Genomic DNA, 56372 nt, shown 5'->3' on the forward strand with positions numbered 1-56372 from the left:
TACCAATTGTCACGCCAGTGGCATCGTTGGGTAGCTAAGTCCGGAAGGGAGAAACGCTGAATGCATCTAAGCGTGAAACCCACCTCAAGATGAGATTTCCCTGGACGCAAGTCCCTAAAGGCTCCAAGTAGACCACTTGGTCGATAGGTCGGGTGTGGAAGCGTAGCGATACGTTCAGCTAACCGATACTAATCAGCCGTGAGGCTTGACCATTTATTCACTTCGCTTGATTGTGAATGTGTGGTCATAAAAGCTATCGATTGCAGAGTATTCAGCCCGCCTTCGCCGCTAACGCGGCTTCGGCGGGCAGCTTGATGTTTCGATTGGTCGAATTGCTTAGAAATTCTAGGTAGCGATCGAACGATTGAGACGTCAAGTCACAATATGCTCTGGGACGATCGGTTCGACGCTGTGCCGCGGCTCGCATGCCGCGACCGTCGAGGCGAATCCCAGGCACCAAGTTTCCCGGTGGCCATAGGAGCAGGGTCACACCCGTTCCCATTCCGAACACGGAAGTTAAGCCTGCTACCGCCGATGGTACTGCCCGCGCAGGTGGGTGGGAGAGTAGGTCGCTGCCGGGGATTAATCACAAAGGCCCGAGTCCAAAAGACTCGGGCCTTTTTCTTTGTACCCTAACTCCAGCCAAACAGGAACAAAGTCGCCTCCGCGCTGAACTCATTCCGGACCCCAAACAACGACGACCGCGCCCACTCCCCGGGCCACAGGTGACGAGTCCCGCGTGCGAGGGATCTTGGCCTTCATCTTTGAGTGCCCCGCGCTCTAGAATGCAGGGCAGTGTCCGCCGTTCCTGCCAGCGCGCGCCCGTTCCTGCGCGGCTGCATCATCTGCATCCTGCTGCTCGCGCCACGTCCCGCGCTTGCCCTTGATCCCGCCAAGGCCATTACGCAATACCTGCACGAAATCTGGCAGACGAAAGACGGCCTCCCGCAGAACACCATCACCGCCATCGCGCAGACATCCGACGGATACCTGTGGCTCGGCACCCGCGCGGGACTTATTCGCTTCGATGGCGTCCGCTTCACGGTGTTCAGCTCGCAAACCACGCCGGAAATTACGCAGGACCAGATTCTCAGCCTGCTCGCGGACCGGCAGGGCCGCCTGTGGATCGGCACATGGGGCGGCGGACTCGTGCGGATGGACCGCGGTAGTTTCACGAGATTCTCAACCTCGGACGGCCTGCCCAGCGACCTGATCGCGACAATTTTCGAAGATCGGCAGGGCCGGCTCTGGATCGGCACCGACGGCGGCGGCCTCGCGCGGGCGGAGGAAGGCGGCAGCGCCAATCCCGAAATGGGCGTTCCCCAGCGATTTGTCACCGAGCGGTCGCGCGACGCGCTCGGTCTCAGCATTCGCGACATCCTCGAGGACGATGGCGGTTTGTGGATTGCGACCGACGCCGGTCTGGCCCACCTGCAGCGGGATGGCACGTTGCGCTCGTTCGGTCCGGCACAAGGCCTCTCGCGCACCAGCGTCCGTTCGCTCCTTCGCGATCGCGCTGGCACGCTCTGGATTGGCACCGACCTCGGCCTCAACCGCTATCGCGACGGCCAATTCACGGTGCTGACCAAGGCCGATGGCCTGTCACACAACGTGATCGTGTCGCTGGTCGAGGATCGAGAAGGCAGCGTCTGGATCGGCACCGACGGTGGCGGCATCAATCGCTGGCGCGATGGCGCGCTGACTTCGTTTACGTCAACGCTGGGCCTGTCGAACGACTCAATTCTTTCGATGCTGGAAGACCGCGAGGGCAGCCTGTGGATTGGCACCAACCTCGGCGGGCTCAACCGGCTCAAGGACGGACGCTTCACGCCGTTCACGAAACGCGAAGGGCTGTCGCACGACTACGTCCGCGCCGTCTACGAAGATCGCGCCGGCACGCTGTGGATCGGCACGGAGGGCGGCGGCCTTAACCGCGTGCGCGACGGGCAGGTGACGTCGTTCACGACGAAAAACGGCCTGTCCAACGACACGGTGTTCGCGATCCTCGAGGACCACGAGGGCAGCCTCTGGATTGGAACCGACAACGGCCTGACGAGGTTGCGCAACGGCCGCTTCGAAGTCTTCCACGCCGAAATGGGGATGTCGAACGACAGCGTGCTCGCGCTGCACGAAGACCGGCAGGGCACCCTGTGGATCGGCACGTATGCCGGAGGGCTGAACCGCTACAAGGACGGCCGCTTCACGTCGTTCACGACCAAGGAAGGCCTGTCGCACAACACCGTCAACGTGATCTTCGAGGATCGCGACGCCAACCTCTGGATCGGCACGCGGGGGGGCGGTCTCAACCGCTACCAAGACGGCCAGTTCACGGCCTTCACGTCGAAGGACGGACTGTCCGACGACCTCGTGTTCGCATTGCACGAGGACGCCGCCGGCGCACTCTGGATCGGGACCTACGGTGGCGGCCTGACCCGGCTCAAGGCCGGCCGGTTCTCCGTCGTCAGCGAAAGGCACGGCCTCTTCGACAACGTGGTTCACCGGATTATCGAAGACGGCCTCGGTAATGTGTGGATGAGCGGCAACAAGGGCATCTCCCGCGTGGTCAAGCGCGAGCTCGACGAGGTGGCCGATGGCAGCCGGCCGTTGCTCACGCCGATCGTCTACGGAACCGCCGACGGCATGCGGAACGCCGAGTGCAATGGCGGCGCCAACGCCGGCACGATCACGCGCGCGGGCCTGGTGTGGTTCCCGACCATCGAGGGCGCGGTCTCGGTTGATCCGGCGCATCTGACCACCAACACCGTTCCACCGCCGGTGGTGATCGAAGAAATCCTGATCGACGGCCGCCGGTCCAGGTCCTCGGACGACCTGCGGCTGCCGTCTGACGCGCAGACGCTCGAGGTCCACTTCACCGCCCTCAGCTTCACGGCGCCGGCCGCCGTGCGCTTTCGCTACCGCCTGGAAGGGCTCGAGGATGACTGGGTGGAGACGGAGGGCCGACGAACGGCGTATTACTCGAAGCTGCCGCCGGGGCAGTACAGCTTTCACGTGATTGCGGCCAACAACGACGGCGTGTGGAACGACACCGGCGCGACGCTGGCGGTCTCGGTGGCGCCGCGGCTCCAGGAGACGATCTGGTTCCGAGGCGCGGTGGTGTTGCTGTTCCTACTGGCCGGCCCGCTGTTCTATCGCTTCCGCTTGCGGCGGCTGACGGCGCAGAAGGCCGCCCTCGAGCGCCTGGTCGCCGAGCGCACGGCGGCGCTGGAGGCGGCCAACGGGCTCCTGGCGCAGCTGGCCCGCGAAGACGGCCTCACCGGGCTCATGAACCGGCGCGCCTTCGACTCCGCGCTTGCGGAGGAATGCCGGCGCGCCAGCCGCGTGCACTCACCGCTATCGCTGTTGCTGATCGACATCGACGTCTTCAAGGCCTACAACGACCATCTTGGACACCAGGCGGGCGACGCCTGCCTCCGCGCGGTGTCGCAGGCCATTGCCTCGGCCAGCCGCCGGGCCGGCGAACTGGTGGCCAGGTACGGGGGCGAGGAGCTGGCGGTGATTATTCCGGGCGATGCCCCAGACAGCGTGACGCGCCAAGCCGAACTGTTGCGGATTCGGGTCCAGGACCTGGCGCTGCCGCACCCGGCGTCTCCCGTGGCACCGGTCGTGACCGTGAGCATCGGTGTGGCGTTCAATCGACTGGACGGAGACGTGTCGCCGTCCGACTTGATCGCGGCCGCCGACCGCGCGCTCTACCTGGCGAAAGAGCGGGGCCGCAACCGCACCGAGGTGCACCAGCAGACCTAACGCGCCGGGTTACTTCGCCGGTTCGTCTTTCTCTATCCGCTTTCGCATTAGCACCCGCCGCCCCCCGTCCGAGAATTCCACCGTGTCCATCAGCTGATTGATCAGGAACACGCCGCGGCCGCTCGGCTTGAGCACGTTGTCGCCTTCCAGCGGATTGGGCACGGCCGAGACGTTGAAGCCGGGGCCTGGATCGCGAATGACGATGACCACCTCGCCGCCGACGTCGAAGGTCACCGAACACTGCACGCTCTTGGTCGGATCGCCCTTGCAGCCGTGGCGGATGGCGTTGGCCAGCCCTTCCTGCAGCGCCAGCTCCACCTTCATGACATCGTCTTCCGGCCAGCCCTTGCTGGTGAGGAGCTCGGTGACGCCGTCGCTCACGGTGGTCATGGCCGCCGGATCGGCGGGGATGGTGATGTTGAGCGCGCAGGTGGAGCAGTAGGGGAGCAGCCCGCCCAGCTTCTCGAGGCCGTCGATGGCGACGCGCAGCTCGTCGAGCTTTCGCCGCAGCTCGAGTTGCGTCTCCGCCTGGCGGCGCAGCGCAAGGAGGGCGGCGCGCTGGCCGTCGGTCAGCGTCCGCGGCATGCTGTCGATCACGCAGATGGTGCCGAGCGGATCGCCATCACGGGTGAGCAACGACGCGCCCGCATAGAAGCGGATATGCGGGTCGTTGACCACCATGGGGTTGTCGCGGAAGCGCCCGTCGGTCAGCGTGTCTGGGACGACGAACAGTCCCGGCTGCTGAATGGCATGCGCGCAGAACGAAATATTGCGCGCCGTCTCCTGGATGTCGATGCCAACCTTGGACTTGAACCATTGCCGGTTCTCGTCAACCAGGGTGATCAGTGCGATCGGCGTGCCGCAGACCTGTGACGCCAGCAGCGTCAGGTCGTCGAACACCTGCTCGGGATCGGTGTCGAGCAGGTGGTAGGCGTGCAGCGCCTTGAGCCTGGCCGCTTCGTCAGCAATCATGGCCGTGCCTCACTTCGCCGCAATCAGCGGCTTCACATGCCGGGCGATCTGCTCGTGTGTGGCGAACCACACCCCGGGCCTGCCCTTGATGTATTGGACGAGTTTCTCCAGCATTGCGGTCCGAGACCGGTGACCGGTCATGTGCGGATGCATGGTCAGCAGGAACAGCCCGCCTTCCTCATAGGCGACGTCGAACTCCGACTGGAACACCTCGTAGACGTCGCCGACGGAGGGATTCGAACCGTCGGCATTACTGCCGAAGTACGGCGCGTCGTCCAGGATGCGCTCAATCGGCAACTCCACCACGCCGGTGGGCGCGCCATCCAGCAGCAGTTCATACGCGTCGTCGCTGGCCATCAGGCTGCTGTCGTAGAGGAACCCGGCGGCCTTCACCTGGCCCATGGTCCAGCCGCTGAACTTCCACGAGGGCGCGCGGTAGCCGACAGGGCGCTTGCCGGTCATCTTCGTCAGCGTCTCGATCGACAGGTCGAGCAGGCGCTGTTCCTCCCTCTCGTTGTTCAGCAGCGGCAATCGCTCGTGAATCCACCCATGAACACCGATTTCGTGCTGCGACTTCGCCGACTGGATGTCGGAGATCATTTTGGGATGCAGCATGGCGCTGGCGGCCGGGATGAAGAACGACGCCGGCACCTGCTGGCGATCGAGCATCCGCAGGATGCGCGGGAGGCCGTCCACGGCGCCGTACTCGCCGCGCGAGAGGATCTCGTAGTCCAGGTTGCCGGTCGAGAGGGTCGCCGAGGCGTTGTCCACATCGAACGACAGGCCCACGGCCACGCGCGCGCCATTGGGCCACGCGCCTTTCAGCCGCTTGCCGGCGCTGACGTGGAACATCTGGCTCTTGAGCTGCTCCACCGACAGCCTGGTGCCGGGCAGGGGATCCGGGCGCGCTTCGGTGGCCGCCGGCGTCGGCGGCTGTGCGCATGCGGCCGAGATGGCCAGAATCGACGTGGCGAGAAGTCTGCGCATGATCATCACCCTATCTTTCGAACACGGTCTTGCCGCCGACGATGGTCATCGTGACCTGGGCGTCGCGGAGCCGTGGTTCCGGACAGGTCAGCGGATCTTCGTTGAGCACCACGAAGTCGGCGAGCTTGCCCGGCTCGATCGATCCCTTGTCCTGCTCTTCCATCGTCAGCCACGCGTTGTTGATCGTGGCCAGCCTTATCGCCTGCTCGCGGCTGATGCGCTGATCGGTGCCCAGCACGCCGCCGGTAATCGTGTCTCGCGTCACGAAGTGGTAGATCGTCCACAGCGGCGGATAGGGCACCACCGGCGCGTCGGTGCCCGACGACACCGGCAGGCCCGCCTCGAGGTACATCCTGACGGGCGTGGTGAGGCCGGCCCGTGCCGCGCCCCAGTACTTCACGAGGCTTGGGCCGGCGAGATAGAGGTGGCTCTGCGCGGAGATGGCCAGGCCCATCGCCTTCATCCGCGGCAGGTGGTCGGCTCGGCCGATGAACGCGTGCTCGATCGACCATCGCCTGCCCGCGATCGAGTGTTCGGCGTTGGCCTTCTCATACGCGTTCAGCACCAGGTCGATGGCGGCATCGCCGACGGCATGTGTGGCCACGCGCCAGTCGCTGCGATTGAGCGACATGACGGCGGCGATGAAGCGCTCGGTATCGATGGTCTGGAGGCCGCGGAACGCCTTGTTCTCACCCCACGGCTCTTGGTACGGCTCGCGCATGAGGCCGCCTTCGAAGCCGCCGTCCACGGCGAGCTTGACGCCGCCGACGCGCAGCCACTCGTCGCCGTCGGTGGGGTCGATGCCGGAAATCAGCGGTTCGGCGCCGGCCGGTCCGATCGCCGGCCTGAGCAGGGCGTTGACGCGCATGGTGAGCAGGCCGCGCTTCTGGATCTCCTCGAGCATCCGATAGTCGGCCACCGAAATGCCGGGGTGGCGGACCGTGGTGAGCCCGACGGCGTTGAGCTTCCTGTACTCCGCGACGCGGTCCGCGAGCTGATCGTTCGGGGTGCGCAGCGGCGGCCGCGGCATGGTGACCAGCGCCTTCGCCGTGTCCACGAGCTCGCCGTTCAGGCGTCCGTCGGGGTAGCGCGTGATGCGGCCTCCGGCTGGCTCCGGCGTCGTGATGTCGATGCCCGATCGCGTCAGCGCGGCGGAGTTGAGGATGTACTCGTGCCCGCCGCGAACGAGGATCACCGGATTCGCCGGCGCGATGCGGTCGAGATCGTCGCGCAGCGGCAAGCGCTGCTCCCTGAGCTGCGCCTCGTGCCAGTCGCTGTTGGAAACAAGCACCTCGCCCGGCGCCGCTGATGTCACACGCAACGCGATAGCGTTGGTCACGTCGGCGATGGACCGGGCCCGCGACAGGTCCACGCCGGGGCCGCCACCGGCGCCATGCAGGTGGTTGTCCATCAGGCCGGGCATCAGGGCCTGCCCCCGCAGGTCCACCATGCGCGTGGATGGCGCGGCGATCGCGCGCATTTGCGCGCTCGTCCCAACCGCCATCACCCGCTCTCCCGCGATGGCCACGGCCTCCGCGATCGAGAAGGCCGCGTCCACGGTGATCACCTTGCCGTTGTAGAGCACCACGGTGGGCACCGGAGGTTGCGGCAGTTGCGCGCCCGAAAGCGGCGCGAACAGCAAGATGACGACAACGGTCAGGACGCCTCGGATCACGTCCGAAGAATACCCCGTTCGACTCAGGAGCGGACCCAAGCGGCTGGTTTGGCTTGTGGGCGAGCTGGAGTTGCTCGATCAGTTTTTCGCGCTGGTGACCATCCGCTACGCCGACGGCCTGCGCCTGGATGTGCACGTGGATGCGCAGGCTGCCCGCCGATGGCAACTTCCGCCCGTCGTGTTGCCGGAATTGCTCGAAAATGCAGTGAAGCACGACGAGCTTTCAACCGATAATCCACTGCAGATCGAGGTCCGTCTCGAGGGCGGAAGGCCGCCTCACCGTGACACTTCCGCCGCTGGCGGACGACGGCTCAAACATTGCACAATAGGGGAATCAGGCAATCAATGCGGCGGGTAATGACCTCTCTGGCGCTCACTATCGCCCTGCTGTGTCCTTTGACGGCCGCAGCGCAGACCGCGCCCAGCAACTGCTCGGTGACGTCGCAGAACCTGTATGTTCGCGACGCGCTGAACACGTACTACTACTGGTACCAGTTCCTGCCCTCTTCCACTGCCGTCAACCCGGCGAGCTTCTCGTCGCCGGAGGCGTATCTCGAGGCCGTTCGTCACCGGCCGATCGACAACTCCTACAGCTACATCCAGTCGGCCGCCGCCAATGATGCGTTCTACAGCGACAGCCAGTTCATCGGCTTTGGCTTCGGCAACCAGGTAAGCGGCACCGAGATGCGCGTGCTGCAGGTCTACGACGCGAGTCCGGCACTCGAGGCCGGGCTGTCGCGCGGCGATCGCATTACGCACGTCAACGGGCAGAGCGTCGCGTCGCTGATCGCGGCCGGCACCATCGGGTCGGCGTTTGGCGCGAGTGAGATCGGGGTCACGTCCGAGATCGTGTTTGTCAACACCGCCGGCGAGCAGCGCCAGGCGCGGATGACCAAGCGCCTCGTCACCATTCCGACCGTGTCGCTGACGCGGGTGCTGGACGTGGACGGGCGGAAGGTCGGCTACCTGTTCTTCCGGAACTTCGTGCGCCCCTCTGTGGCCGCGCTCGATGACGCGTTTGCCGCGCTGCGCGCGGCGGGCGCCACCGAACTCGTGCTCGACCTGCGCTACAACGGCGGCGGCCTTGTTGACGTCGCCACGCACCTGGCCAGCCTGATCGGCGGGTCGCGCACCAACGGCCAGGTGATGATGACCTACACGCACAGCGACCGGGCGGCGGTGCTCAACAAGACCACCCGGTTCGAGGACCCCGCTCAGGCGCTGAACCTGCAGCGGCTGGTCGCCATCACCACCCGCGCCTCCGCCTCCGCAAGCGAGTTGGTGATCAACGCGCTCCGCCCGTTCATTCCGGTGACGGTAATCGGCGACACCACCTACGGCAAGCCGGTGGGCCAGTACGGCCTGACCTTCTGCGACAAGGTGCTCGCCGCAGTTTCGTTCACGCTGCGCAACGCGAACAACGAAGGTGATTACTTCGACGGCATCGCGCCGACGTGCGCCGCGCCGGATGACGCGTCCCACCAACTCGGGGACCCGGCCGAGGGCTCGCTGGCCGAGGCCCTGACCTACATTCGCACCGGCAGCTGCAGCGCCAGGGCCGAAGGCGCCGCCCGCGCCATGCGCGCTGCCGCGCCACCGCCGCGATTAACCGGGTGGGCGTCGCTCCTCAACGCTCAGTAGTTCCTGAACTCCCCGGGTATCGACGGGGATTGGCCCAAGATCCTGAAAGAGCTTTACAAGAGGTCAGAAGATCAGAAGAAATTGTCTTAACAACAACTTCTTCCAAGCTCCTGATCTCTTGTTAACCCTCAGTCTCGACCAGTTCGCGGTCGCGCGACTCCGCTGGTGCGGGCGGGGGCGCGCCAGCCACGTCCACTTCCCGGTCGTGCACGAGGCAGTCCGTCAGGTAGTCGTGCGCCGCGCCATCGGGGCGGGCCAGGAACGCTTCGAGCGGCGTCCGCAAGTTCAGATCCTGCTCGCGGGTCTGCAGGCCGGGGAACGTGCCATCGGGCCGCTGCCGCACGTAGCGGGACCAGAAATCGGTGTGCCAGCGGACGAATTGCGTCACGCGCTCGAGGCCGAACGCATCCGCTCCCCAGTGCTCCTTGGCGAGGGTGACATACCGGCGGTAGATCGCCATCCGCTCCTCTCCCGACAGATCGAGGTAGCCCTCGGTGGCTTCGCGAAACAGCCACGGCTTGATCAGCACTCCGCGCGCGCTCATCACTCCCGCGCAGCCCGATCGCGCGCGCGCCTCGGCGATGTCGTGCGGAAAGAGAATGTCGCCGTTGCCCACGACCGGCACCGGCACGGCGGCGACGACGGTGCCGATGGCATCCCAGTCGGCGGCGAACCGGTACCGCGCGTTGCGCGTGCGGCCGTGCACGAAGATCGCATCCGCGCCGCCGTCCACCGCGGCCCGGGCCTGGTCCAGCACGTTGCGCATCTCGTCGTTCCATCCCAGCCGCAGCTTGACGGTCACCGGGACGCGGGTGACGGCCTTCTTCATGGCCTCGACAATGCGGCGGATGCGCGCCGGCTGCCGCCCGAGCGCGGCGCCGATGCCCTTGTGGGTGAAGTGATCGATGGGGCAGCCGCAGTTGAGATCAACGAGGTCGACACCGCGTGATTCGACCAGCGCTGCCGCCCATCCCATCTCCTCCGGGTTGGTGCCGGCGAGCTGCACGCCGAAGAACGGCTCGCCCTCGAACTTGCGAATCAGCGCGAATTCGCCCTTCTTGCGCTGCTTGAGGCGGCGCGCGACCGTCATCTCGCTGATCGTGATCCGCGCGCCCAACTCGACGCAGAGCCGTCGATACGGCAGGTTGGACCCTTTGGTCATGGGCGCCATCACCACCGCCCCGGTCAGCACTTCGCGAAGGTCCATCCCAGCATGTTAGCCTTTGGCATGTCTCCACGACGAATCCTGGCAGCCCTGGTGGCGCTGGTCCTGCTCAGCGGGCCGGCCTCGGCGCAGGACGGCAAGCGGCAGTTCCTGTGGAAAGTCGAAGGCGCCGGCACGTCGGTAACGTACCTGCTCGGCTCACTGCACGTGCTCACGCCGGAGTTCTATCCCCTCAGTGCCGAGATCAACGCCGCCTTCGCGGCCTCGACGACGCTGGTCGAAGAAGTGGACTTCGACGAGTTGAGCGATCCGGCGCAGATGATGAGCGCGCTCGCCAAGGCGATGCTGACCGGACAGACGCTCGATCAGATCGTGGCGCCTGCCACGTTCGCGGAGGTGTCGCTTCGCGCCGGGAAATCGGGATTGCCGATGCCGGCGCTGCTGCGCATGAAGCCGTGGCTGGTGGCGGTCACCCTGATGGGCCCCACCCTGCAGGCGGCCGGCTTCACGGCGGAGCTGGGCATCGATAAGCACTTCTTCGATCGCGCCAAGGCGTCTGGCATGAAGCACCAGGCGCTGGAAACGCTGGCCTACCAGCTCGATCGGTTCGACGCGCTGTCTCCCAAGTTGCAGGAAGAGCTGCTGATCTCGACCATGAAGGACATCGACACCCAAGTCGGCAACGTCAAGGAGCTCGCGCAGCAGTGGGTGTCCGGCGACGTGAAGGCGCTGGAGAAGTCGCTGCTGGTGTCGTTTGAAGACTCGCGCGAGCTCTACGACCGCATCCTGGTGGAGCGTAATCGCAACTGGATCTCCCACGTCGATGCCTGCCTGCAGCAGAACGCCGGCTGCTTCATCGTGGTTGGCGCCGCCCATCTCGTGGGTCCGGATGGCCTGCCGACGCTTCTTGCCAGGAAGGGCTACCAAGTCACGCAACAGTAGGCGTCAACGCGGGCGCTTCAACTTCGCGCGGGCCTTCTCGACCGCCGTCCGTACGCCGCAGTCGTGAATGTGGTCGTTCACCAGGCCCATCGCCTGCATGAAGGCATAACTTGTCGTCGGCCCCACGAACGACCATCCCCGCTTCTTCAGGTCCTTCGACATCGCTACTGATTGGGCCGTCGTGGTCATCGCGAGGAGCGTGTCGCGCGTGACCTCTACTGGGCGCTCGCCCGCCGCGGGTTCCCACGACCAGAAGTAGGCCGCGAGCGAGCCCTTCTCGTCGATCAGCTCGAGGGCCTGCTTCGCGTTGTTGATCGTGGATTCGATCTTGCCCCGGTGGCGGATGATGCCTTCGTCTTTCAGCAGCCGCTGGACATCCCTGGCGGCGAAGCGCGCCACCCTTGCCGGGTCGAATCCGGCGAACGCCTTCCGGAAGTTCTCGCGCTTGCGGAGGATGGTGATCCAGCTCAAGCCGGCCTGGAAGCCCTCCAGGCAGATCTTCTCGAACAACCGGGTGTCGTCGGTGACCGGGCGTCCCCATTCCTCGTCGTGATAGCGGACGTAGAGTGGATCCTCGCCCGGCCAGGAACACCGCTTCATTTCTTCCGGGCCCGCTTCGCCCTGGCCGCCATCACCTCGGCTTCGAGCGCGGTCTTGACCTTCTTGAGCTCGGCCCTGGCCTTGGCGTCAGGCACGGGGAACTCCGGGTTGAGCGTCTCGATGGTGTCCACGATCACGGCCGCCACGGCGAGGCGAGTGAACCACTTGCGGTCCGAGGGGATCACGTGCCACGGCGCCCACTCGGTGGAGGTGTGGCGAATGGTGTCTTCGTAGGCCTGCATGTACTCGGCGAAGTGCGCGCGCTCGCCGACGTCGGCAATCGAGAACTTCCAGTGCTTGTCGGCCTCGTCGAGGCGCTTGACGAAGCGCCGCCGCTGTTCCTCCTTCGAGACGTGGAGGAAGAACTTGCGAATCACGACGCCCTGCCGCGAGAGGTAGCGCTCGTGGGCATTGATGTCTTCGAAGCGCTCGCGCCAGATGTCCTTGGTCACCAGCGACGCGGGCAGTTGTTGCCGGGCCAGGATGTTCTGGTGCACGCGCACCACCAGCGTTTCTTCGTAGTACGAGCGGTTGAAGATGCCGATGTGGCCGCGGCGCGGCAACGCGAGCGAGGTCCGCCACAGGAAGTCGTGGTCCAGCTCTTCGCTCGACGGCGCCTTGAAGGAGTGGACCTCGCACCCTTGCGGGTTGACGCCCGACATCACGTGCTTGATGGTGCCGTCTTTCCCGGCCGCGTCCATGGCCTGGAAGATGAGCAGGATCGACCACTTGTCTTGCGCGTAGAGCCGCTCCTGCAGGTCGGCCAGGCGGGCGATGCCGTCGGAGATCAGGCCGGTTGCGGAGTCCTTGAGCGACGCGCCCCACGGGTCGCCGGGGTCGATGTCGTTGAGGCGGAACCGCGCGCCGTTGGTGATGCGGTAGCGTGCCGAGATATCGGCGAATGTCGGGGCCTTCACAGGGTCGATGGTACCGCAGCGCAGATGTTCATGGGGCCGCAGATGACGCAGATGGCACAGATCAGCGATTTTGGGATCTCCACGCATACCGGGCCCCAACCACGAGCGACGCCGTCATGAGGAGGACGCCCGTGTAATGGGCCCACAGGCCAAGCGTCCGGTCGAGGTGCAGGGCGCCGAGCTGGGTGAGGATGAACTCCCAGTCGTGGCCCTCGACCTCCGCGCCGGTCCGGCCGCCGAGCAGCACGAGCCGCAGCGCGCGCGCGTCGGCCATGTAGGGCGAGAGATCGACGAGATTCTGCCCGGCCCACCAGGCGCATACGGTGGCGGAGAAGGGTTGGTGCTGGCGGACGAACGCGCCGGCGAGAACCACCGGAACCAGGACCTGCATCAGGCTGCCGCCGAGCACCGTCATGAACTGGCCGAGAGGCGAGAAGAGCACATGACCGGCTTCGTGGAAGACCAGGTCCGGCATGTGGAGGAACGAGTCCATCGCGTCAGCGCTGAGCGGCGTTCGCGCGAAGCTCACCGTCCAGCCGGCAAGCGCCACCAGCAATCCCAGCCTGGCCCAGCGCATGAGGCCTGCCGTCGCTTGGTCCTCCAGGTTAGGCATTGACCGGGTTACGCCTTCGGCCGGGCGGGCGACGGCGCCAACACGGCCAGCACCAGCAGCCGCTGGCCGCCCGTGTTTTGCACGCCGTGCGGCACGCCCTCGGGCGCGACGAGCAGGTCGCCGGCTGTCATCGCCAACGCCCGGCCCTCGAGCAGGAAGAGCCCCTCGCCTTCGAGCACGTGGTAGACCTTGTCTTGCCCGGCATGCGCGTGCAGCGCGTGGGCCTGCCCGGGCTCGAACGCGTTAAGCCCGACGAGGAGCCGCGGCGACTCGAAGATCGTCGCCTTACCCATCTTGTCGGCGGAGTAGACGGCATGCTCGGCGGGGCGGATGACGGACGGATGTGTCACAGCGGCCTTCGCGCGTTGATGTTGAGGCGCCAATAGTCGAGGGTGAACGGTGGGTCTTCGCGCGCCGACAGTTCGGTGACGCGGTCGATGAACGCCTGCTTGAGCGCCGGGTCGGGCAGCCGCTCCAGATGTGGGTGGTAGATCACAGTGGTGACGAACTCCCGGTAGTCCGCCTCGGTCGCCAATGTCGTCGGCGCTTCCTCGAGGCTGGTCTCGATGTCGACGAAACCGGCGCGATGCAGCCGCCCGGCCGTGGTCTCGGCGTTGGCAAACTCCCACACGCCGGGCCAGTCGCCGAAGTACCGCGCAAACGGATCGGCGTGCATCAGGTGTTCGGCCAGGGCATGTGCGCGCGCCAGGTTCGGGCCGCCGCCGCATTGCGCCATCAAGTGCCCGCCCGGCCGCAACGCGAGGCCGATGTTCTCGAACAGCGACTGGTGGTCCCTGATCCAGTGAAACGTCGCCGTGCTGAACACCAGGTCGGCCCAGTTCGCGAACGGCAGCGCCGGCAGCGACACCTGCACGAACGACACCCGGGGGCCGTAGATCGGCCGCAGGTTGGCCCGCGCCGTCATCAGCATGTTCCACGACCGGTCGATGGCGATGAGACGGCCATCGGGCAGCCGCTCCATCAGCTCACCGGTCAGCCGGCCGCTGCCGCAGCCGGCATCAATGGCGCGTTCGTCACCCCTGACCGAGAGACGCGCCAGCACTTTTTGTCCCCAACTGGTCTGAGGCCCGGACACCTTGTGGTACGACGCCGCATTCCACTCCGTCACGCCCCTAGTGTAGCCTTCCGAACAGCCGATGTCCTTTCCCGCCACGCCTGTCGGTTGTCGAACGCACACGCAGCCACGACGAAGAGATTCGCCGGCCACGATCATCGAGGCGTACTGGAAGCCCGCCTACAAGCACCTGCGCACGAAGTGGTCGCTCAGCCTGGACGATGCGGCGGACCTGACGCAGGAGCTGGCCTACGTGATCATGCGGTTCGTGTTGTTGATCTCAGCCGCAGTCTGATCGACGTACAGAGTTCGTTCTGCGGCGTTGAAAAGTCTTTTCAGGAGGCAGGAATGAAGAAGCCGGTGTTCGCTATGCTGTTGGGCGGTTTTCTCGGAGTCTTTGACGGGCTGAGCGCGCTGCTGTCGGCGCCACAGGAAGCCCCGAACATCGTCGGCATCGTCATTGGCTCCACCTTCAAGGGTGTGATCGCCGGCGCCATCATCGGGCTGGTCGCGCAGCGGACGCAGTCGCTGGCGATCGGCGTGGCGGTGGGCGTGGCGGTGGGCGGATTCCTGGCCTACCTGATCACGATCGGCGGCCCCTATCTGTGGGAGATCGTCCTGCCCGGAGCGATGGTCGGCTTAATCGTGGGCTACGCGACGATGAAGTATCGCGGCCCGGCGCCCCAAGTGGGAAGAGCTTAGAACGCCCATGGGCGGAATGCGATCATGCCCCAGTACGACAGGTACGTCGACACGATGCATGCGCACAGCGAGACGATGAGGGCGTAGGCGCGGAGCCAGGGGCCCGCGCCGCGCCGCCACGCATCGACCGTGAAGAGCACCGACAGCATCGCCGCGGTTGGCTGCAACACGGTGCCGACGAACATCGCGCCGGTCCACACGCTACGCATGCCGAGCGTCACGTCGCTCACGTTCATGACGCCGATCACCGGCAGCAGACAGGCGGCGCCACCGAGGCACAGGACGCCTTTCAACCACCAGAAGCCGGACGGGCGCGCGCGCCTGGCGTGAAAGGCCCACGCGATCAACACCAGGAGGGGCGTCTGGGCGAGCGCGTACGAGACGAGCACCGGCCAGCGCACCAGCTCCACCGGCCATCGCGGCCGCCGCTCGGAATACACGAAGCCGCCCGTCAACACCATCGTCCCGAACTCGTCGGTGGTGAACACGCGCGTCGGTTCGGCATCGGCGCCGGTCCTGAACAGGTTCTCCGAAACCGGGACCAGGTCTTCCGGCCGTCCGAACACCGGGTTGACGCGGAGTCCGTTCGGCGTCGCCGCCACCGTGCCGCCGCTCAGCAGCCACTCGAGAAAGGCGATGGCCTGATTGCGCGGGTTGGCGCCGTGGTAGTAACCCTCGTACCGCTTCAACGTTTCCGCCGCCACCGTGACCTGTGGTCTTGCGGGAGGCTCGACGTCGGCCTTGAGGTATCGCACGGCGAGGCGCGAGATGCGTTGCATGGCCTGGGGCGAGTGGGTCGAGTTGAGCAGCACGACGTAGCCGGCGTCACGCGCGGCCGAGTAGGCATAGCGCGACGAGAAGCCGTCGATGCCGCCGCCGTGGCCGAGCATCGGAAAGCCCTCGGTCGATGACGCGGCGATGGCCGAGCCGTAGCCGACCCGGAGCCCCGCCTCCGATGCCAGCGAACTGCGCGGATGCTCCATGTTGCTGAGGTACTCCGGGTCGATCACGAGTTGCTCCGCCGTCTCGCCCCAGTTGAGCAGCACGTGGACGAACTTGCCCATCTCCAGCGGCGAGGTGTGAAGGTTGCCGGCCGGCCGCAGGTAGATCTGCGAGTAGGCCACCGGCGGTCCAGCCGGGCCGCGATAGCCCTTCGCCAGCAGCGCCTCGTCTTGCTTCGTCAGTCGAAAGCTGCTCGTGGTCATGCCGATCGGCTGGAACGTGCGCTCGGCCACGAAGTCTTCGTACGGCTTGCCGGTGATCTTCTCGACCAGGTAACCGGCGACGGCGAAGCCCGGGTTGGAGTACGACACGTGCGTCCCTGGCCGCCAGCGCACGTTGCGCGATCGCGGGTTCCGGCGCAAGACCTCGAGCAGCGGCAGGTCCGGTGGGTCCTGCAGGTTGTAGACCTCGTTGAAGTGCATGTCGTCGAACCCGGCGGTGTGCTGCAGCAGGTGAATCACGCGCACCGGGTCGCCGGCCTCCCACGGGTTGTTGATCGGCACCTCCGACGCGATCTCCGCGACGGGGGTGTCGAGGTCCACGTCGCCGTCTTCGGACAACTGCACGAGCGCCAGGGCGATGAAGGTCTTGCTGACCGAGCCGGCGCGGAAATGGGTGTCGGCGGTGACCGGCGTGCGGCGTTCGCGATCGGCGAGCCCGACGCCGCCGGCCCACTCGACGCCCGACTGGCGCACGAGCGCGAGGCCGGCGCCGGGCACGCCGGTGTCGGCCAGGACCCTTTCCACCGCGGCGCGGAATTCATCCACCGTCCTGGGCCAGGGGTCGGTCGCCGTCTGCGCGGCCAGCACGGCGCCCGCGCCCAGCGCCATCACCACCGACCGGAGCCATTTCATGCGGAGAGTGTAGATTAGGATCGTCCATGTTCGTCGAGCTCAAGCGCAGCCTCGTCCTCAAGACCGCGGTGCTCTTCGCGGTGGCCGCGCTCGTGCCGTTCGTGCTGGCAGCGTTGCTGCTGTTCCGGAGCGCCCGTAACACCTTGTACGACGAAGTGGTTCGCGGCCTGGACGCGCGCGTCGAGCTGATGCGCGACAAACTCGACAACCGCCTGGTCACGCTTCGGGGCAATGCCGTGGCGTGGGCCGGCCTCGAGGTGATGACCGACCTGCTGGCCGACGACCTCGACAAGCGCATCACCGTGGCCCTCGAAGGTCTCAAGCGGGACTACGCGCTTGATGGGGACATCTACGCCCTCACGCCGTCCGGCGTCGTCGTGGCGGCCAGCGCCCCTGGCGCCATCGGCCGCACCCTGGCCGGGCCACTGTCGACTCCGGCGCCCGGAGAAGTGGTGCCGGTGGCGTTGCGGGTGTCGCCATTCGACGGCCAGCGGGTCGTCGGCTTTGCGCTGCCGATTACGTCGCGCGCCGTCGAGGGACGTGCCATCGGCGTCCTGCTGATCGAGTACCACGTCCAGGACCTGGTGCGGACGGTGCTGGCGGGCACTGTTCCGACCGCCGCGGTGGTGGATGAGGACGGCGTCGTCGTCGCGGCCACCGATTTCTGGGCGCCGGAACTCGAGCACACGCCGGCCGGCGTGCGCGAGGCCGGCCCGTTCATCGTCGCGGCGGCCAGGCAGCTTGGCGGCGGCGAGTTTCACGGCTTCGGCTGGACGGTGATCGGCGCGGCCGAGCGTGATGTGGTGCTCGCGCCGGTGACGCGCGTCGAGCGCGTCAGCCTGTTGGCGGGCATTGCCGGCATCACCCTGGTGGTGGTGCTGGTGGCGGCGGCGGCGGCCCGGGCCGTGCGGCCGCTGAAGGATGTCTCGCGGGCCGCCAACATCATTAGCCAGACCATGGACCTGTCGAACAAGGTCCCGCCGCAGGGCGACGACGAGATCGGGCAGATGGCGACCTCGTTCAACCGCATGGTGGACGAGGTCAACCGTCACGTGGCGATGCTGCTTGAAGCCAACGTCGAGATGCTCGAAGTGCTGGGCAGCGCCATCGCCAAGCGCGACAGCGACACCAGCGTGCACAACTATCGCGTCACCCTGCTCGCGCTGGCCATGGCCGAGGCCGCCGGCCTGGATCGCGTGCGGCTGCAGGCGCTCGTCAAGGGCTCGTTTCTCCACGATGTCGGCAAGATCGGCATCAGCGACGCCATCCTGCTCAAGCCCGGCCGTCTCGACCAGGCCGAGTTCGAGACCATGAAGACGCACGTGCTGCATGGCACCGACATCGTCAGCCGTTACGCGTGGCTCGGCGACGCGCTCGACATTGTCCGGCACCATCACGAACGGGTGGACGGCCGCGGCTACCCCGATGGCCTCTCGGGCGCGCAGATCCCGGTGAGCGCCCGGATCTTCGCCATCGCCGACGTCTTCGATGCGCTCACGTCGGAGCGACCCTACAAGAAGGCGCTGTCGTTCGACGAGGCCATGGGCATCATGGCCGCCGACCGCGGCACGCACTTCGATCCGGACCTGTTCGACTTGTTCGCCGGCCTGGCGCCGGCGCTCTACGCGCGGGTGTCGCGCGCGTCAACGGACGACCTGGTTGAGGAGTTGCGGCGAAAGATGCGCCGGTATTTCTTCGCCGGCGCCGGCGAGCCCGGCCCTACGGCCCCTGAACGACCAGCAGCACCATGAGGTCCGGGTCGAGCTGGTCGCGACGGATGTAGCCGACCGCGCCGTCAACCTGGCGGACGAACGCCTTGACCGCTTCTTCGGATTCGAGCACCACCGGCGGGTTCACGCCCTTGAAGTGCTGCTCATTCCAATAGGCCACCAGCTCGCGGCGCTCGCGGCGGAGTACGGCGCGGCTGAAGGCCTGGCGGGCGGCATGGTCGGGCGGCAGGTTCACGGGGACGATTCGGGATCCGTCCTTCCAGAACAGGCGCTCCTTCAGGAACACGCGCGCGGCGGTCCGTTCCGATACCGCCTCGCCCGGCGCCTTGCGGCTCACGAGCACGATGTCCGGCGCGGGCGCGGGCTGGAACCACCAGCCCCGCAGCAAGGCCATGAGCACTGCCGACGCGAACACGTTCATGAGCGTTCCCGGGACCGCATCAGAACAGCACGCCGAAACTGGCCAGCAGCTGGTTGCCTTTCGGGGCGTCGGTCGTGAGGAGCCGGCCGGAACGTCCCTGGAACTCCAGCTTGAAGGACATGGCCGGCAGCGGGCGGAAGAGCAACCCGGCGCTGGTGGCCGTGTAGGTGAGCTCGTCGCGGCTGTGCGCCCGCTCCTGCCGGCCGACGACGAACAGCCGATCGGTCAGCGCCACCACGCCCTGAAGATACGCGGCGTATTCGGCCCGCGCATCGCCGTCGATCGAGCGCACGCGGCCGGCCGTTGCCTCGCCGCGCAGTTCCAGCCGTCCGGTGCGCGCCACGAGATCGGCTCCCGAGAACGTCACCACGTCGCCGGTGTCGCGTTCGGTATAGCGGACGGCGGGGACGCCCACCTCCACGCGCCCCTGGCGCAGTCGCACGCGCCCGCCGACCATCCGTTCGGTTCGTCGATCACCCGTGCTGCGATCGATCGATGCGTTGTGCTGGACGAAGACGTTGTAGTCCACGTCGCGGTCGGCGGTGGCCCACGTGCCGAAGGCCTGGACGCCCGTGGTGAACGCCGGGAACGTGGCATAGCTGGCGACCGGGCGCGAGACCGTCCACGTCAGCGGGTCAGGGTGAATCTCGTTCCAGGTCCCGACCGGCGTCAGGAACTTGCCGGCCCTGACCTTGAAGGCGTCGCCGTGCAGGTAGTCAACGTAGAGGCGCTCGAGGTCGCTGTTGTTGGTGGCCTCGACTCGCCCGGCGCTGTCGATTTGCCAGAATTGGGTTTCCTCCGCCTCCATGAAGAAGCGCAACCGGGGACCAATATCGCCGAACACGAACAGGCTCGCGTCGTCGAAGGTGAGCGTCGCGCGCTCGTTCGACGGGTTTTCGAAGTCGATGGTGATGTAGCCGCCCAGCCGCATGCCGGAGTCGCCCAGCCGCAGGCCGCTGCCGAGGGTGTAGCCTTGCGGTGGCGAATCAGGCGGCGACTGCGCTGCCGCCGGCCGCGGCGCGACGAGGCCGATCAGGGCGAGGACAAACGCCGCGACGACTGGGGGTCGGTGCATGTTTTCGCTCTAGGTCCATGGTAGCTCGACCGCGCCCCGGGCCTGGCGATCGGCGAGGTCCGGCAGGCCCGACACGAGCCTCAGCACATCCTCGGGCAGGTCGCGCGCGGACCACGTGCCGGAATCGACGCATGCCACGCGCACGAACCCTTCGGCGAGCAGCTGACCCGACTGGTCGTCGCGAATCTCGAATGCGTGATGCAGGCGGCGAGGGTTCTCGACCGTGGTGCTGATGCCGACGCGGACGATCTGGCCGGCGCGCGCCGGCGCGCGAAACTTCGAATGCACTTCGACGCGCGGCATGCCGAACTGGTGCGAGTCGAGCAGCGACTGCCGCGATCGCCCGAGCGACGCGAACAGCTCTTCTTCCGCGTCTTCGAACCAGCGCAGGAAGTTCGGGAACCAGACCACGCCGGCCGCGTCGGTGTCGGACCAGTGCACTTTCTTGCGAATCTGAAAGAACGACGCCATGGCCGAAGTATAGGGCGCGAGTCCAGAACTTCAAACGGTCAAAGTCCTGAGTGCAGAGTAAGATCTGCACTCTGATGGAAGGCTACGAGGGCTGGGACGACTACGCGCCGTTCTACGACTGGGAGAACGCGCAAACGGTGGGCCGGCGCGACATCGCGTTCTGGACGCGCATGGCGTCGGCGGCCAAGGGTCCCGTGCTCGAGCTGGGCTGCGGCACCGGGCGCGTGGCGCTGCCGGCGGCGCGCGGGGGCGCCACCATTGTCGGCATCGATCGATCGGCGCCGATGCTCGCGCGGGCGCGAACCCGCGTGAAGCGCGCGCGCCTGCAATCGCAGGTGCAGCTCGTGCGCGGCGACATCCGGCACCTGCCATTTCCCGACCGCACCTTCCCGCTCGTGATGGCGCCGTACGGCATCCTGCAGTCGCTCCTCGCGGAACGGGACCTGGCCAGGACCCTTGATGCCGTCACGCGGGTCCTGACGAAGAAAGGGACGTTCGGCCTCGAACTGGTGGCCGACCTGCCGGCCTGGGACGAGTACTCGAAGCGGATCAGCATGCGGGGCAAGCGCGGGCCCAACGGCAAGCCGATTACCCTGATTGAGTCGGTCAGGCAGGACCGGGCCCGGCACATCACCCGCTTCGAGCAGGAGTTCATCGAGGGCCGCGGCAAGGCCGCGTCCCGGAAGAAATTCTCCCTCGCGTTCCGGACCCTGACGGTGCCGCAAATGGTGCGCCGGCTCGAAAAAGCGGGTCTTGAGGTGTCGGCGCTGCTGGGGGACTACCAGGGAGGCCCCTGGGACCTTCGCGCCGAAGTCTGGATCATCCTGGCCCGGCGGGGGTAAAATACGCGTTTCCACCGGTATCACGGGCTAGCCTCCAGGCTCTCCCCCACTGGCATTTAGGAGTTTCCGCATGTCCGGCCATTCCAAGTGGCACACGATTAAGCACAAGAAGGGCGCAGCCGACGCCAAGCGCGGCAAGATTTTCACGCGCCTGATCAAGGAACTCACCGTGGCTGCGCGCGGCGGCGGCGGCGATCCCGGCATGAACCCGCGTTTGCGGAGCATCATCGCGGCGGCCAAAGAAGTGAACATGCCGGCCGACAACATCAAGAAGGCGATTCAGCGCGGCACGGGAGAACTGCCGGGCGTCATCTATGACGAGATCACGTACGAGGCGTATGGCCCCGGCGGGTCGGCGCTCATCATCGAAACGTTGACCGACAACAAGAACCGGACGGTCGGCGAGCTGCGCCACATGCTCGAGAAGCACGCCGGCAACCTCGGCGCCACCAACTCGGTGGCGTGGATGTTCACCAAGAAGGGCCACATCGTCGTCGAAAAGACCAAGGCCGACGAGGAAAAGCTCCTGACCGTGACCCTCGAAGCCGGCGCCGATGACGTGCAGGACGATGGCGACAGCTGGGAAGTGCTGAGCGACCCGGCGGCCTTCGAAGCCGTGCGCGACGCGGTCAAGGGGATGGGCATCGAGCCGGCCAGCGCGCAGGTGGCGATGCTGCCGCAGAACTACGTGAAGCTCACTGGCACGCCCGCCAGCCAGATGATCCGGCTGATGGACGCGCTCGACGACCACGAAGACGTCAAGCAGGTGTGGTCGAACTTCGACATCGAGGAGAAGGAGATCGAGGCGTCGCTGGCGTGAGAGTGTTTGGCATCGATCCCGGCTCCCAGCGCACGGGCTATGGCTGTGTCGACAGCGATGGCCGGCGCCACCAGCTGGTGTCATGCGGCGCCATACGCGCCGGGGTTGCCGCCACGTTTCCCGAGCAGCTGTCCCTGATCTACCGCGAGCTGAGCGCGCTCATCGCCGAGCACCGTCCCGAGTGCGTGGCCATCGAGAACATCTTTCATGCCGTGAACGCGCGCAGTGCCCTGAAGCTGGGGCACGCGCGCGGCGTCGCCATGCTGGCGGCGACCGAGGCGGGCGTGACTGTCGTCGAGTACACCCCGGCCGAGGTCAAGCGCGCGGTGGTGGGGTACGGCCGCGCCGAGAAGCCGCAAGTCGCGCAGATGGTGAAGTTGTTGCTGGGTCTCGACGAGGTGCCGACACCCCACGATGCCGCGGACGCGCTGGCGGTGGCGATTTGCCACCTGCACGGCGGCAAGGGCACGCCGAAAGGCAGGCCGGCTAAGGGCGGCAAGGCGGCGACCAGCTGGCGGCACTACCAGCCGGCGGCGCGGGCGGCGCGATGATCGCGCATCTTCGCGGGCGCGTCTTCGAGAAGCACCCGAACCGCCTGATTGTTGACGTGACCGGCGTCGGCTACGACGTGCTGGTGCCGCTGTCCACGTTCTACACGTGCGGTGATCCGGGCGCGGAGATCTCGCTGCGCATCCACACCCACGTGCGCGAGGACCAGCTGGCGCTGTATGGATTTGCCACCCCGCTCGAGCTGGCGATGTTCGAGCGCCTGATTGCGGTGAGTGGCATCGGGCCGAAGCTGGCGCTCGCCGTGCTGTCGGGCATCGAGCCGCGGGACCTCGCCGGCGCGATCCTCCGCAACGACCTGGCGCGCCTCACCGCGATCCCGGGCGTCGGCAAGAAGACGGCCGAGCGCATGTGCGTGGAGCTGCGCGATCGGCTGCCGAAGACCATCGACGCCGCGGGCGCGGCGCCGGCCCCGGCCGACGCGCTGCGCGACGACCTGGTGTCGGCGCTGATCAATCTCGGCTACCATCGGCAGGCGATCGACAAGACGATCGAGACACTGTTGTCCACCGCCACCGCGCCGCGCTTCGAAGACGTCCTGCGGGCCGCGCTCAAGGACCTGTCACGTGCATAGCGTGGTCGCCACGGCATGACCGATCCGCGCCTGATGACGCCGTCGCGCGTGGACGACGACGCGCAAGACGAAGCCGGCCTGCGCCCGCGCCGCCTGGACGAATACATCGGCCAGGATCGCGTGCGCGAGCAGTTGCACGTGTCGATCACGGCGGCCCGCCAGCGCGGCGAGCATCTCGATCACACGCTGCTGTACGGCCCGCCCGGCCTCGGCAAGACCACGCTCGCCTACGTGATCGCCAACGAGTTGGGCACGGCGATCCGGACCACGTCGGGGCCGGTGATCGAGAAGCCGGGCGACCTGGCCGGCATCCTGTCGAACCTGCAGCCGCGCGAGGTCCTGTTCATCGACGAGATCCACCGGATGTCGCCGGCGATCGAAGAGATCCTGTATCCGGCGATGGAAGACTTCGAGCTCGACATCGTGATTGGCCAGGGGCCCGGCGCCCGCTCGGTCAAGGTGCCGGTGGAGCCGTTCACGCTGATTGGCGCGACGACGCGGGCCGGCCTGCTGACCTCGCCGCTGCGGGCGCGCTTCGGCATCGTGCACCGGCTGGACTTCTACGACGCGCGCGACATCGAGGAGATCGTCCGCCGGTCGGCGCGCATCCTCAACGTGCCGATGGACGACGCGGCGGCGGCCGAGATTGCCGGCCGCTCGCGCGGCACCCCGCGCATCGTCAACCGGCTGCTGCGGCGCGTGCGCGACTACGCGCAGGTGCGGGCCGACGGCCGCATCACGGTGGACGTGGCGCGCGCGGCGATGGCGCTGCTCGACGTCGATCAGTACGGGTTCGACGAGAGCGATCGGCGTCTGGTGTTGACGATCATCGAGAAGTTCAACGGCGGCCCGGTGGGGTTGGGCAGCCTGGCGGCGGCGCTCAGTGAAGAAGCCGACGCCATCGAAGACATGTACGAGCCGTATCTGATCCAGATCGGCTTCCTGGAACGCACACCGCGCGGACGTGTCGCCACGGCCCGCGCTTACGAATACTTCGGGCGCACCATGCCCGGGAGGGGGTTGTTTTGAACGTCCGCCGAGTCGAAATCAAGAGCCTGGCCACCTACGTGCCGCCGCGCCTGCTGACCAACGCCGACCTCGAGAAGATGGTCGACACCACCGACGAGTGGATCATGCAGCGCACCGGCATCCGCCAGCGTCACATCGTTGATCCGGGCGTGGCGACGAGCGACCTCGCCGCGGAAGCGGCGAAGGAGGCGATCAAGCGGGCGGGCCTCAAGCCGGAGGACATCGACCTGATCATCGTCGGCACGGTGACGCCCGACATGCTGTTCCCCAGTACCGCGTGCCTGGTGCAGCACAAGATTGGGGCGACGAACGCATGGGGCTTCGACCTGTCGGCGGCCTGCTCGGCGTTTACCTATTCGCTGACCGTCGGCAGCCAGCTGGTCGCCGCCGGCGGCGTCAAGAACGCCCTGGTGATCGGCGCCGATGTCATGTCGAGCATCATCGACTACACCGATCGCGCGACCTGCGTGCTGTTCGGGGACGGCGCCGGCGCCGTCGTGCTGGCGCCGTCGTCCGATACCAACGTCGGCATTCTCGACTTCGAGCACATGATCGACGGCGCTGGCGGTTCCGCCTTGTACATGCCGGCGGGCGGCAGCCGCATGCCGGCATCGCACGAGACGGTGGACAAGCGGTTGCACTACGTGAAGCAGGACGGCCAGGCGGTGTTCAAGTTCGCCGTGCGCAAAACCGGTGAGGTTTGCGAGCGGCTGCTGAAGCGCAACAACCTCACCGGCCACGACCTCGATCTGTTCGTGTCGCACCAGGCCAACAAGCGCATCATCATGTCGGTCGCCGAACGCATCGGCATGCCCGACGAGAAGGTCGTGATCAACATCGATCGCTTCGGCAACACGACGGCCGCCACCATTCCGCTCGCGCTGAACGACGCGGTGGAAAGCGGACGCTTGAAGAAAGGCCACCTGATCATGCTCACGTCGGTGGGCGCCGGCTTCACCGTGGGATCCCTGCTTGTTCGGTGGGGTTTATAGGGTTGCACGAAATCGTGGGTGTGCCATTGCGGTACAACGATCGCCGGGAAGCGCCGAAAGGCGGCACGTAACCGCCTCACTCGCAATGCTTTGACGGTTGTGTCGTATTCTGGCACTCCGTAAATCGGCCTGATCCATATAGGGACAGTGCGCTGTAAGTAGTTTATTGGTGGGATGTTATCGGCTACAGGCATCCCAAAGGCGCAGCGCATTGCCCTTTATCGGGACATCGTCGGCAAGCACGGCAAGTGCCTATGCACGAACATTAAAGTTCTTCGTGTCGTATAGGGCGCCATGTTGCCCCCAGGTTGAGGGTGCGTTCCAGGTGTGGCTCGCGCTTTGCTAAACAGGTTTACTGATGACCTGCCTCTCTATATCCGCCGTGAGATTCGGTGGAAATACCCAGGCCGAATCGGTAAGCTGGTTGTGCTCATAACCTTGGGAACTTGATGAAAACTTTCGGCAAGACTTGCCGGTGGGCTTTAGCCGCAGTACTCGCAATGAGTGCCGTTGCGGTGCGCCCGGCGGCCGCCCAGTCCATCGATGAATCGGTGCGTGCCGCGGTGACGTCGGGATCCTCGACGCGCGTGATCATGCAGTTCGCGACGACTGCCGCGCGCGATGCCGCGTTCAACCGATTGCTCGACGGCGGTGCCGCGGTTCGCGCCACCGAGACGGAAGTCGGACCGGCCCTCGTGGTGATTGGCGGCGCGGCCATTCTCGAGCGCGAGTTCAGCGGCGCGACCCAGATCTCGGCTGACGCCAGTGTCACCGTCCTCTCAACCACGCCGGCGCGCGCCCGTTCGCCGCGCCGTTCCCCGACGCCATCAGCGATTCGCGAGGCAGCTTCATACAGCGGCCCGGCCGTCGCCATCATCGATTCCGGGATTCAGCCGCATGCCGACCTGCCGCTGAGCCGTATTCGCGTGTTCAAGGACTTCGTCGCGGGCGGACGATCCCCCGTGGACGGGTGCGGTCACGGCACACACGTCGCCGGCATCGTCGCGGGCAGCGGCGCGTCGTCAGGCCGCGTCTACCAAGGTATCGCGCCCGATGTTGACGTTGTCGCGTTACGCGTGCTTGGTAACGACTGTTCCGGGCGCACGAGTGACGTCATCGACGCGCTCGAGTGGGTGGCGCGTAACCACACTAAATACAAAATCAGGGTCGTCAACCTGTCACTCGGCCACGACGTGCTCGAGTCCATCTTCACCGACCCGCTCGTCCAGGCCGTCGAGCGCCTGTCGCGCCGCGGCGTCGTGGTGGTGACCGCCGCCGGCAACAAGGGCATCAATCCGAAGACCGGGGAACCGGGCTACGGCGGCGTGGGCGTGCCGTGCAACGCACCATCATCAGTTTGTGTCGGCGCGCTCGATACCCAGGGGACGCCGGCCCTAGACGATGACGCCGTCGCGAGGAAGAGTTCGCGTGGTCCTACCAGGTTCGACTTCCTGGCCAAGCCCGACCTGGTCGCGCCGGGCGTGAACATCATTTCCCTGGCTGCTCCGGGGAGCATGCTCTTCACCAATTATCCAACCTACCGAGTTGACGGCGGGAACACTTATTTCAAACTGTCGGGCACCAGCATGGCCTCGCCTGCCGTCGCCGGGGCCGCCGTCAGGTTGTTGCAGGCCAACCAGGGTCTTTCGGCCAACGCCGTGAAGATGGCGCTGCAGTTCACCGCGAGGATTCTCGACCAGACCGATGTGCTGACGCAGGGCGCCGGCGCGCTGAACCTGGCGGGCGCCGTAACGCTGGCGAGCGCCATCAACCCTTCGGCGCCGCTCGGGTCCAACTGGCTGACCACCAGCGTGGCGACGTTCAATTCCGATGCCAATGGCGAGCCCATCACGTGGGGCGGGCGCATCATCTACGGCGACCGTTTTATGCAGCCGCGCTACGCGGGCATCCACCTGTTCCGCTGGAGCGACGACATCGTCTGGGCCTACGACGCCCTTGCCGACAACATCGTGTGGGGCAACAACGGCGACAACATCGTCTGGGGCAACGACGACAACATTGTCTGGGGTAACGAAGACAACATCGTGTGGGGCAACGACGACAACATCGTCTGGGGCAACCTCGAAGACGCCAACATCGTGTGGGGCAACGGCGAGTCCGACAATATCGTGTGGGGCATCGACGACAACATCGTCTGGGGCAACGACGACAACATCGTCTGGGGCAACACCGACGACGACAACATCGTCTGGGGTAACGGCTTCGTCCGGGAAGTGTGGGCCGCCAACATCGTCTGGGGCTTCTGGGACGACAACATCGTGTGGGGCAACGTCAGCCGGGACGAGGTCGACAACATCGTGTGGGGCAACGACGACAACATCGTCTGGGGCAACTGCGCGATGGGCCTGGACGACAACATTGTCTGGGGCAACGACGACAACATCGTGTGGGGCAATGGCGACAACATTGTCTGGGGCAACGGCTGCTCCCGGCTGAATGCGGCGGATGACAACATCGTGTGGGGCAACAGGGTGTTGACCGGGGGAGTTCGTTAAGCCATGGAAAAGATGCCTTTCCAGCCGGAGCTCGACCGCGCCACGGCCATGCCGTCCGCGACCGCCGGCGTCACCACGACCGACTGGCGCTCCGGGCTTCCGGTGCTTGCCGGTTCGAACTTCACGCTCCGCGAACTGCGCCTCAACGACGCCGCCTCGCTGCTCGCGATGCTGACGACCGATGAAGTGGCGCGGTTCATTTCGCCGCCGCCGACCACCGTTGAAGGGTTCGAACACTTCATCGCCTGGACGCACCGCGAGCGCCTCACCGGCAATTACATCTGCTTCGGCGTGGTGCCGCAGGGCATGGACCAGGCCGTGGGTCTCTTCCAACTGCGCTCCCTCGAACCCGGGTTCGGTTCCTGCGAGTGGGGCTTCGCCCTGGGTTCCGCGTTCTGGGGCACCGGCGTATTCGTGGACGGGGCGCGCCTCATCCTCAACTTCGCGGTTGACGTCGTCGGCGCGCAGCGCCTCGAGGCGCGCGCGGCGGTGGCCAACGGCCGCGGCAACGGCGCCCTCCGGAAGATCGGCGCCGTGCAGGAGGGCGTGCTGCGCCGTTCGTTCCTGCGCAACGGCCAGTATCACGACCAGGTGTTGTGGTCGATCCTCGCGGAGGATTGGCGCCTGCAGCGGCTTGATCAGCAGCCGGTCAGCGTTCACTAACAGTCACAAGTTCGCTATACGTAAAGGCCCGAATGCCTCCAGGGGGTGTTCGGGCTATTTTTTTCCATGGGCCGCGGTTGCCGGAGGCTCGAAGGACGCGCCTCGTGAACGTCAGCGATTTCGATTTCCACCTGCCCGACGATCTCATCGCGCAGAGCCCGCCGTCCGAACGGGGGGCGTCACGGCTGCTGGCGCTCGACCGCGTCAGCGGACGCGTGTCGCATCACCAGTTTGCCGACCTGCCGGCGCTGTTGCGTCCCGGCGATCTGCTCATCGTCAACGACACCCGCGTTTTTCCAGCGCGGCTCATCGGCCGCCGGTTGCCTGGCGGTGGGGCGGCCGAGTGCTTTCTCGTCCGTCCCACCGGCGCTGCCGACGAGTGGATCGCGCTGGTGCATCCCGGCCAGCGGCTGCGCGAAGGGTCGCGGATGGTGTTCGAGTCCGGCCCCCTTCGCCTGACCGCCGAGGTGGTGGGGATGCACTTCCACGGCCGCCGCACCGTCCGGCTGTGGACCGAGGATGGCTCCGGCGTGCGCGACGCGATTGACGCGATTGGCCACATGCCGCTGCCGCCTTACATCAAGCGAAGCGATGCGCCCGCGGACCGCGAGCGCTACCAGACCGTGTTTGCGCGCGAGGGCGGTTCGATCGCCGCGCCGACGGCCGGCCTGCACTTCACGCCGTCATTGCTCGAGGCCCTCGCCGCCCGCGGCGTTGAGCGCGCCGCGGTGACCCTGCACGTCGGCTACGGCACTTTCCAGCCGATACGGGTGGAGCGCGTCGAGGATCACCAGATGGAGGCGGAACACTACGAAGTGTCCGCCGCGACGGCGGCGGCGCTGACCGCCGCGAAGCGCGAGCACCGGCGGATCATCACCGTCGGCACGACCTCCACGCGGACCGTGGAGTCGTTGACGATCGATCCCGAGGGCGCGGTGCAGGCGGGACGAGGGGAGACGTCGCTCTTCATTCATCCCGGCTACCAGTTCCGCCTGGTCTCCGGCGTGGTGACCAACTTCCACCTGCCGCGTTCGTCGCTGATCATGCTGGTGTCGGCGCTGGCGGGACGGGAGCACGTGCTGGCCGCCTACGAGGCTGCCGTCAGGGAGCGCTATCGGTTCTATAGTTACGGGGACGCGATGCTCGTTCTCTGACGGGAGACACCACCCGCCGGGAGGGCACTGCCCGTCGGGAGGACACTTCTTGTCGGGATCACATTCATGAAACTGCCATACGAAGAGTTCGATCTCTCTGGCGTGAAGACGTATCCGCTGCGCTCGCGCGCGAGCAAGGTGACGCTGGCGCAGTTCGCCACACCGTACAAGAAGGGCTCCGGCGTGGAGGGGTTGCTGACGTCGCTGCCGTCGCTGCTCGCGGCGAGCGACTTCGCGGCCGTGGTGAAGGCCATCCTCACCGCCCGCCGGGATGGGCGCGCCATCATCTGGGGGCTTGGGGCTCACGTCATGAAGACGGGGCTGTCCCCGGTGCTGGTGGACCTGATGGAGCGGGGCTTCGTGTCGGCCGTCGCCACCAACGGCGCGGGCATCATCCACGACTTCGAAATTGCCTTGTCGGGCGCGACCTCGGAAGACGTCGATGCGACGCTCGGCCCCGGCACCTTCGGCATGGCCGAAGAGACCGGGACTCAGCTGAACCAGGCGATCATCGACGGCGCCGCCGCGGGCCTGGGCCTGGGGCAGGCGGTCGGCAGGTTCCTGGTCGAGCACCGCGCGCCGTTCGCGCCGATCAGCATTGCCGCGGCCGCCCATCGCCTCGGCATTCCGGTCACGGCCCATGTCGCGATCGGCACCGACATCATTCACATGCACCCGCTCGCGTCCGGCGCCGCGATCGGCGAGGCCAGCCTCCGGGACTTCAAGTACTTCACATCGTCAGTGGCGAAGCTGGAGGGCGGCGTTTACCTGAACTGCGGATCGGCCGTGGTGTTGCCTGAAGTGTTCCTGAAGGCCGTCGCCATTGCCCGCAACGACGGCCGCTCGCTGGACGGGTTGACCACCGTCAACCTGGACTTCCTGCGGCACTACCGGCCGCTCACCAACGTGGTGTCGCGGCCGACCGCGGGCACGGGGAAGGGCTATGCGCTGACGGGGCATCACGAGATCATGGTCCCCCTGCTCGCCGCCGCGCTGCTGGAGGGGTTGTAGCGCCAATCAGGTGGATCTTGCCGGGTTCGGTGGCGCTGAAGTACCATCAAAGATTCGTGCCGGAGTAGCTCAGCCGGTTAGAGCACGCGTCTCATAAGCGCGGGGTCGGCAGTTCGAGTCTGCCCTCCGGCACCACCGCATTACCGCAGGGTCACGGCGTCCGTCGCCGTGCCCGTGCCGGCCGCAAGCCGTTCCGGGTCAAGGATACTGATGGCGCGCCTTATCGATCGCGTTCGCCGCTACGCCGCGCAGCATGCGCTGTGGAGGGCGGACCCGCGCGTGATCGTCGCGATGTCGGGAGGGTCGGATTCGGTGGCGCTGTTCTTCCTGCTCCGCGAGCTCGCGGCCAGCGGGGATTGCGCGTTGGCCGGCGTCGCGCACCTGCACCACCACATTCGCGGCCAGGCGGCCGACGAGGACGCGGCGTTTTGTCGCAACCTGGCGCTGCGAACCGGCGTGCCCGCCGTGATCGGCGACGCCGACGTGCCGGCGCTGGCCGCGCGCGACGGCGTCTCGATGGAAGTGGCCGGCCGTCACGCGCGGCAGGGCTTCTACCTCGAGGCGCAGGCCACGCTCAACGCCGCGCGCGTCGCCGTGGCACACACGCGTGACGATCAAGCGGAGACCGTGCTGCTGCGCCTGGTCCGTGGCGCGGGCTCCGCCGGCCTGTCGGGCATGGCGCCCCGCCGCGATCACCTCGTCCGGCCGCTCCTCGAGATCACCCGCGCCGAGCTGCGCGCGTATCTCGACGAGATCGGCGAGCCGTGGCGCGAAGACGCGACCAACGCCGACCGCGCCATTCCGCGCAACCTGATTCGCCACGAGGTGTTGCCGCGGCTGCGCCAGCTGAACGCGCAAGCGGATGCGGCACTGGCGCGCGCCGCCGACATCCTGAGGACCGACGCCGCGTTTCTCGACAGCCTTGCCAGCGAAGCCGCCGCCCGGCTCGTCAGACTTGAGGAAGGCCCGCCTTCGCGGCCGGAGGCCGCTTCCGCCTTCGCTGAAGCTGCGGCGGACAAGTCGGCGAGGTCTCGCCGTAGCTCGCTTGACGGCTCGCAAGCGGAGGCGGATGCCTCAGGTGCATCGGGTGCATCGGGTGCGCCGCGACGAATCGCGATCGATGCCGAAGAGCTGGGGCGGCTGCCGTTGGCACTGGCGCGACGGGTAGCGCTGAGGGCGCTCGAAACCGCCAACCCGTCCCGCTCGTATGGCTTAGAAGAGGCCCAACTGCTCTGCGAGGCGGCCGCCGGCGGTGCCGGGGCCAGCCTTGCGGGCCTCGACATGGAACGTTTCGGCGCCAGCGTTGTCTTAGTAAGTAGGGCCCGCCGACGCGGCCAAAGGCCGCTACGGCGAGGTCTCGCCGAAGCTCGCGAGCAATCTGGCGAGCGGAGGCGGATGCCAAGCGCCGATCAGTTCGAACTCCAGCTCGGGATCCCTGGCGCGGTGACCGCACCGCATGGGCGCTGGACGCTGACGGCTGCGGGGCCGATGCCGCGGCCCGAGGCGATGGCGGCCGAAGCGGGACAGGTGATGGTGGATGCCGGCACCTTGAGCCCCGGCCTCATCGTCCGGCCGCGCCGCCCCGGGGATCGTCTGCATCCTCTAGGCGCACCCGGACGAAAGAAGGTGCAAGACGTGTTCGTGGACCGCAAGATTCCGCGAGACGAACGCGATCGAGAGCCCATCGTGACTGACGAAATGGGCAGGATTGTGTGGGTGGCGGGGCAGGTTTTGGCCGAGCCCTTTCGGGTGACCCCGCTCACTATGACCGTGGTAGTCTTGACCCTGAGGCGCCAGTAGCCGCGCCTGGAGGCAGTGTTGAACACGACAGTAAAGAGCGTCGTTTTCTGGGTGGCGATGATCGTGCTGGTCGCCCTTGTCTGGAACTTCTCGTCGCGCTTCCAGCAGCGGGAGTCGCCCATCAGCTTCAGCGAGTTCGTCGCGTGGGTTGACTCGGGCCAGGTGGCGCGCGTCAAGATCACCGGCAACGAACTGACGGGCCTGACCCAGGCCAAGGAAAACTTCCGCACCTACGTTCCCTTCCAGTACGAAGGCCTCGTCAATCGCCTGATTGACAAGAAGGTGATCGTGGAAGCGAAGGAGCCGACGGCCTCGCCGTGGGCCGCGCTGCTGCTGTCGTGGGCGCCCATCCTGCTGCTGATTGGTTTCTGGATCTTCTTCATGCGCCAGGTGCAGAGCGGCGGCAACAAGGCGCTGTCGTTCGGCAAGAGCAAGGCGAAGCTGTCCTCGTCCGCGCAGAAGAAGGTGACGTTCCGTGACGTGGCCGGCGCCGAAGAGGCGAAGAGCGAGCTGCAGGAAATCATCGAGTTCCTCAAGGAACCGCAGAAGTTCCAGAAGCTTGGCGGCCGCATTCCGAAGGGCGTGCTGCTGATGGGGCCTCCGGGAACGGGCAAGACGCTGCTGGCGCGCGCGGTGGCCGGTGAGGCCAACGTGCCGTTCTTCTCGATCAGCGGTTCCGACTTCGTCGAGATGTTCGTCGGCGTCGGCGCCTCGCGCGTGCGCGACCTGTTCGAGCAGGGCAAGAAGAACGCGCCCTGCATCATCTTCATCGACGAGATCGACGCGGTCGGCCGTCATCGCGGCGCCGGTCTCGGCGGCGGTCACGACGAGCGCGAGCAGACCCTCAACCAGTTGCTGGTCGAGATGGACGGCTTTGAGTCGAACGAGGGCGTCATCCTGATGGCCGCGACCAACCGGCCCGACGTGCTGGATCCGGCGCTGCTGCGCCCCGGCCGCTTCGATCGCCGCGTGATCGTCAACCGTCCCGACGTGCGCGGACGCGAAGGCATTCTCGCCGTCCACACCCGCAAGATCCCGATGTCGGACGATGTCGACATCAAGATCCTGGCGCGCGGCACCGTCGGCTTCACCGGCGCCGACCTCGCCAACCTGGTGAACGAAGCGGCGCTCAACGCCGCGCGCGACGGCAAGAAGCTGGTCTCGATGTACCACTTCGAGTACGCCAAGGACAAGGTGATGATGGGCGCCGAACGGCGCTCGATGATCGTCACCGAGGAAGAGAAGAAGGTCACCGCCATCCACGAGGCCGGCCACGCGCTGCTCGGCATCCTGCTGCCGTTCGCCGACCCGCTGCACAAGGTGACCATCGTCCCGCGCGGCATGGCGCTCGGCCTGACGATGTCGCTGCCGACCGACGAGAAGCACAACTACTCGAAGAACTACCTGGTCGATCAGATCGGCATCCTGCTCGGCGGCCGCATCGCCGAAGAGATCACCACCGGCAACATCACCACCGGCGCCGGCAACGACCTCGAGCGCGCCACCGACCTCGCCCGCCGCATGGTGTGCGAGTGGGGCATGAGCGAGTCGATGGGCCCGCTCACCTTCGGCAAGAAGGAAGAGCAGATCTTTCTCGGCCGCGAGATCGCGCAGCACTCCGACTACAGCGAAGACACCGCGCTCAAGATCGACGGCGAGGTCAAGCGCATCGTCAACGACCAGTACCACCGGTGCACGACGCTGCTCACCGAGCACAAGCAGCGGCTGATGGACATTGCCGACGCGCTGCTCGCGCGGGAGGTGCTCGACGCCGACCAGGTCCGCCGGCTCGCGTATGGCCACCCCCTGGACGACGCCCCGGCCGCGGACGCCTCGTCGCCGGACGCGCCGGCGGCGCGCGAGAAGGACCGGCCGTCGCTGGTGCCGCCCATGCAACCGATTCAAAAGCCGCTCACGCAGGAGTGATCGCCGCTTCCCGTCGGCCGTTCACGGTTCCACTTCCGGGCCGGGCTCCTCTGGTGCTCGGCCCGCGCACTTTGGTGATGGGTGTGATCAACGTCACGCCCGATTCCTTCTCAGACGGCGGTGTCGCGCTCGACCCGGCCCGGGCGGCCGAGATCGCGGTGGCCATGGAAGCGGCCGGCGCCGACATCATCGACATCGGCGCCGAGTCGACGCGGCCCGGCGCCACGCCGGTCGGCACCGCCGACGAGCTGGCCCGCGTGCGGCCGGTGCTTCAGGCCGTGGCGGCACGGGTTCGCGTGCCGATCTCCATCGATACCTACAAATCCGAGGTGGCGGAACTGGCCCTTGGCGAGGGCGCCTCGATGGTCAACGACATCAGCGGCCTGCAGTACGACCCGCGCCTGGGCGGCCTCACGGCGTCCAGGGGCGCGCCGATTGTCCTGATGCACACCCGCGGACGGCCGCAGGACATGTACGCGCACGCTGACTACGGGGATGTGGTGGGCGAGGTTGCCGCCGACCTGCGGCGGGCGGTCGAGCGCGCCCTGGCCGCGGGCATTGCGCGCGACCTTATTCTGCTCGACCCTGGCCTGGGTTTCGCCAAGCGCGCGGCCCAGAGCCTGGCGGCCTTGGTGGGGCTCGATCGGCTGGCCGGGCTCGGGTTTCCGCTCCTGGCCGGGCCCTCGCGCAAGTCGTTCTTGACCGTGGCGACGGGCGCGCTGGACCCTGAAGACCGCGATTGGGCGACGGCCGCCGCCATCACCGCCGCCATCCTGGGCGGCGCCCACATCGTCCGGGTGCATCGCGTCGCGGAGATGGTTCACGTCGCCCGGGCCGCCGACGCCATTCGCGCCGCCGCGTCCCCCGCGCCAAACCTGTAGGTTTGGCGATGGTGCCGGACAAACCTAAGGGTTTGTCCCCACCCCGCACTAAAATACCGAAGCGTCCATGTCGTTCCTCAACGAGCTGCTTCAACGGCCGCCGGTCACCTGGTGGGACGTCCTCGACATCCTGATCGTCTCGATCATGGTGTACGAGCTGCTCAAGCTGATTCGCGGCACCCGGGCCGTGCAGCTGGCGGTGGGCATCGCATTCTTCGTCGGGCTGTTCTACGTTTCGCGCGGCTTTCAGCTTGAAACCGTCAACTGGCTGATCCGCAACATCATCGGCTACGTGGTGTTTGCCGGCATCGTGCTGCTGCAGGCCGACATCCGCCGCGCCCTGGTGCATCTGGGCCGCGGCCGGCTGTTTCGCCGCCTCAACCGCAAGGTGAGCGACGACGACACGATTGAAGAGCTGGTGGTGGCCGCCTCCGCGCTGGCGGCCAAGAAGACCGGCGCCATCATCGTGGTCGAGCGGTCGATTGGCCTGCGCAACTACATCGAGAGCGGCATTCCGCTCGATGCGCGCCTGACTTACGACCTGCTGGTCAGCATCTTCCAGCCCACCTCGCCCCTGCATGACGGCGCGGTGATCGTGCAGCGGGATCGGGCGGCGGCCGCGGCGTGCTTCCTGCCGCTGACCGTCAACCCGCGGCTGAACCGGGAGCTGGGCTCCCGCCACCGGGCGGCCATCGGCATCACCGAGGAGAACGACGCGATCGCGATCGTGGTGTCGGAAGAGACCGGGCGCATCTCGCTGGTGGAAGACGGCGATCTCGAGTACGACATGAACGCGGAGCGGCTGCGCGCGCGCCTGAAGGCGCTGGTCACCCTGCGCCCCGCCAACGGCAAGCCACGACAGCCGGGATACTCATTCAGCTGATGGCGTATCACCCCTTTCGCAATCTCGGGCTCAAGTTCCTGTCGATCTGCATCGCCGTGCTGCTGTGGCTGGTCGTGGCGGGCGAGCGGGTCGTGGAGCGCGTGCTGCGCGCGCCGGTCGAGTTCCAGAACCTGCCCAACGGGCTCGAGCTGGTCGGCAACCTGCCCGACACAGTGGAAGTGCGCCTGCGCGGGTCGTCCGGCGCGCTCAGCCGCATGGGTCCGGGCGACCTGTCGGCCGTGCTCGACTTGCGCACCGCGCGGCCCGGCCGCCGGCTGTTCCACCTCACGCCGACGCAGGTGACCGTGCCCTACGGCGTCAACGTGGTGCAGGTCGGGCCGTCGACGTTGACGATGGAGTTCGAGATGGCGGGCGTGCGCATGGTTCCAGTGGAGCCCGACATCGAAGGGCGGCCCGCGCCCGGCTACGAAGTGACGAAGGTGACGAGCGATCCGCAAACCGTGGAAGTGGCGGGGCCGGAGAGCGCGGTGAAGCGGCTCGCCGCCGCGATGACCGAACCCGTCGTGATTACCAACGAAACGCGATCGGTACGCGAAGTCGTGACCATTGGCGTCCAGGACGCGAGCCTCAGGCTGCGGTCGCCGCAAACCGCGGTGGTCACCGTGACCATTTCCCCCAAGCAACCATGAAACTGTTCGGAACTGATGGCATTCGAGGCAAGGCCGGCGTGGCGCCGCTGGAGCCGGCGACGGTCGCCCGTGTCGGCGCGGCGTTGGTCCGGTCGCTGATGGACGGGCCATCGCCGCATCGATTCGTGATCGGGCGCGACACGCGCGAGTCGGGCGAATGGATCGAGCAGGAGCTGGCCCGCGGGCTGACCAGCGAGGGGGCCACGGTGGTGAGTGCCGGCGTGGTGCCGACCCCCGCCATCGCCTACCTCGCGCGCACCGAAGGCTTCGACGCCGGCCTGGTGATCTCCGCCTCGCACAATCCCTACGAAGATAACGGCATCAAGGTGTTCGGCGGCTCCGGCGTCAAGCTCACCGCCGCGCTCGAGGCCTCGGTGGAGGCGCTGGTGGCCGATCGGTCCTGGAGCGTCGGCGCCGCGCCTGGCGTGATCGACCGGCAGGACCTGACGGGCCATTACCTCGCGCATCTCGAACAGATCATGGATGACGCCGGGCCGCTCGCCGGCTCGCCCATCGTGGTGGACTGCGCGAATGGCGCCACCGCCGGCATCGCCCCCGCCTTCCTGTCGTCGCTCGGGTTCGACGTCCGGCCCATCGGCGTGACGCCGGATGGCCGCAACATCAACCTCGATTGCGGGTCCACGCACCTCGCCGGGTTGGCCCGCGAAGTGGTGGCGTCGGGCGCCCGCCTCGGCATCGCGTTTGACGGCGACGGCGACCGCGCGTTGTTCGTGGATGCCTCGGGCGCGGTGGTGGACGGCGACGCGGTGCTGCTGATCGCGGCGTTGCACCTGAAGCAGGAGGGCCGGTTGCCCGGCAACGCCGTGGTGTCCACGGTGATGAGCAACATCGGGCTCGAGCTGGCGCTTCGCGATCGCGGCATCAGCCTGGTGCGGACGGCGGTGGGCGACAAGTACGTGATGGAAGAGATGGTCAAGCGCGGCTACGCCCTCGGCGGCGAACAGTCGGGCCACATCATCTTCGCGGATCACCTGTTCACCGGCGATGGGTTGGCCACGGCGCTGAACGTGCTGCGGATCATGGCGCAGTCGGGCAAGGAGCTGGCCGAACTGGCCGGCCCGCTGGTCACCTATCCGCAGGTCTTGGTCAACGTGCGCGTGAAGCAGAAGACCGACTACCTGGAGGTGCCGGCGATTGCCGCCACGGTCAGGCGCGTGGAAGACGGACTGTCGGGCCACGGCCGGTTGCTGGTCCGCTATTCGGGCACCGAGCCGCTGCTGCGCATCATGCTCGAGGGCAAGGACCAGGCCGAGATTCGGACGTGGGCGGATGAGATCGCGGCGGTCGTAAAGGAGCACCTTGCCTAAGCTCTCGGTCAACGTCAACAAGGTGGCGACCGTGCGCAACTCGCGCGGCGGCAGCCTGCCGTCGGTGATCGAGGCGGTGCGCACGTGCATCGACGCCGGCGCGCCCGGCATCACCGTGCATCCGCGCGCCGACGCCCGGCACATCACGACCGCCGATGTTCACGACATTGCCGCGGAGCTGGCGCCGCTCAAGGGTCGCGTCGAGTTCAACATCGAAGGCGATCCGCGGCCCGATCTCATCGACCTGGTGCTGGCGGTGAAGCCGGACCAGTGCACGCTGGTGCCGGTGGCCCCGGGCGAGATCACGAGCCAGGCCGGTTGGCCCGCGGATACGCCGCAGGACGTGCTGGCCGGTGTGATCGGCGCGATGACGGCGGCGGGCGTCCGCGTCAGCCTGTTCGTGGACCCCGAGCCGGCCGCCATTCGCTGGGCCAAGGCCATGGGCGCCGATCGCGTCGAGTTGTACACGGAGCCGTTCGCCCGCGCCTTCGAGCGCGGCCCGGCGGCCGCGGACGCGAGCTTCGCGCACTACGTGGAAGCGTCCACGCTCGCGTTCGAGCTCGGCGTCGGCGTCAATGCCGGGCACGATCTCGACCTGAAGAACCTCACGCTGTTCCGCACGCTGCCGCACCTGGACGAAGTGTCCATTGGCCACGCCCTCATCAGCCGGGCGATCTTCGTCGGCCTCAACCGCGTGGTCAGAGAATATCTGGCGGCACTGAATGGCTGATGTGGCGTCCGGCTTCTTGACCGCCGTAGCCTCGGCGAAGGTGGTTAGCCGGACCATTGCCATCGCACTCGCGGCCATGGCGCTGCTCGCGCCGCCCGCCGACGCCTCCGGCCGCGCCGTCACGATCGCCTCCCTCGACGGCGTCACCCTCGCCGGCGAACTCTACGAAGCCTCATCGCGCCCGGCGCCGGCCGTGGTGCTCGTGCACATGTTCACGCGCAGCAAGGCCGATTGGGGCAGCCTTCCCGACAAGATCCAGGACGCCGGTATTACCGCGCTGACCATCGATCTGCGCGGCCACGGCGGGTCGTCCGGCTCCCCCCAGAGCCTCGCCGACATGGTGCAGGACGTGCGTGCGGCGGCGCAGTGGCTGGCGGCCCGGCCGGGCGTGCGGCCCGGGTCCATCGGCCTGGTGGGCGCGTCGCTCGGCGCCAGCCTGTCGCTGCTGGCGGCCCCCGACCTGCCGGCGGTTCGGGCGATCGCGCTGCTGTCGCCGTCCCTCGACTATCGCGGCCTGCGCACCGACGTGAACCTGGTAAAGCGGATTGGCGGCCGCGCCCTGTGGCTGGCCGCCAGCGCCGAGGACCCGCTGGCGTTGCGGACCCTGCGTGACTTTGCGGCCGAGCCATCGGGACCGCGCGAACAAATGATTTCGAATGCGGTCGCCCACGGCACGGCCCTCCTGGAGCGCGACGCCGACGTCGGCCGCGCGCTGGTGGACTGGCTACGGCGCTCGTTGCTATCCTGAGGGTTCCCATGAGAGCGGATGCAATCGTCTTCGCCGTTGCCGGATCGCTGTTCGGCCTGATCATCGGTTGGGTGCTGGGCACCCAGAATGCGGCCGGCAGGGCGCCAGCCGCGCCGGTGGCCCAGGCGGCCCCGGCTGCGGCCGGGGCGCCGGGGGCCCAGGCGCCGCCCCCGCTGGACCCGGCCCGCGTGCAGGCATTGCAGGTGGTCGCCGAGAAGGACCCGAAGAACATCGAGTCGCGCGTGCAGCTCGGCAACCTCTTCTTCGACGCCGAGCAGTATTCCCAGTCCATCTCGTGGTACGAACAGGCCCTCGCGCTCAATCCCGCCGACGCCAACGTGTCGACCGACCTGGGCGTGGCGTACTACTACACGAACCAGCCCGACCGTGCCCTGGCGCAGTTCGACAAGTCGCTGGCCGCCGATCCCAAGCACATCAAGACGCTGTTGAACGTCGGCATCGTCCGCGCGTTCGGCAAGAGCGACATGGCCGGCGCCGCGAAGGCGTGGGAGCAGGTGGTGGCGATCTCGCCGGACTCGCCGGAAGGACTGGCCGCCAAGAAGGGGCTCGAGGGCGTGAAGAACACCACGGCCGGCACCGCGGGAAAGTAGCGCGTGTTGCTGCGCCCGCTCCTCCTCCTCATCCTCTTCTGGGTGATCGCCCGCGTGTTCTGGCGATTCATCGAGGGTGTGGCGCGCGGCGCGTCGATCCCGCCACCTGGCGGCGCGCGCCGCGGCAGCGGGCCGACGCCGGTGAAGATGCAGCAATGTCCCGTCTGTGGCACCTATGTGGTGCCGGGCAAGGCGATCAGCACCGTCAACCGCGGCACCCCGGTGCATTTCTGCAGCGAGAAGTGCCGCGCCGAGTACGTAGTCCGATGAACGCCGAAGAGCAGGCCCGCGCCGACATCGTGGAGGTGGGCCGCCGCCTCTGGCAGCGCGGCTTTGTTGCCTCCAACGACGGCAACATCAGCGTTCGCCTCGACGAAAACCGGCTGATCACCACGCCAAAGAGCGTGTCGAAGGGCTTCATGACCCCCGACATGATGGTGATCACCGACCTCAACGGCACGCGGATCGCCGGCGAGCGCGAGCCCTCGTCGGAACTGAAGATGCACCTTGAGGTGTATCGCAATCGCCCGGACGCCCGCGCGGTCGTGCACGCGCATCCGCCGACCGCCACCGGGTTTGCCGTGGCCGGCATCGCGCTCGATCGCGCCGTGCTGGCGGAGGTGATCACCACGCTCGGCAGCATCCCCATCGCCGAGTACGCCACGCCGTCCACCGAGGAACTGCCCGCCGCCGTCCGGAAATACGTCAAGGCCCACGATGGCCTGCTGCTGGCCAATCATGGCGCCCTCGCGCTCGCCGGCGACGTGATGTCGGCGTACTATCGGATGGAGACCATCGAGCACTTCGCGAAGATCAGCCTGGTGGCGCGGACGCTGGGGCGCGAAAACGTGCTGTCGCGCGGCGAGGTGGACCGCCTGCAGGGCTTGCGCGGCATGTACGGCATCGCCTCGCCGGCGCCCATCTGCACCGACGAATCCAATCCGACGACGGGAGGGCAGTTGGACTGCCAGGTGGTTCAGGCGCCGCAGTCGGACGAGCGGCTCGTGCTCCATGGCCTGCAGGCGCCGCCAACCGGCACGGACGGGGAAATTCGGCTAACATACCGCGAGCTGACCGCCCTGATTGAGGACGCGGTCCGGCAACTCAAGTAAGCGTTTCTGGAGGCATTCAATGGGTGAAGCACTCGGCATGATCGAAACCAAGGGTCTGGTCGCGATGATCGAAGCGGCCGACGCCATGGTGAAGGCTGCCAAAGTGACGCTGGTCGGCTGGGAAAAGATCGGCGCCGGCTACGTGACCGCGATCGTCCGCGGCGACGTCGCGGCGGTCAAGGCGGCGACCGACGCCGGCGCCGCCGCCGCGCGCCGCGTCGGCGAGCTGGTCTCGGTGCACGTCATTCCCCGGCCGCACGCAAACCTGGAAGACGTCCTGCCCATCGGCAAGGCCCACACCAAGGCGTAGGCCGCAGATGACGCAGATGACGCCGACAGCGGTGTAGGCGCCATGCTCCTGGCCCGTATCGTCGGCACCGTAGTCGCCACCCGGAAGGATCCGCGCCTGGTCAGCAGCAAGCTGCTGCTGGCCCGCGCCGTGGATCCCAAGGGCAAGGCCGAGGGCAACTACCTCGTGGCCATCGACACCGTGGACGCCGGCGTTGGCGAAACCGTGCTCATCGTCAGCGGCAGTTCCGCGCGCCTGGCCTCGGGCTTGAAAGACGTGCCGGTGGATGCCGCGGTGGTCGGCATCGTTGACGCGGTGGACGTCGCCGAGTAGTGCCATGCAGCTTGCCCGCGTAATCGGGGACGTCGTCGCCACCCGCAAGGACCCCGGCTTCCACAGCACCACGCTCCTCCTCCTGCAACCCATCTCCGCTGACGGCAAGAACGTCGGCCGCCCGCTCGTGGCCGTTGACTCGGTGGGCGCCGGCGTCGGCGAAACGGTGTTTTTCGTCCGCGGCAAGGAAGCCAGCTTTCCGTTTCATCCCACCGAGATGCCCGCCGACGCCGGCATTGTCGGCATCGTTGATCACTGGTCGACGGGCAACACATGATCCTCGCGCGCGTCGTCGGATCGGTCGTCGCCACCCAGAAGCGCCCGCAGTTCGAGGGCGCGAAGCTGATGCTGGTGCAGCCGGAAACGCCGCAGGGCGTGGCCATCGGCGCGACGCTGCTGGCCATTGATTCGGTGGGCGCGGGCGTCAACGAACGCGTGATTGTCGTGCTGGAAGGCCGCGCCGCCGGCGAGGCGCTGGGCCGCAAGCTCTCGCCCGTGGACGCGGCGATTGTGGGCATCGTCGATCAGCTGGAGTTCGTCGAATGACGCCGCAGATGACGCGAATGACGCGGAGTCAAGTGCCGTGACCGACGACGAGATCCGCGCACTGGTGAGGGTGGCGATCCGGAAGCACCTGGGCGCGCCCGCCTTCGCGCCAGGCGCTTCGGCGGACCCGCCTGCGATCTCTGCCTCGCCCGCGGTGTTGCCACCGCAACCGCCATTCATTCCGATCGCCTTCAGCCGCTATGCCCTGCCGCGCGCTGAGGACGACACCATGTGCATCATCGAGCCGGCGATGAACTGTAACCACTGCGGCTATTGCCAGTGTCACGGGCACTAATACTTTCTTGAAACCAACCGTTCTCGTCACCAGAAGACTGCCATCCTCGGTCATCGCCCGCCTTGAAGAGGCGTGCGCTGTCGATCTCCACACCGGCGGCACGGCGATCTCCCGCGAAGCGTTGTTGCAGCGCGTCGCCGGCAAGCACGCGTTGATCTGTCTGCTTACCGACACCGTGGACGCCGCCGTGGTCGACGCGGCCGGGCCGCAACTGAAGGTGGTGGCCAATGTTGCGGTGGGCTACAACAACATCGACGTGCCCGCCTGCCGCGCGCGCGGCGTGGCGGTGACCAACACGCCGGATGTGCTGACCAACGCCTGCGCCGACTTCACGTGGGCGCTGATTCTCGCGATCACGCGCCGGCTGGGCGAGGGTGAGCGGGTGGTGCGCGCCGGCGCGTGGGCCGGCTGGGCGCTCGACTACATGCTGGGCATGGAGCTGCGCGGCAAGCAGCTCGGCCTCGTCGGCCTCGGCCGCATCGGCCGCGCGGTGGCCGACAAGGCGCCGGCATTCGGCATGACCGTGGCGTATGCCACGCGCACGCCGGCCGATCTGCCCGGCGCCACCCACATGCCCCTCGATCGCCTGCTGGCGACGTCGGACGTGGTGTCGCTGCATTGCCCGATGACGCCGGAGACCAGGCACCTCATCGACCAGAAGGCGCTGACCAAGATGAAGCGGTCGGCCTACCTGATCAACACCTCGCGTGGCCCCGTCGTTGACGAGGGCGCGCTGGCGTGGGCGCTCACGGAGCGGCTGATCGCCGGGGCCGCGCTCGACGTCTACGAGAAGGAGCCCGAGATACACCCGGGCCTGATGACGCTGGAGAACGTGCTGCTGATCCCCCACCTGGCAAGCGCGACCACCGAGACCAGGACCGGCATGGCCGACCTGGCGGTGTCGAACGCCATCGCCGTGCTCAACGGCCAGCCGCCGCTCACCCCGGTGGCGTAAGGGTTGCTCGCGCGACGCATCGAGGAGATGCTCTTGGAGAAAGCCGTTGAGATGAGCTCATGAAGCGCACCGTAAGCGGTGCCGTTTTCTCCAAGAGCATCCCCTCGACGCGTGCCGCGAACGAGGCCGCCGTCGAACGGGTGATGCGGACGCTGGCGCGCAAGATCGACGGCATGGAGCTGCCGGCCGTCGAGAAGATCTCGCAGAGCCAGCAGGAGGATCCTTTCCAGATCCTGATCTCGACGCTGCTGTCGGCGCGCACGCAGGACGCGACGACGCTGGCCGCGTCGACGCGGCTGTTCAAGAAGGCGCCGACCCCCGAGGCGGTGGCCGCGCTCACCGTGAAGAAGATCGAGAAGCTGATCTACCCGGTGAGTTTCTACCGCAACAAGGCCGAGTTCGTGAAGCAGACCAGTAAGACGCTGGTGGCGAAGTTCGGCGGCCGCGTGCCGGCGACGCTCGAAGAGCTGGTCACGCTGCCGGGCGTGGGGCGCAAGACGGCCAACCTGGTGATGATCCTGGCCTTCCAGAGCCAGCGACACATTTGCGTGGACATCCATGTCCACCGGATCTCGAACCGGCTCGGTTGGGTGCAGACCAGGGAGCCCGAGGAGACCGAGCGGGCGCTGTATCGGGCCATCGAAGACCGGTGGTGGCCGGTCATCAACCTCTACCTGGTCACCTGGGGGCAGAACGTCTGCCGCCCGGTGTATCCTCGTTGTGGCGAATGCGCCATCATCTCTGAGTGCCGGCGCGTCGGTGTCGGGCGCGTGGGCAAATCCAAAGACCTGCGGAAGGAGTGACCTCAATGTCCGTGCGGATTCTGACGTTCGTTCTCGCAAGTGTTCTCGCGGGTGTCGTGGCATCGGCGGCCCAGCCCGCGCCGGCCAAGCCCGCGCCGGCCAAGACCCCGGCGCCCGCCGCCAAGCCGGGCCAGACCTCGCCCGGCGCCGGCCCCGTGATCGTGGTGGAAACCGAGAAGGGCACCTTCGAGTTCGAAACCTATCCGAACGAAGCGCCGAAGACCGTCGCGCACATCATCGGGCTGGTCAACAAGCGCTTCTACAACGGCCAGCGCGTGCATCGCGTGGTGCCGGGCTTCGTGATCCAGATGGGCGACCCGGCCACGCGCGACATGACGAAGCAGGCCATGTGGGGCACCGGCGGCAGCGGCACACCGATCGGCGCGGCGGAGATCTCGAAGACGCGCACGCATGTCCGCGGCGCCGTGGCGATGGCGCACGCTGGCGATGCGTCGAAGGCCGACAGCCAGTTCTACGTGACGCTGGCCGACGTGCATCGCCTCGACAGCGACTACACCGTGTTCGGCAAGATCATTTCGGGCATGGACGTGGTGATGAAGATCGCCCAGACCGATCGCATCGTCAGAGTAACCGTGCGCGGGGCAAAGTAGCGACGAGGCCGGCGAGGTCAGGAAACCGCTCGACGAGCTCGGCCGGCATCGCCGCCGTCACCGGCTCGTCCAGCATCTTCTTGAGCGTGGTGGCGTTGGCGACGGCCTGCGCGGAAAAGTGGTTGTTCAGGAACAGGTAGGCTTTCTTCGCGGTCTGCCGCGCCTGCCGCACCTTCTCGGCAATCGGTTCGAGTTCTTGCGCGGAGTAGAGGTAGTTGTAGCGGTCTTCCGCCTGGTCGTGCTCCCACCATTGCGCCGCGTTCCGGCCGTGGAGGCGCATGTAGAACACATCGCCGTCGGCGGCGGAGAGATCCTGGCGGATCGAGGAGTCGAACTTGGGCTCGTCGATCTGCACCCAGGCGGCGCGGTGCGATCGGAGCAGTGCGCGCGTTTCCGCCGCGGCATCGCTCCACGACGCGTGCCGCAGTTCCACCGCCAGGGTGTAGGCCGAAAAGGTGCGCAGCAGCCAGTCCAGGTAGGCGACGGCCTCGGTCGAGTGATGAAAGCTTGGCGGGAACTGCGCCAGGACAGGCCCCAGCTTGCCGGCCGCGGCGAGCGGGTCGATGCCGCCCCTGAAGGCATCGACGTCGGCCTGTGAAATGGCCGTGGCATCCGTGGTCATGCCCGGGTGCGTGAACTTCTGGTACAGCTTCACGGCGAACTCGAAGTGGGCGGGCGTGCGGCGGGCCCATCCGAGCGCGACGTTGGCGCGGGGCTGACCGTAGAAGGTGCTGTTCACCTCAACGGCGTTGAAGCGCTCGGCGTAGAAGCTGAGCTCGTCGAAGCCGCGCTGGCGGTCTTCTGGCAGCGGATAGAAGATGCCGTTCCACGTGCCCCGGCCCGTGGGGTAATTCCAGCCGGATGTCCCCACGCGCAAGTCCATGGAGATAAAGTAATAGGTTCGGGATGCTGACGATCAACGAAATATTCCACTCCATCCAGGGGGAGTCCACCCACGCGGGGCGGCCGTGCGTGTTCGTGCGCCTGACGGCCTGCGACCTGCGCTGCCGCTGGTGCGACACGTCGTACGCCTTCCACGAGGGCCGCAAGATGAGCGTGGCCGACGTGGTCGCCGACGTGGTGGCGCGCGCCTGCCCGGTGGTGGAAGTGACGGGCGGCGAGCCGCTCCTGCAGCCCGACGTGTATCCGTTGATGCAGCGGCTGCTCGAGGCCGGCAAGACCGTGCTCGTCGAGACCGGCGGACATCGCAGCATCGCCCAGGTTCCGGCCGGCGTCATCCGCATCATGGATGTGAAGTGCCCCGGCTCGGGCGAGTCGGAACAGAACGACTGGTCGAACCTCGCCCTCCTGACGCCGTCCGACGAGGTGAAATTCGTGATCGCGGATCGCGCCGACTACGAGTTCGCGCGGGGTGTGGTGGCGCGAGAGAAGCTGACCGGGCGGGTCGCCGCCGTGTTGTTCTCCCCGGTGCACGGGGAGCTGGATGCGAAGCAGCTGGCCGAATGGGTGATCGCGGACCGTCTCGAGGTCCGCGTCCAGTTGCAGGTGCACAAGTACATCTGGAGCCCGCAAACGCGTGGCGTCTGAGATGTGGCGTCCGGCTTCCTTGGCCCGCCAGAGCCGCGAGTCGGCGACGGCGGCAGCCGGACCTCGGGCCGTCGTCCTGCTGAGCGGCGGGCTCGATTCGTACACCGCCGCCGCCGTCGCCCGGCGCGACGGCTTCGCGCTGTCTGCCCTCAGCATCAATTACGGCCAGCGCCATGCCCGCGAGCTGGCCGCCGCGCGGGTCGTCGCCCAGGCCCTCGGCGTCGAGCGTCACCTGGAGCTGGCGCTCGACCTCTCGCAGATTGGCGGGTCGTCGCTGACCTCATCGGCGATCGACGTGCCCAAGGACCACCCGATCGACCCGAACGAGATCCCCAACACCTACGTGCCGGCGCGCAACACCATCTTCCTCTCCCTCGCCCTCGGCTGGGCGGAGGTCCTCGGTGCCGCCGACCTTGTGATCGGCGTGAACGCGCTGGATTATTCCGGGTATCCCGATTGCCGTCCGGAGTTCATCCGGGCCTTCGAGCAGCTCGCCCGCCTCGCCACCAAGGCCGGGGTCGAGGGTCGGCCGCTGACCGTCCACACGCCGCTGATCAGCCTGTCGAAGGCCGACATCATCCGGCTGGGGCTGTCGCTGGGCCTCGATTACGGGCTGACGCACAGTTGCTATGACCCCGCCGCGTCCGGCCACCCGTGCGGGCACTGCGACAGCTGCCGCCTGCGCGCCGCGGGGTTCGCAGAGGCTGGTGCAACCGATCCGCTGATCCGCTGATACCATTCGCGTTGACCCCGTGACCCAGCCGCTTCGACGCCAGATCTTCACCCTGGTCATCATCCTGACCATCGCGGTCTACGCCGCCATTGGCTACGGCGCGTACGTGACCTACAGCGAACACGTGCGGCAGCTCGTCGCCGAAACCTCCACCATGGCGGCCACCGTCGTCGTCTACGTGAACCGCAACCTCGAGGCGGCGGATGCCGTGGCCGTAACGGCGTCGCGCCACCCGAGCATGCGCGCCCTGGATCCGCGCGCCACCACCGAGGTGCTGTTGCCGCTGGTCGGCGGACGCGATCGCCTGCTCAACAACGCGCTGATGGCCGACACCAACGGCCAGGTCCAGGCCTGGGCGCGGCCGCCGAACGCGGCCGTGGAGGGGACGGTGGACCCGGCCTGGATCCGGCAGATGGCCGCGACCGGGCAGACGCAAGTCAGCCCCATGCTGGGCGGGCCCGGCGAGGCCGCCCACGCGATCATGCTGGGGTACCCGATCATGTCCCTCGAGAACGAGGTCGTGGGCGTGCTCGGCCTCTCCGTGCATCTTGAAGCGCTCGAGCTGGTCCTCGGGTCGATTCCGCTGCCGCCCGGCTCGGTGGTGACGCTGACCGACCAGAACAGCGTGGTCGTGGCCCGTAGCCTCGACGCCGGGAAGTACGTCGGCCGGGCCATCACCGCTCCGTCCGAGCGCCGCGAACCCGAGGACGTGCCGTCAACGGTGATTCGCACGGGGGCGGACGGGGTGGAACGCGTGTTCAGCAACGCCGTGGTGGAGCGCGGGCCGTGGCTGGCCAGCGTCGGCATTCCGACCAGCGTCGCGCGCGCCCGGACCGCGCCGATCTATCGCCGCAACTTCGCCATCTCGCTGCTCTCGACGGTTCTCGTCTTCACGTTCGCGTTCATCTTCGGACGCCGCTGGCTGAAGGCCTTCGGTCACCTCGACGAGGCGGCGCGCCGCGTCAGCCGCGGCGACCTGTCGCCGCTCGACGAGCGTCCCATGCCGACCGCGGAGATGGCGCACCTGCAGCAGACGGTGAGCCGCATGATCACCAACCTGAAGAGCGCGCGCGAGTCGATCGCCGCGCAGGTGGATGACGAGCGGCGGATGCGGGAGGAGTTGCAATCGCTGCAGCAGCAGGTGATCCGGCAGGAGCGGCTCGCCGCCATCGGCGTGCTGGTGTCCGGCGTGGCGCACGAGCTGAACAACCCGTTGCAGGCCATCCTCGGCTTCGCCGAGCTCCTGCAGATGCAGAAAGACATGCCTGAGCAGGCGCGCGCCGACCTCTCGCTGATCCAGAAGGAAAGCGCCCGCGCCAGCGCCATCATCCGCAACCTGTCCCGGTTTGGCCGCCAGATGTCCGAGCCGACGCCGGTGAAGCTCCGCGACGTGGTGGCGTCGGTGATGGAGCTCCGTCACCGCAAGCTCGAGGAGCTGGGCATCCGGGTCGTGGTTGAAGAGCAGTCGCAGGCGCTGGTGATGGCCGTCTTCACGGAGCTGCAGCAGGTGCTGCTCAACTTCGCCATCAACGCCGAACAGGCCATCGTCCAGGCCGGCCCGCCGATCCGGCAGATCACGATTCGCACCGGCGACCGAGACGGATGGGCATGGATGGAGGTCGAGGATTCGGGCCACGGCGTGCCGCCGGAACACGAGGCCAAGCTGTTCCAGCCGTTCTACACGACCAAGCCGGTGGGCGAGGGCACGGGCCTCGGCCTGTCGGTGAGCTACGACATCATCCGGTCGCATGACGGCCGGATTGGCTATCGCCGGTCGCCTGCCGGCGGGGCCGTGTTCTTCTTCGACCTGCCGATCGTTCCCAAAGAGTAGTGCTCAGCATCAATGTGGCGTCCGGCTTTAGCCGGACCATCTGGAGCCGATGACTAACCGCCTTTATTACACCGAACCCTGCCGCACCGAGTTCGACGCCACCGTTGTCGCCGTGGACACCGTGGCCGGGCGGACGCACGTCACGCTCGATCAGACTGTGTTTTATCCCACCTCCGGCGGCCAGCCCTTCGACACCGGCACGCTCGGCGGCGCGGCGGTGAGCGACGTGATCGAACGGGAAGACGGCACCATTGCGCACGTCACCTCCGGGTCGTTGACGGTGGGCGACGTGGTGCAGGGCGCCATCGACTGGGCGCGCCGGTTCGATCACATGCAGCAGCACTCCGGGCAGCACGTGCTGTCGGCGGCATTCGACCGCCTCTTCGGTGTTCGCACCGAGAGCTTCCATATGGGCACGCTGTCGGCCACGATCGATCTGGCGCGGGAAGTCACCGCCTCCGAGGTGGCGAAGGCGGAAGACGAAGCGAACCGCGTGGTGTGGGAGGACCGGCCGGTGGCCATCCGCTTCGCGACCGCTGAGGAAGCGGCGAAGATGCCGCTGCGCAAGGAGTCGATTCGCACCGGACCGCTGCGCCTGATCGACGTGGACGGCTTCGACCTGTCGGCCTGCGGCGGCACGCACGTCTCGAGGACTGGAGCCATCGGGGTGATTGCCATCGGTGGGTGTGAGAAGTTCCGCGGCGGCTCGCGCGTCGAGTTCCTGTGCGGCGGCCGGGCGCTCAATCGCTTCCGCCTGTGGCGCGATTCACTGGCGGCCACGCAGAAGTTCCTGTCGGTCGCGCCGGAAGAAATGGCCGCGGCGGTGGAGCGGATGCAGGGCGACAGCAAGGCGCAGCAGCGCACCCTGCGAGGGTTCCAAGAAAAGCTCGCGACTCACGAGGCGCACACGCTTCTCGAAAAGGCCGTGCCATCAGGCGATCACGTGGTCGTGATCGAAGCCCTCGAGGGCTGGGACGCGCAGGGCCTCAAGGCAATCGCCGTCGCCGCGGCGGCCGAGAAGACCGACGCCGTGGTGGCCTTGTTCACGACGACGGCTCCGGCACTGGTCGTGATCGCGCGCGGTGCGAGCGCCACTGTCGATGCCGGCGCTGTTCTCAAAGGTCTGGTTGCGAAGTTTGGCGGCAAGGGTGGTGGCAAGCCAGACCTGGCGCAGGGCGGAGGTCTAATGGGTTCGTCAGCGGAAGTGACGGAATTCGCCCGCGCCTTGCTTGGTTGACCCCGTTCAGCGTTGCCCGCGTCGGGCGTGAGGCACCTCGCCGCACTCGGCGATGGTATCGTTCTTAGATGCACTCCCTTCTCAAGAAGCTCGAGATCGAGCCGCTCAACCCTGGCGCCTGCACCGGTCCTGGCGGGTGGATTGCCGAGCCCGACGGCCACAAGCTGACCTCGTTCAACCCCACCACCGGCGAGGCCATCGCGGCGGTGATGCTGTGCAGCCCCGCCGCCTACGACCGCGTGGCGGCCGCGGCGACCGAGGCGTTTCGGGCCTGGCGTGAAGTGCCGGCGCCGAAGCGTGGCGACGTGGTGCGCGACCTCGGCGCGGCGCTGCGTGAATTGAAAGAACCGCTGGGCGACCTCGTCTCGCTCGAGATGGGCAAGATCCGCGCGGAAGGCCACGGCGAAGTGCAGGAGATGATCGACATCTGCGACTTTGCCACGGGCCTCTCGCGGCAGCTTTACGGGCTGACGATCGCGTCTGAGCGTCCCGGCCACCGGATGATGGAGCAGTGGCACCCGCTCGGGCCGATCGGTGTGATCTCCGCCTTCAACTTCCCCGTGGCGGTGTGGTCGTGGAACGCGGCGATCGCCGCGGTGTGCGGCGACACGGTGATCTGGAAACCGGCCGAGCCCGCGCCGCTCACGGCGGTAGCAGTGCAGCACATCGCCAACCGCGTGATGGCCGACCACGGCCTCACCGGCATCTTCACGCTGGCGGCGGGGTCGGGGCGCACGGTGGGTGAGGCCATGCTGCACGATGCGCGACTGCCGCTGGTGTCGTTCACCGGCTCAACGGCCATCGGCCGTCACGTCGCCAGCACGGTCGCCGGGCGTTTTGGCCGCGCCATTCTCGAACTGGGCGGCAACAACGCCATCATCGTCGCTGAAGATGCCAACCTCGAGATGGCGGTGCGCGCCATAGTGTTTGGCGCGGTGGGCACGGCGGGCCAGCGCTGCACGTCCACTCGGCGCATCATCGCCCACAAGGCGATTCTGCCCGCGCTCACGGAACGCCTGCTGAAGGCGTACACGCAGGTCCGCATTGGTGACCCGCTCGCGGCGGGCACGTTGATGGGGCCGCTCGTCACGGCCAAGGCGGTGACCGACATGGAGGTGGCCATGGCACAGGCGGTCGCCGAAGGTGGCACGGTGCTCTGTGGCGGCGGGCGGCGCCCCGACCTCGGGCCGCAGTTCGTCGAGCCCGCCATCATCCGCATGCCCGCCCAATCCGCCATCGTCCAGCAGGAGACGTTCGCGCCGATCCTCTATCTGCTCGAGTACGAACGGTTCGAGGACGCGATGGCGCTGCATAACGGCGTGCCGCAGGGGTTGTCGAGCGCCGTCTTCACCGAGAGCATGCGCCGGGCCGAGGAGTTCGTGTCGCCGCGCGGCTCGGATTGCGGGATCGCCAACGTCAACATCGGCACGTCTGGCGCCGAGATTGGCGGCGCGTTCGGCGGCGAGAAGGAAACCGGCGGCGGCCGCGAGTCCGGCTCGGACGCGTGGAAGGGCTACATGCGCCGGCAAACCAACACCGTGAACTGGTCCACGGCACTGCCGCTGGCACAGGGCATCACGTTCGGCGACTGATCACCTTGCTTTGAGTGCAACGGGAATCCCTTCGGCGTGGCACGCGCCTGGCTGACGCCGGCCCGGTGGATGCCTCAAGTCAGCGCCCGGAGTGCCGATTGTGGAGGCATGGCAAACGTCGGAACGGAAACCAGTCTCTATGATCAGCTCGGCGGCTCGGCGGCGGTGGACGCGGCGGTGGACATCTTCTACCGGAAGGTGCTGGCCGACGGCCGGATCAGCCGATTCTTCGACGACGTGGACATGGACGCGCAGATTGCCAAGCAGAAGGCGTTTCTGACAATGGCCTTCGGCGGGCCCAACCAGTACACCGGTACGGACATGCGCAGCGCGCACAAGCCACTCGTGGCGAAGGGGCTCAACGGCGGGCACTTCGACGCCGTCGTCGAACAGCTCGGGCAGACCTTGAGCGAACTCGGCGTGAAGCCGGCGCTCATTGCCAAGGTCGCCGCGGTCGCCGCCACGACTCGTCAAGACGTGCTCAACGCCTGAGTCGAACACTCCCGTGGCGACCATCGACTACGGCGGCACGCAGTACGTCCTGCAGGACGGCGAGAGCGTGCTCGATGGCCTGCTGCGGCAGGGGGCCGAGGTGCCGCACTCGTGCCGGAAGGGGTCGTGTCACGCGTGCGTCCTGCAGGCCATGGCGGGGGACATCCCTGCCGAAGCCCAGGACGGGCTGAAGGAGACGTTGCGCGCGCAAGGCTACTTCAAGGCCTGCTGCTGCCGTCCGGCGGGCGATTTGGCGATCGCGCTCGCCGATCCCGACGACCGCGTGGCTGCCTCGCTCACGCGGATCGAATGGGTGAGCCCGACGGTGATTCGCGTCCGCCTGACTCCGTCTCCTCCAATTGAGTACCACCCGGGGCAGTTCGTCACGCTGGTGCGGGAGGACGGCCTGGCCCGCAGCTACTCGATCGCGAGTTTGCCGGAAGAGTCGGCCCTCGAGCTGCACGTGCGGTGCCTGCCCAAAGGACGCATGAGCCAGTGGCTGGCCCGCGAGGCCAGGCCCGGCACGTGGGTCCAACTGGGACGCGCGTCCGGCGACTGCTTCTATCTGCCGGGAGACCCCGAGCAGCCGCTGCTGCTGGCCGGGACCGGGACGGGATTGGCGCCGCTCTACGGCATCGCCCGCGACGCCCTCGCTCAGGGTCACACCGGACCCGTGTGGCTGTTTCATGGCGCGGGCGACCGCCATGGCCTGTATCTGGAAGACGCGCTCGCCGCGCTCAGCGAGCGCCACGAGAACTTCTTCTATGTCCCGTCGGTCCGGCGAGGGCCGGCCCCGCCCGGCATTGAGATCGGTGAGCTTGGCGACGGCATCCGCTCGGCGTTCCCCTCGCTGCGCGGGTGGAAGGCGTACGTGTGCGGCAATCCCGAGATTGTGAGCACGCTTCGCAAGCAGCTGTTCATGGCTGGTGTGGCGTCGCGCGCCATCCATTTCGACAGCTTCCTCCCCGCGGCTGCCTGAACCCCGCCGCGCGCCGGGCTGACGGAACGGCGCAGGCAGGTCATGGTCTCGTCCTTCGGCCCGTCGAGCGACGGGCCCCTGCGGACGGGATAGTGCGAACGGTTACGCATAGCCAAGCGTCTGGCTTGGCCCGCCGCCTGACCTGGTCGACTACTTCGGCGCCATGCGGAGCGCGCCGTCTAGGCGAATCACCTCGCCATTCAGCATCTCGTTCTCGATGATGTGACGCACCAGCGCGCCGTACTCGGACGGACGGCCGAGGCGCGACGGGAACGGCACCTGCTGACCCAGTGACACGCGCGCGGGCTCGGGCAATCCGGCGAGCAACGGCGTATCGAAGATGCCCGGTGCGATCGTGACCACGCGAATGCCCAACTGCGCGAACTCGCGGGCGATCGGTAGCGTCATCGCGACGATGGCGCCCTTGGAGGCGGCGTAGGCGGGCTGGCCGATCTGCCCGTCGTAGGCGGCGATCGACGCGGTGTTCACGATCACGCCGCGCTCGCCGCTCGCGGCCGGCGCGTTCTGCGAGATCACCGCGGCCGCCAGGCGAATCACGTTGAACGTGCCGACGGCGTTGACGCGCAGCGTCTTCTCGAACAGGTCCAGCGGATGCGGGCCGTTGCGGCCCAGCACCTTGGCGGCGGGGCCAATGCCGGCGGCGTTGACGACGCCGTGCAGGCCGCCGAAGGCCGACACCGCCAGAGCCACCGCGGCCTTGACTTGATCTTCGCTGGTCACGTCCGCCTGCGCGAACCGGGCCCTGGCGCCGAGCGCCTGCTCGGTGGCCTTGCCGGTTTCGGCGTTGACGTCGAGCAGCACGGTATTGCCGCCCGCGGCGAGAATGGCTTCGGCGGTGGCGCGGCCCAGGCCAGACGCGCCGCCGGTGACAATGAAAGTCTTGCCGGAAATATCCATGCGTTGATCGTAGCGTAGAATTGAAAGATTCCCATGAGCTCCTACGACCAGCACTACTACGACGGCGCGTGGCAGGCCGCGACCGGCAGCGAGACCATCCCCGTGATTTCATCCGCGACGGAAGCGGAGATTGGCCGCGTGCCGCGCGGCACCGCACAGGACGTGGACCAGGCCGTGACGGCGGCCCGGCGCGGGTTCGAGGCCTGGAGCCGCGTGTCGGTTGAAGAGCGCGCGCAGTGGCTCGAGAAGCTCGCCGCTGCCATGACGACGCGCGTGCCGCAGATCGCGGAGGCCATTGCGCACGAGGTCGGCACCGCGCTCGGCTACGCCACCAAAGTGCAGGTCGAGTTCCCGATCATGATGATCGGGATGAACGCCAGGTTCATCCGCGACGCGAAGCTCGAGGAAGAGCTCGGCAACTCCCTCATCATCAAGGAACCCATCGGCGTCGTCGGCTGTGTGACGCCGTGGAACTACCCGCTGCACCAGGTGGTCTGCAAGATCGCGCCGGCGCTGGCCGCCGGTTGCACCGTGGTCTTGAAGCCGGCGGAGATGGCGCCGCTCAGCGCCTTCATGCTCGCCGACGCCGCGCACGAGATCGGCCTGCCCAGGGGCGTCATCAACATCGTGTCGGGCCCCGGCCGCGTTGTCGGCGAGGCGATCGTCTCGCACCCCGGTGTCGACATGGTGAGCTTCACCGGATCGCTGCAGGCGGGCCGCCGCATCGCGTCGGTGGCCGGCGACGGCATCAAGAAGGTGTGCCTCGAACTCGGCGGCAAGTCCGCCTTCGTCGTCCTGGACGATGCGCCGTTCGAGAAGGCGATTCCTGCGGGCGTGAACAACTGCATGCAGAACTCGGGTCAGACGTGCTCGGCGTGGACGCGCATGCTGGTGCCCCGGGCGCGCCACGACCAGGCGGTGGAGCTGGCGAAGGGCCAGTTGGCCAAGCTCACGATGGGCGATCCGTTCGACAAGAACACGCGCCTCGGGCCGCTGGCGTCAGCGGGACAGCGCGACAGCGTGCTCGGCTTCATCGAGCAGGGCAGGCAGGAAGGCGCGACGCTGGTCGCCGGCGGCGGCCGACCCGCCGCACCCGCTACAGGCTATTACGTGGAGCCCACCATTTTCGCCAACGTCGACAACCGGATGGCCATCGCGCAGGAGGAGATCTTCGGCCCGGTGCTCGCCATCATTCCGTACGACACTGAGGCTGATGCGGTGGCGATCGCCAACGACTCACCCTACGGTCTTGCCGGCGGCGTGTGGGCGGGAACGGCCGAGCGCGCCCTGGCCGTCGCCAAGCAGTTGCGCACGGGCCAGGTGGACATCAACGGCGGCCGATTCAACGTACTGGCGCCGTTTGGCGGCTACAAAAAGTCTGGCATCGGCCGCGAGATCGGGCCGCTCGCCCTCGAAGAATTCTTCCAGCTGAAATCGATTCAGCGTTAACCTCACGAGACCTTCGCCATGTTCGCGTTCCTTGCGGGTCTTGCCGCCGGTCTGCTCCACGTCTTCTCGGGACCGGACCACCTCGCCGCCGTCGCGCCGCTGGCCACGGATCGCGAGCGCGGCCAGTGGGTCACCGGTTTGCAGTGGGGCATCGGCCACACACTCGGCGTGCTCCTGATCGCGACGCTGCTGTTGCTGATCAAGGAACAGCTTCCCGTCGACGCCATCTCCGTCTACAGCGAACGCATTGTCGGCGTCTCGTTGATTGCGATTGGCGGGTGGGGCGTTCGACGGGCGTGGGTGCAAAGGCGCTCGAG

60 protein-coding genes, 1 tRNA gene and 2 rRNA genes (1 of these 63 running past the window's edge) are annotated in these 56372 nt (G+C 67.3%); 48 read left to right on the plus strand and 15 right to left on the minus strand.

Features of this window, described 5'->3' with window-relative positions; genetic code table 11:
- The 3 genes from WC815_20540 to WC815_20550 all read left to right on the plus strand — a co-directional run.
- Positions 1-213: ribosomal RNA gene (locus tag WC815_20540) — 23S ribosomal RNA — on the plus strand; the annotation flags it as partial.
- 251 nt (positions 214-464) lie between these two features.
- A 5S ribosomal RNA gene (gene rrf, locus WC815_20545) occupies positions 465-581 on the plus strand.
- A 214-nt stretch (positions 582-795) separates the two neighbouring features.
- A complete protein-coding gene (locus WC815_20550; GenBank protein MFA5911171.1) occupies positions 796-3765 on the plus strand; it encodes a two-component regulator propeller domain-containing protein in 2970 nt (989 codons plus the stop codon).
- 9 nt (positions 3766-3774) lie between these two features.
- Here WC815_20550 and WC815_20555 read toward each other — a convergent pair whose 3' ends face one another.
- Genes WC815_20555 through WC815_20565 form a run of 3 tightly spaced genes read right to left on the minus strand, consistent with a single transcriptional unit; the run spans position 3775 to position 7399 of the window.
- Entirely contained in the window at positions 3775-4737 is a 963-nt protein-coding gene (locus WC815_20555) for an ATP-binding protein (GenBank protein ID MFA5911172.1), read from the minus strand.
- Positions 4738-4746: 9 nt separating this feature from the next.
- Positions 4747-5724: a polysaccharide deacetylase gene (locus WC815_20560; GenBank protein ID MFA5911173.1), complete on the minus strand. Its 978-nt coding sequence runs from the start codon at positions 5722-5724 to the stop codon at positions 4747-4749.
- A 10-nt stretch (positions 5725-5734) separates the two neighbouring features.
- A complete protein-coding gene (locus tag WC815_20565) occupies positions 5735-7399 on the minus strand; it encodes an amidohydrolase (GenBank protein MFA5911174.1) in 1665 nt (554 codons plus the stop codon).
- Positions 7400-7454: 55 nt separating this feature from the next.
- On the opposite strand from WC815_20565, the gene WC815_20570 reads away from it, so the two are divergent.
- Positions 7455-7757 carry a hypothetical protein gene (locus WC815_20570; GenBank protein MFA5911175.1) on the plus strand — a complete coding sequence of 101 codons (303 nt, stop codon included), beginning with the start codon at positions 7455-7457 and terminating at the stop codon, positions 7755-7757.
- Positions 7757-9040, plus strand: coding sequence for a S41 family peptidase (locus tag WC815_20575; protein MFA5911176.1), 1284 nt, complete (start codon positions 7757-7759; stop codon positions 9038-9040). Before WC815_20570 ends, WC815_20575 begins: the two co-directional genes overlap by 1 nt.
- A 121-nt stretch (positions 9041-9161) precedes the next feature.
- Here WC815_20575 and WC815_20580 read toward each other — a convergent pair whose 3' ends face one another.
- A complete protein-coding gene (locus WC815_20580; GenBank protein ID MFA5911177.1) occupies positions 9162-10247 on the minus strand; it encodes a tRNA-dihydrouridine synthase family protein in 1086 nt (361 codons plus the stop codon).
- A gap of 21 nt (positions 10248-10268) precedes the next feature.
- Between WC815_20580 and WC815_20585 the strand changes: the two genes are divergently transcribed.
- Positions 10269-11147: a TraB/GumN family protein gene (locus WC815_20585; GenBank protein ID MFA5911178.1), complete on the plus strand. Its 879-nt coding sequence runs from the start codon at positions 10269-10271 to the stop codon at positions 11145-11147.
- A 3-nt stretch (positions 11148-11150) separates the two neighbouring features.
- On the opposite strand, the gene WC815_20590 is transcribed toward WC815_20585, so the two are convergent.
- The 5 genes from WC815_20590 to WC815_20610 all read right to left on the minus strand — a co-directional run bounded on the left by WC815_20590 (position 11151) and on the right by WC815_20610 (position 14406).
- Positions 11151-11747 (minus strand): DNA-3-methyladenine glycosylase I, encoded by a 597-nt coding sequence (locus WC815_20590; protein ID MFA5911179.1) that lies wholly within the window; start codon positions 11745-11747, stop codon positions 11151-11153.
- Positions 11744-12664: a polyphosphate kinase 2 family protein gene (locus WC815_20595; protein ID MFA5911180.1), complete on the minus strand. Its 921-nt coding sequence runs from the start codon at positions 12662-12664 to the stop codon at positions 11744-11746. The genes WC815_20590 and WC815_20595 overlap by 4 nt, the downstream gene beginning before the upstream one ends.
- A 61-nt stretch (positions 12665-12725) precedes the next feature.
- Positions 12726-13277, minus strand: a complete 552-nt coding sequence (locus WC815_20600; GenBank protein ID MFA5911181.1) for a hypothetical protein — start codon at positions 13275-13277, stop codon at positions 12726-12728.
- An 8-nt stretch (positions 13278-13285) separates the two neighbouring features.
- Positions 13286-13627, minus strand: a complete 342-nt coding sequence (locus tag WC815_20605; GenBank protein ID MFA5911182.1) for a cupin domain-containing protein — start codon at positions 13625-13627, stop codon at positions 13286-13288.
- Positions 13624-14406: a methyltransferase domain-containing protein gene (locus WC815_20610; GenBank protein ID MFA5911183.1), complete on the minus strand. Its 783-nt coding sequence runs from the start codon at positions 14404-14406 to the stop codon at positions 13624-13626. The genes WC815_20605 and WC815_20610 overlap by 4 nt, the downstream gene beginning before the upstream one ends.
- A 28-nt stretch (positions 14407-14434) precedes the next feature.
- Between WC815_20610 and WC815_20615 the strand changes: the two genes are divergently transcribed.
- Together WC815_20615 and WC815_20620 are read left to right on the plus strand one after the other, a co-directional pair.
- Positions 14435-14647 carry a hypothetical protein gene (locus tag WC815_20615; protein ID MFA5911184.1) on the plus strand — a complete coding sequence of 71 codons (213 nt, stop codon included), beginning with the start codon at positions 14435-14437 and terminating at the stop codon, positions 14645-14647.
- A 53-nt stretch (positions 14648-14700) separates the two neighbouring features.
- On the plus strand, positions 14701-15054 hold the full coding sequence (locus WC815_20620; protein MFA5911185.1) for a hypothetical protein: 354 nt from the start codon (positions 14701-14703) through the stop codon (positions 15052-15054).
- On the opposite strand, the gene WC815_20625 is transcribed toward WC815_20620, so the two are convergent.
- On the minus strand, positions 15051-16910 hold the full coding sequence (locus WC815_20625) for a serine hydrolase domain-containing protein (protein MFA5911186.1): 1860 nt from the start codon (positions 16908-16910) through the stop codon (positions 15051-15053). The genes WC815_20620 and WC815_20625 overlap by 4 nt on opposite strands.
- Positions 16911-16936: 26 nt before the next feature.
- Between WC815_20625 and WC815_20630 the strand changes: the two genes are divergently transcribed.
- Complete coding sequence (locus WC815_20630) at positions 16937-18661, plus strand: HD domain-containing phosphohydrolase (protein MFA5911187.1); 1725 nt, start codon at positions 16937-16939, stop codon at positions 18659-18661.
- Here WC815_20630 and WC815_20635 read toward each other — a convergent pair.
- The 3 genes from WC815_20635 to WC815_20645 are packed head-to-tail and all read right to left on the minus strand — an operon-like array spanning position 18630 to position 20607.
- Complete coding sequence (locus WC815_20635; GenBank protein MFA5911188.1) at positions 18630-19055, minus strand: hypothetical protein; 426 nt, start codon at positions 19053-19055, stop codon at positions 18630-18632. The two genes, WC815_20630 and WC815_20635, sit on opposite strands and share 32 nt — an antisense overlap.
- Before the next feature lie 25 nt (positions 19056-19080).
- Positions 19081-20136, minus strand: a complete 1056-nt coding sequence (locus tag WC815_20640; protein ID MFA5911189.1) for a porin — start codon at positions 20134-20136, stop codon at positions 19081-19083.
- Positions 20137-20145: 9 nt separating this feature from the next.
- The gene (locus WC815_20645; GenBank protein ID MFA5911190.1) at positions 20146-20607 is read right to left on the minus strand and encodes a thioesterase family protein; all 462 of its coding nucleotides are present in this window, start codon (positions 20605-20607) and stop codon (positions 20146-20148) included.
- A gap of 50 nt (positions 20608-20657) precedes the next feature.
- On the opposite strand from WC815_20645, the gene WC815_20650 reads away from it, so the two are divergent.
- The 30 genes from WC815_20650 to WC815_20795 all read left to right on the plus strand — a co-directional run bounded on the left by WC815_20650 (position 20658) and on the right by WC815_20795 (position 45276).
- On the plus strand, positions 20658-21449 hold the full coding sequence (locus tag WC815_20650; protein ID MFA5911191.1) for a class I SAM-dependent methyltransferase: 792 nt from the start codon (positions 20658-20660) through the stop codon (positions 21447-21449).
- Positions 21450-21519: 70 nt separating this feature from the next.
- Positions 21520-22269: a YebC/PmpR family DNA-binding transcriptional regulator gene (locus WC815_20655; GenBank protein MFA5911192.1), complete on the plus strand. Its 750-nt coding sequence runs from the start codon at positions 21520-21522 to the stop codon at positions 22267-22269.
- A complete protein-coding gene (gene ruvC, locus WC815_20660) occupies positions 22266-22820 on the plus strand; it encodes a crossover junction endodeoxyribonuclease RuvC (GenBank protein MFA5911193.1) in 555 nt (184 codons plus the stop codon). Before WC815_20655 ends, ruvC begins: the two co-directional genes overlap by 4 nt.
- Complete coding sequence (gene ruvA / locus WC815_20665; protein MFA5911194.1) at positions 22817-23410, plus strand: Holliday junction branch migration protein RuvA; 594 nt, start codon at positions 22817-22819, stop codon at positions 23408-23410. Before ruvC ends, ruvA begins: the two co-directional genes overlap by 4 nt.
- Before the next feature lie 15 nt (positions 23411-23425).
- Positions 23426-24439 carry a Holliday junction branch migration DNA helicase RuvB gene (gene ruvB, locus WC815_20670; GenBank protein ID MFA5911195.1) on the plus strand — a complete coding sequence of 338 codons (1014 nt, stop codon included), beginning with the start codon at positions 23426-23428 and terminating at the stop codon, positions 24437-24439.
- A complete protein-coding gene (locus tag WC815_20675) occupies positions 24436-25431 on the plus strand; it encodes a beta-ketoacyl-ACP synthase III (GenBank protein ID MFA5911196.1) in 996 nt (331 codons plus the stop codon). Before ruvB ends, WC815_20675 begins: the two co-directional genes overlap by 4 nt.
- Before the next feature lie 500 nt (positions 25432-25931).
- Positions 25932-27947 carry a S8 family peptidase gene (locus WC815_20680; GenBank protein MFA5911197.1) on the plus strand — a complete coding sequence of 672 codons (2016 nt, stop codon included), beginning with the start codon at positions 25932-25934 and terminating at the stop codon, positions 27945-27947.
- 3 nt (positions 27948-27950) lie between these two features.
- Positions 27951-28610, plus strand: coding sequence for a GNAT family protein (locus WC815_20685; protein MFA5911198.1), 660 nt, complete (start codon positions 27951-27953; stop codon positions 28608-28610).
- Between the two features lie 104 nt (positions 28611-28714).
- Positions 28715-29764: a tRNA preQ1(34) S-adenosylmethionine ribosyltransferase-isomerase QueA gene (gene queA / locus WC815_20690; protein ID MFA5911199.1), complete on the plus strand. Its 1050-nt coding sequence runs from the start codon at positions 28715-28717 to the stop codon at positions 29762-29764.
- 66 nt (positions 29765-29830) lie between these two features.
- Positions 29831-30775 (plus strand): hypothetical protein, encoded by a 945-nt coding sequence (locus tag WC815_20695; GenBank protein MFA5911200.1) that lies wholly within the window; start codon positions 29831-29833, stop codon positions 30773-30775.
- 58 nt (positions 30776-30833) lie between these two features.
- Positions 30834-30910: transfer RNA gene (locus tag WC815_20700), tRNA-Met, on the plus strand.
- A 75-nt stretch (positions 30911-30985) separates the two neighbouring features.
- Positions 30986-32575 (plus strand): tRNA lysidine(34) synthetase TilS, encoded by a 1590-nt coding sequence (gene tilS, locus WC815_20705; protein MFA5911201.1) that lies wholly within the window; start codon positions 30986-30988, stop codon positions 32573-32575.
- 18 nt (positions 32576-32593) lie between these two features.
- The gene (ftsH, locus tag WC815_20710; GenBank protein MFA5911202.1) at positions 32594-34501 is read left to right on the plus strand and encodes an ATP-dependent zinc metalloprotease FtsH; all 1908 of its coding nucleotides are present in this window, start codon (positions 32594-32596) and stop codon (positions 34499-34501) included.
- 77 nt (positions 34502-34578) lie between these two features.
- Complete coding sequence (gene folP, locus WC815_20715; GenBank protein ID MFA5911203.1) at positions 34579-35382, plus strand: dihydropteroate synthase; 804 nt, start codon at positions 34579-34581, stop codon at positions 35380-35382.
- Between the two features lie 67 nt (positions 35383-35449).
- The gene (gene cdaA / locus WC815_20720) at positions 35450-36265 is read left to right on the plus strand and encodes a diadenylate cyclase CdaA (GenBank protein MFA5911204.1); all 816 of its coding nucleotides are present in this window, start codon (positions 35450-35452) and stop codon (positions 36263-36265) included.
- A complete protein-coding gene (locus WC815_20725) occupies positions 36265-36915 on the plus strand; it encodes a CdaR family protein (protein ID MFA5911205.1) in 651 nt (216 codons plus the stop codon). Before cdaA ends, WC815_20725 begins: the two co-directional genes overlap by 1 nt.
- Entirely contained in the window at positions 36912-38243 is a 1332-nt protein-coding gene (glmM, locus tag WC815_20730) for a phosphoglucosamine mutase (GenBank protein ID MFA5911206.1), read from the plus strand. Before WC815_20725 ends, glmM begins: the two co-directional genes overlap by 4 nt.
- Entirely contained in the window at positions 38236-38973 is a 738-nt protein-coding gene (locus WC815_20735; GenBank protein ID MFA5911207.1) for a pyridoxine 5'-phosphate synthase, read from the plus strand. Before glmM ends, WC815_20735 begins: the two co-directional genes overlap by 8 nt.
- Positions 38966-39721, plus strand: a complete 756-nt coding sequence (locus WC815_20740; protein ID MFA5911208.1) for an alpha/beta fold hydrolase — start codon at positions 38966-38968, stop codon at positions 39719-39721. Before WC815_20735 ends, WC815_20740 begins: the two co-directional genes overlap by 8 nt.
- 8 nt (positions 39722-39729) lie before the next feature.
- Positions 39730-40332, plus strand: a complete 603-nt coding sequence (locus tag WC815_20745; protein MFA5911209.1) for a tetratricopeptide repeat protein — start codon at positions 39730-39732, stop codon at positions 40330-40332.
- A gap of 6 nt (positions 40333-40338) precedes the next feature.
- Positions 40339-40602 carry a hypothetical protein gene (locus WC815_20750; GenBank protein MFA5911210.1) on the plus strand — a complete coding sequence of 88 codons (264 nt, stop codon included), beginning with the start codon at positions 40339-40341 and terminating at the stop codon, positions 40600-40602.
- Positions 40599-41444, plus strand: coding sequence for a class II aldolase/adducin family protein (locus WC815_20755; protein ID MFA5911211.1), 846 nt, complete (start codon positions 40599-40601; stop codon positions 41442-41444). Before WC815_20750 ends, WC815_20755 begins: the two co-directional genes overlap by 4 nt.
- 19 nt (positions 41445-41463) lie before the next feature.
- The gene (gene eutM, locus WC815_20760) at positions 41464-41754 is read left to right on the plus strand and encodes an ethanolamine utilization microcompartment protein EutM (protein ID MFA5911212.1); all 291 of its coding nucleotides are present in this window, start codon (positions 41464-41466) and stop codon (positions 41752-41754) included.
- 42 nt (positions 41755-41796) lie between these two features.
- On the plus strand, positions 41797-42066 hold the full coding sequence (locus tag WC815_20765; protein ID MFA5911213.1) for a EutN/CcmL family microcompartment protein: 270 nt from the start codon (positions 41797-41799) through the stop codon (positions 42064-42066).
- 4 nt (positions 42067-42070) lie between these two features.
- Positions 42071-42343 carry a EutN/CcmL family microcompartment protein gene (locus WC815_20770; protein ID MFA5911214.1) on the plus strand — a complete coding sequence of 91 codons (273 nt, stop codon included), beginning with the start codon at positions 42071-42073 and terminating at the stop codon, positions 42341-42343.
- Positions 42340-42612, plus strand: a complete 273-nt coding sequence (locus WC815_20775; GenBank protein MFA5911215.1) for a EutN/CcmL family microcompartment protein — start codon at positions 42340-42342, stop codon at positions 42610-42612. Before WC815_20770 ends, WC815_20775 begins: the two co-directional genes overlap by 4 nt.
- A 37-nt stretch (positions 42613-42649) precedes the next feature.
- The gene (locus WC815_20780; protein MFA5911216.1) at positions 42650-42907 is read left to right on the plus strand and encodes a hypothetical protein; all 258 of its coding nucleotides are present in this window, start codon (positions 42650-42652) and stop codon (positions 42905-42907) included.
- Between the two features lie 7 nt (positions 42908-42914).
- Positions 42915-43862, plus strand: a complete 948-nt coding sequence (locus tag WC815_20785; GenBank protein MFA5911217.1) for a D-glycerate dehydrogenase — start codon at positions 42915-42917, stop codon at positions 43860-43862.
- Positions 43863-43921: 59 nt separating this feature from the next.
- Positions 43922-44665, plus strand: coding sequence for an endonuclease III (nth, locus tag WC815_20790; protein MFA5911218.1), 744 nt, complete (start codon positions 43922-43924; stop codon positions 44663-44665).
- A gap of 5 nt (positions 44666-44670) precedes the next feature.
- Positions 44671-45276: a peptidylprolyl isomerase gene (locus WC815_20795; protein ID MFA5911219.1), complete on the plus strand. Its 606-nt coding sequence runs from the start codon at positions 44671-44673 to the stop codon at positions 45274-45276.
- On the opposite strand, the gene WC815_20800 is transcribed toward WC815_20795, so the two are convergent.
- Positions 45248-46159, minus strand: a complete 912-nt coding sequence (locus WC815_20800; GenBank protein ID MFA5911220.1) for a DUF72 domain-containing protein — start codon at positions 46157-46159, stop codon at positions 45248-45250. The two genes, WC815_20795 and WC815_20800, sit on opposite strands and share 29 nt — an antisense overlap.
- A 23-nt stretch (positions 46160-46182) precedes the next feature.
- Between WC815_20800 and WC815_20805 the strand changes: the two genes are divergently transcribed.
- The 7 genes from WC815_20805 (at position 46183) to WC815_20835 (ending at position 53688) form a co-directional block, all read left to right on the plus strand.
- A complete protein-coding gene (locus WC815_20805; protein MFA5911221.1) occupies positions 46183-46824 on the plus strand; it encodes a radical SAM protein in 642 nt (213 codons plus the stop codon).
- Between the two features lie 19 nt (positions 46825-46843).
- Positions 46844-47557: a 7-cyano-7-deazaguanine synthase QueC gene (queC, locus tag WC815_20810; protein MFA5911222.1), complete on the plus strand. Its 714-nt coding sequence runs from the start codon at positions 46844-46846 to the stop codon at positions 47555-47557.
- A 19-nt stretch (positions 47558-47576) separates the two neighbouring features.
- Positions 47577-49388 carry an ATP-binding protein gene (locus WC815_20815; protein ID MFA5911223.1) on the plus strand — a complete coding sequence of 604 codons (1812 nt, stop codon included), beginning with the start codon at positions 47577-47579 and terminating at the stop codon, positions 49386-49388.
- A gap of 49 nt (positions 49389-49437) precedes the next feature.
- Positions 49438-50625 (plus strand): DHHA1 domain-containing protein, encoded by a 1188-nt coding sequence (locus WC815_20820; GenBank protein MFA5911224.1) that lies wholly within the window; start codon positions 49438-49440, stop codon positions 50623-50625.
- A 68-nt stretch (positions 50626-50693) separates the two neighbouring features.
- Entirely contained in the window at positions 50694-52217 is a 1524-nt protein-coding gene (locus tag WC815_20825) for an aldehyde dehydrogenase family protein (protein MFA5911225.1), read from the plus strand.
- A gap of 108 nt (positions 52218-52325) precedes the next feature.
- Positions 52326-52709, plus strand: a complete 384-nt coding sequence (locus WC815_20830) for a group 1 truncated hemoglobin (GenBank protein ID MFA5911226.1) — start codon at positions 52326-52328, stop codon at positions 52707-52709.
- A gap of 13 nt (positions 52710-52722) precedes the next feature.
- Entirely contained in the window at positions 52723-53688 is a 966-nt protein-coding gene (locus tag WC815_20835; protein ID MFA5911227.1) for a 2Fe-2S iron-sulfur cluster-binding protein, read from the plus strand.
- A gap of 150 nt (positions 53689-53838) precedes the next feature.
- Here WC815_20835 and WC815_20840 read toward each other — a convergent pair whose 3' ends face one another.
- Complete coding sequence (locus tag WC815_20840; protein ID MFA5911228.1) at positions 53839-54606, minus strand: 3-hydroxyacyl-CoA dehydrogenase; 768 nt, start codon at positions 54604-54606, stop codon at positions 53839-53841.
- Between the two features lie 33 nt (positions 54607-54639).
- Here WC815_20840 and WC815_20845 point away from each other — a divergent pair, with 33 nt between their 5' ends.
- Positions 54640-56055, plus strand: a complete 1416-nt coding sequence (locus WC815_20845; protein MFA5911229.1) for an aldehyde dehydrogenase family protein — start codon at positions 54640-54642, stop codon at positions 56053-56055.
- 18 nt (positions 56056-56073) lie between these two features.
- Positions 56074-56372: the beginning of a hypothetical protein gene (locus WC815_20850; protein MFA5911230.1), read on the plus strand. It continues 310 nt past the right edge of the window; 299 of the gene's 609 nt are visible here — the first part of the coding sequence; its start codon is at positions 56074-56076; its stop codon lies beyond the right edge, outside the window.

Source organism: Vicinamibacterales bacterium (assembly GCA_041659285.1).
In the GTDB taxonomy this organism is placed as follows: domain Bacteria; phylum Acidobacteriota; class Vicinamibacteria; order Vicinamibacterales; family UBA2999; genus 12-FULL-67-14b.

Excerpts from the sequence above, each read along its gene's own strand:
- WC815_20625 (MFA5911186.1), bottom strand. The coding sequence starts at position 16,910 with ATGAAATGGCTCCGGTCGGTGGTGATGGCGCTGGGCGCGGGCGCCGTG.
- WC815_20775 (MFA5911215.1), top strand. The coding sequence starts at position 42,340 with ATGATCCTCGCGCGCGTCGTCGGATCGGTCGTCGCCACCCAGAAGCGC.
- ruvA (MFA5911194.1), top strand. The coding sequence starts at position 22,817 with ATGATCGCGCATCTTCGCGGGCGCGTCTTCGAGAAGCACCCGAACCGC.
- WC815_20615 (MFA5911184.1), top strand. The coding sequence starts at position 14,435 with ATGTCCTTTCCCGCCACGCCTGTCGGTTGTCGAACGCACACGCAGCCA.
- WC815_20685 (MFA5911198.1), top strand. The coding sequence starts at position 27,951 with ATGGAAAAGATGCCTTTCCAGCCGGAGCTCGACCGCGCCACGGCCATG.
- WC815_20820 (MFA5911224.1), top strand. The coding sequence starts at position 49,438 with ATGACTAACCGCCTTTATTACACCGAACCCTGCCGCACCGAGTTCGAC.
- WC815_20800 (MFA5911220.1), bottom strand. The coding sequence starts at position 46,159 with ATGGACTTGCGCGTGGGGACATCCGGCTGGAATTACCCCACGGGCCGG.
- WC815_20580 (MFA5911177.1), bottom strand. The coding sequence starts at position 10,247 with ATGGACCTTCGCGAAGTGCTGACCGGGGCGGTGGTGATGGCGCCCATG.
- WC815_20680 (MFA5911197.1), top strand. The coding sequence starts at position 25,932 with ATGAGTGCCGTTGCGGTGCGCCCGGCGGCCGCCCAGTCCATCGATGAA.
- WC815_20585 (MFA5911178.1), top strand. The coding sequence starts at position 10,269 with ATGTCTCCACGACGAATCCTGGCAGCCCTGGTGGCGCTGGTCCTGCTC.
- WC815_20830 (MFA5911226.1), top strand. The coding sequence starts at position 52,326 with ATGGCAAACGTCGGAACGGAAACCAGTCTCTATGATCAGCTCGGCGGC.
- WC815_20765 (MFA5911213.1), top strand. The coding sequence starts at position 41,797 with ATGCTCCTGGCCCGTATCGTCGGCACCGTAGTCGCCACCCGGAAGGAT.
- ruvB (MFA5911195.1), top strand. The coding sequence starts at position 23,426 with ATGACCGATCCGCGCCTGATGACGCCGTCGCGCGTGGACGACGACGCG.
- WC815_20755 (MFA5911211.1), top strand. The coding sequence starts at position 40,599 with ATGAACGCCGAAGAGCAGGCCCGCGCCGACATCGTGGAGGTGGGCCGC.
- WC815_20620 (MFA5911185.1), top strand. The coding sequence starts at position 14,701 with ATGAAGAAGCCGGTGTTCGCTATGCTGTTGGGCGGTTTTCTCGGAGTC.
- eutM (MFA5911212.1), top strand. The coding sequence starts at position 41,464 with ATGGGTGAAGCACTCGGCATGATCGAAACCAAGGGTCTGGTCGCGATG.
- folP (MFA5911203.1), top strand. The coding sequence starts at position 34,579 with ATGGGTGTGATCAACGTCACGCCCGATTCCTTCTCAGACGGCGGTGTC.
- tilS (MFA5911201.1), top strand. The coding sequence starts at position 30,986 with ATGGCGCGCCTTATCGATCGCGTTCGCCGCTACGCCGCGCAGCATGCG.
- WC815_20840 (MFA5911228.1), bottom strand. The coding sequence starts at position 54,606 with ATGGATATTTCCGGCAAGACTTTCATTGTCACCGGCGGCGCGTCTGGC.
- cdaA (MFA5911204.1), top strand. The coding sequence starts at position 35,450 with ATGTCGTTCCTCAACGAGCTGCTTCAACGGCCGCCGGTCACCTGGTGG.
- WC815_20645 (MFA5911190.1), bottom strand. The coding sequence starts at position 20,607 with ATGGCGTCGTTCTTTCAGATTCGCAAGAAAGTGCACTGGTCCGACACC.
- nth (MFA5911218.1), top strand. The coding sequence starts at position 43,922 with ATGAAGCGCACCGTAAGCGGTGCCGTTTTCTCCAAGAGCATCCCCTCG.
- WC815_20590 (MFA5911179.1), bottom strand. The coding sequence starts at position 11,747 with ATGAAGCGGTGTTCCTGGCCGGGCGAGGATCCACTCTACGTCCGCTAT.
- WC815_20555 (MFA5911172.1), bottom strand. The coding sequence starts at position 4,737 with ATGATTGCTGACGAAGCGGCCAGGCTCAAGGCGCTGCACGCCTACCAC.
- WC815_20845 (MFA5911229.1), top strand. The coding sequence starts at position 54,640 with ATGAGCTCCTACGACCAGCACTACTACGACGGCGCGTGGCAGGCCGCG.
- WC815_20770 (MFA5911214.1), top strand. The coding sequence starts at position 42,071 with ATGCAGCTTGCCCGCGTAATCGGGGACGTCGTCGCCACCCGCAAGGAC.
- WC815_20630 (MFA5911187.1), top strand. The coding sequence starts at position 16,937 with ATGTTCGTCGAGCTCAAGCGCAGCCTCGTCCTCAAGACCGCGGTGCTC.
- WC815_20560 (MFA5911173.1), bottom strand. The coding sequence starts at position 5,724 with ATGCGCAGACTTCTCGCCACGTCGATTCTGGCCATCTCGGCCGCATGC.
- WC815_20725 (MFA5911205.1), top strand. The coding sequence starts at position 36,265 with ATGGCGTATCACCCCTTTCGCAATCTCGGGCTCAAGTTCCTGTCGATC.
- glmM (MFA5911206.1), top strand. The coding sequence starts at position 36,912 with ATGAAACTGTTCGGAACTGATGGCATTCGAGGCAAGGCCGGCGTGGCG.
- WC815_20805 (MFA5911221.1), top strand. The coding sequence starts at position 46,183 with ATGCTGACGATCAACGAAATATTCCACTCCATCCAGGGGGAGTCCACC.
- WC815_20655 (MFA5911192.1), top strand. The coding sequence starts at position 21,520 with ATGTCCGGCCATTCCAAGTGGCACACGATTAAGCACAAGAAGGGCGCA.
- WC815_20640 (MFA5911189.1), bottom strand. The coding sequence starts at position 20,136 with ATGCACCGACCCCCAGTCGTCGCGGCGTTTGTCCTCGCCCTGATCGGC.
- WC815_20745 (MFA5911209.1), top strand. The coding sequence starts at position 39,730 with ATGAGAGCGGATGCAATCGTCTTCGCCGTTGCCGGATCGCTGTTCGGC.
- WC815_20695 (MFA5911200.1), top strand. The coding sequence starts at position 29,831 with ATGAAACTGCCATACGAAGAGTTCGATCTCTCTGGCGTGAAGACGTAT.
- WC815_20740 (MFA5911208.1), top strand. The coding sequence starts at position 38,966 with ATGGCTGATGTGGCGTCCGGCTTCTTGACCGCCGTAGCCTCGGCGAAG.
- WC815_20825 (MFA5911225.1), top strand. The coding sequence starts at position 50,694 with ATGCACTCCCTTCTCAAGAAGCTCGAGATCGAGCCGCTCAACCCTGGC.
- WC815_20575 (MFA5911176.1), top strand. The coding sequence starts at position 7,757 with ATGACCTCTCTGGCGCTCACTATCGCCCTGCTGTGTCCTTTGACGGCC.
- WC815_20795 (MFA5911219.1), top strand. The coding sequence starts at position 44,671 with ATGTCCGTGCGGATTCTGACGTTCGTTCTCGCAAGTGTTCTCGCGGGT.
- WC815_20600 (MFA5911181.1), bottom strand. The coding sequence starts at position 13,277 with ATGCCTAACCTGGAGGACCAAGCGACGGCAGGCCTCATGCGCTGGGCC.